Source organism: Vallitalea pronyensis (genome assembly GCF_018141445.1).
Classification (GTDB): domain Bacteria; phylum Bacillota; class Clostridia; order Lachnospirales; family Vallitaleaceae; genus Vallitalea; species Vallitalea pronyensis.
Genome location: NZ_CP058649.1, coordinates 1877475 through 1935145, shown reverse-complemented (window position 1 = coordinate 1935145; position 57671 = coordinate 1877475). Strand labels below are relative to the sequence as shown.

General features: G+C 39.0%; 36 protein-coding genes (2 of these 36 cut by a window edge). 5 read left to right on the top strand and 31 right to left on the bottom strand.

The features are described from left to right. From HZI73_RS07980 to HZI73_RS07965, 4 genes are all read right to left on the bottom strand, one after another. Window positions 1-1337 carry the 5' portion of an extracellular solute-binding protein gene (locus HZI73_RS07980; protein WP_212697720.1) on the bottom strand. 268 nt of this gene lie to the left of the window's left edge, so the window shows 1337 of its 1605 coding nt (coding positions 1-1337); it begins with the start codon at window positions 1335-1337; its stop codon lies off the left edge, out of view. 191 nt (window positions 1338-1528) lie between these two features. Next, entirely contained in the window at window positions 1529-4564 is a 3036-nt protein-coding gene (locus HZI73_RS07975) for a chondroitinase family polysaccharide lyase (protein ID WP_212697719.1), read from the bottom strand. A 131-nt stretch (window positions 4565-4695) separates the two neighbouring features. After that, window positions 4696-6093 carry a sulfatase family protein gene (locus HZI73_RS07970; RefSeq protein WP_212697718.1) on the bottom strand — a complete coding sequence of 466 codons (1398 nt, stop codon included), beginning with the start codon at window positions 6091-6093 and terminating at the stop codon, window positions 4696-4698. A gap of 173 nt (window positions 6094-6266) precedes the next feature. Continuing rightward, entirely contained in the window at window positions 6267-7085 is an 819-nt protein-coding gene (locus HZI73_RS07965; protein ID WP_212697717.1) for an AraC family transcriptional regulator, read from the bottom strand. A gap of 160 nt (window positions 7086-7245) precedes the next feature. Between HZI73_RS07965 and HZI73_RS07960 the strand changes: the two genes are divergently transcribed. After that, on the top strand, window positions 7246-8478 hold the full coding sequence (locus HZI73_RS07960) for a uroporphyrinogen decarboxylase/cobalamine-independent methonine synthase family protein (protein ID WP_212697716.1): 1233 nt from the start codon (window positions 7246-7248) through the stop codon (window positions 8476-8478). Between the two features lie 221 nt (window positions 8479-8699). On the opposite strand, the gene yicI is transcribed toward HZI73_RS07960, so the two are convergent. From yicI to HZI73_RS07945, 3 genes are all read right to left on the bottom strand, one after another. Continuing rightward, complete coding sequence (gene yicI, locus HZI73_RS07955; protein WP_212697715.1) at window positions 8700-10733, bottom strand: alpha-xylosidase; 2034 nt, start codon at window positions 10731-10733, stop codon at window positions 8700-8702. Next, on the bottom strand, window positions 10733-12361 hold the full coding sequence (locus HZI73_RS07950) for a glycoside hydrolase family 43 protein (RefSeq protein ID WP_212697714.1): 1629 nt from the start codon (window positions 12359-12361) through the stop codon (window positions 10733-10735). The genes yicI and HZI73_RS07950 overlap by 1 nt, the downstream gene beginning before the upstream one ends. 136 nt (window positions 12362-12497) lie before the next feature. Continuing rightward, window positions 12498-13733: a GNAT family N-acetyltransferase gene (locus HZI73_RS07945; protein ID WP_212697713.1), complete on the bottom strand. Its 1236-nt coding sequence runs from the start codon at window positions 13731-13733 to the stop codon at window positions 12498-12500. 358 nt (window positions 13734-14091) lie between these two features. On the opposite strand from HZI73_RS07945, the gene HZI73_RS07940 reads away from it, so the two are divergent. Continuing rightward, window positions 14092-16389, top strand: a complete 2298-nt coding sequence (locus HZI73_RS07940) for a DUF5060 domain-containing protein (protein WP_212697712.1) — start codon at window positions 14092-14094, stop codon at window positions 16387-16389. Window positions 16390-16525: 136 nt separating this feature from the next. On the opposite strand, the gene HZI73_RS07935 is transcribed toward HZI73_RS07940, so the two are convergent. From HZI73_RS07935 to HZI73_RS07905, 7 genes are all read right to left on the bottom strand, one after another. Beyond that, window positions 16526-17713, bottom strand: coding sequence for a family 16 glycosylhydrolase (locus HZI73_RS07935; protein ID WP_212697711.1), 1188 nt, complete (start codon window positions 17711-17713; stop codon window positions 16526-16528). 249 nt (window positions 17714-17962) lie between these two features. Next, window positions 17963-20362 carry a glycoside hydrolase family 2 TIM barrel-domain containing protein gene (locus HZI73_RS07930; protein ID WP_212697710.1) on the bottom strand — a complete coding sequence of 800 codons (2400 nt, stop codon included), beginning with the start codon at window positions 20360-20362 and terminating at the stop codon, window positions 17963-17965. Between the two features lie 470 nt (window positions 20363-20832). Next, window positions 20833-21858 carry a PfkB family carbohydrate kinase gene (locus HZI73_RS07925; protein WP_212698730.1) on the bottom strand — a complete coding sequence of 342 codons (1026 nt, stop codon included), beginning with the start codon at window positions 21856-21858 and terminating at the stop codon, window positions 20833-20835. A 9-nt stretch (window positions 21859-21867) separates the two neighbouring features. Further along, window positions 21868-22512: a bifunctional 4-hydroxy-2-oxoglutarate aldolase/2-dehydro-3-deoxy-phosphogluconate aldolase gene (locus HZI73_RS07920; protein WP_246552400.1), complete on the bottom strand. Its 645-nt coding sequence runs from the start codon at window positions 22510-22512 to the stop codon at window positions 21868-21870. Between the two features lie 78 nt (window positions 22513-22590). After that, entirely contained in the window at window positions 22591-24018 is a 1428-nt protein-coding gene (locus tag HZI73_RS07915; RefSeq protein ID WP_212697708.1) for an aldehyde dehydrogenase family protein, read from the bottom strand. 15 nt (window positions 24019-24033) lie between these two features. After that, entirely contained in the window at window positions 24034-25176 is a 1143-nt protein-coding gene (locus HZI73_RS07910; protein WP_212697707.1) for a mandelate racemase/muconate lactonizing enzyme family protein, read from the bottom strand. Window positions 25177-25243: 67 nt separating this feature from the next. Beyond that, complete coding sequence (locus HZI73_RS07905; protein ID WP_212697706.1) at window positions 25244-26794, bottom strand: sulfatase-like hydrolase/transferase; 1551 nt, start codon at window positions 26792-26794, stop codon at window positions 25244-25246. A gap of 179 nt (window positions 26795-26973) precedes the next feature. Between HZI73_RS07905 and HZI73_RS07900 the strand changes: the two genes are divergently transcribed. Then, window positions 26974-28845 (top strand): glycoside hydrolase family 127 protein, encoded by a 1872-nt coding sequence (locus HZI73_RS07900; RefSeq protein WP_212697705.1) that lies wholly within the window; start codon window positions 26974-26976, stop codon window positions 28843-28845. Between the two features lie 221 nt (window positions 28846-29066). On the opposite strand, the gene HZI73_RS07895 is transcribed toward HZI73_RS07900, so the two are convergent. Beyond that, window positions 29067-31877 (bottom strand): LysM peptidoglycan-binding domain-containing protein, encoded by a 2811-nt coding sequence (locus tag HZI73_RS07895; RefSeq protein ID WP_212697704.1) that lies wholly within the window; start codon window positions 31875-31877, stop codon window positions 29067-29069. A 416-nt stretch (window positions 31878-32293) separates the two neighbouring features. Here HZI73_RS07895 and HZI73_RS07890 point away from each other — a divergent pair, with 416 nt between their 5' ends. Then, on the top strand, window positions 32294-32857 hold the full coding sequence (locus tag HZI73_RS07890; RefSeq protein WP_212697703.1) for a helix-turn-helix domain-containing protein: 564 nt from the start codon (window positions 32294-32296) through the stop codon (window positions 32855-32857). 162 nt (window positions 32858-33019) lie between these two features. Here the strand turns inward: HZI73_RS07890 and HZI73_RS07885 are convergent, their stop codons facing one another. The 16 genes from HZI73_RS07885 to HZI73_RS07810 all read right to left on the bottom strand — a co-directional run bounded on the left by HZI73_RS07885 (window position 33020) and on the right by HZI73_RS07810 (window position 57417). Next, window positions 33020-36088 (bottom strand): glycoside hydrolase family 2 TIM barrel-domain containing protein, encoded by a 3069-nt coding sequence (locus HZI73_RS07885; RefSeq protein WP_212697702.1) that lies wholly within the window; start codon window positions 36086-36088, stop codon window positions 33020-33022. Between the two features lie 58 nt (window positions 36089-36146). Then, on the bottom strand, window positions 36147-38405 hold the full coding sequence (locus tag HZI73_RS07880) for a helix-turn-helix domain-containing protein (protein WP_212697701.1): 2259 nt from the start codon (window positions 38403-38405) through the stop codon (window positions 36147-36149). A 175-nt stretch (window positions 38406-38580) separates the two neighbouring features. Next, window positions 38581-40215, bottom strand: a complete 1635-nt coding sequence (locus HZI73_RS07875; RefSeq protein WP_212697700.1) for an extracellular solute-binding protein — start codon at window positions 40213-40215, stop codon at window positions 38581-38583. 64 nt (window positions 40216-40279) lie between these two features. Beyond that, window positions 40280-41164, bottom strand: coding sequence for a carbohydrate ABC transporter permease (locus HZI73_RS07870; protein WP_212697699.1), 885 nt, complete (start codon window positions 41162-41164; stop codon window positions 40280-40282). Between the two features lie 18 nt (window positions 41165-41182). Continuing rightward, window positions 41183-42136 carry an ABC transporter permease gene (locus tag HZI73_RS07865; RefSeq protein WP_212697698.1) on the bottom strand — a complete coding sequence of 318 codons (954 nt, stop codon included), beginning with the start codon at window positions 42134-42136 and terminating at the stop codon, window positions 41183-41185. Window positions 42137-42228: 92 nt separating this feature from the next. Then, window positions 42229-43752, bottom strand: a complete 1524-nt coding sequence (locus HZI73_RS07860) for a sulfatase family protein (RefSeq protein ID WP_212697697.1) — start codon at window positions 43750-43752, stop codon at window positions 42229-42231. 357 nt (window positions 43753-44109) lie between these two features. Further along, the gene (locus HZI73_RS07855) at window positions 44110-44784 is read right to left on the bottom strand and encodes a FadR/GntR family transcriptional regulator (protein ID WP_212697696.1); all 675 of its coding nucleotides are present in this window, start codon (window positions 44782-44784) and stop codon (window positions 44110-44112) included. Window positions 44785-44858: 74 nt separating this feature from the next. Further along, window positions 44859-46391 carry a sulfatase family protein gene (locus HZI73_RS07850; protein WP_212697695.1) on the bottom strand — a complete coding sequence of 511 codons (1533 nt, stop codon included), beginning with the start codon at window positions 46389-46391 and terminating at the stop codon, window positions 44859-44861. A 94-nt stretch (window positions 46392-46485) separates the two neighbouring features. Next, window positions 46486-47871, bottom strand: coding sequence for an ABC transporter substrate-binding protein (locus HZI73_RS07845; RefSeq protein WP_212697694.1), 1386 nt, complete (start codon window positions 47869-47871; stop codon window positions 46486-46488). Window positions 47872-48007: 136 nt separating this feature from the next. Beyond that, window positions 48008-48838 carry a carbohydrate ABC transporter permease gene (locus tag HZI73_RS07840; RefSeq protein ID WP_212697693.1) on the bottom strand — a complete coding sequence of 277 codons (831 nt, stop codon included), beginning with the start codon at window positions 48836-48838 and terminating at the stop codon, window positions 48008-48010. 12 nt (window positions 48839-48850) lie between these two features. Beyond that, complete coding sequence (locus tag HZI73_RS07835; protein ID WP_212697692.1) at window positions 48851-49750, bottom strand: carbohydrate ABC transporter permease; 900 nt, start codon at window positions 49748-49750, stop codon at window positions 48851-48853. A gap of 210 nt (window positions 49751-49960) precedes the next feature. Then, a complete protein-coding gene (locus HZI73_RS07830; protein ID WP_212697691.1) occupies window positions 49961-51538 on the bottom strand; it encodes a response regulator transcription factor in 1578 nt (525 codons plus the stop codon). 5 nt (window positions 51539-51543) lie between these two features. After that, the gene (locus HZI73_RS07825) at window positions 51544-53280 is read right to left on the bottom strand and encodes a cache domain-containing sensor histidine kinase (protein WP_212697690.1); all 1737 of its coding nucleotides are present in this window, start codon (window positions 53278-53280) and stop codon (window positions 51544-51546) included. A gap of 133 nt (window positions 53281-53413) precedes the next feature. Then, a complete protein-coding gene (locus HZI73_RS07820) occupies window positions 53414-54838 on the bottom strand; it encodes a hypothetical protein (RefSeq protein WP_212697689.1) in 1425 nt (474 codons plus the stop codon). A 436-nt stretch (window positions 54839-55274) separates the two neighbouring features. Continuing rightward, window positions 55275-55616, bottom strand: a complete 342-nt coding sequence (locus tag HZI73_RS07815; protein ID WP_212697688.1) for a cupin domain-containing protein — start codon at window positions 55614-55616, stop codon at window positions 55275-55277. Between the two features lies 1 nt (window position 55617). Beyond that, complete coding sequence (locus HZI73_RS07810) at window positions 55618-57417, bottom strand: hypothetical protein (protein WP_212697687.1); 1800 nt, start codon at window positions 57415-57417, stop codon at window positions 55618-55620. Window positions 57418-57626: 209 nt separating this feature from the next. Here HZI73_RS07810 and HZI73_RS07805 point away from each other — a divergent pair, with 209 nt between their 5' ends. Then, a protein-coding gene (locus HZI73_RS07805) for a helix-turn-helix domain-containing protein (RefSeq protein ID WP_212697686.1) crosses the window boundary here: on the top strand, window positions 57627-57671 show its 5' portion. It continues 2220 nt past the right edge of the window; the window shows 45 of its 2265 coding nt (coding positions 1-45); it begins with the start codon at window positions 57627-57629; the stop codon falls past the right edge of the window.

Genomic DNA, 57671 nt, shown 5'->3' with positions numbered 1-57671 from the left:
AGATGTTTGGGCTTTTCGGCTAACATGGCGGATGCTTCTGGTGTGACGTTATCGATTCGGACTTTACCTTGTGGGATGACGCCTGTGCGGTTATCTGTTGTGGCTTCCACTAAGGTCTCGTATTTGCCATCACCATCTTTATCTTCAATATGTACACCATCTTTTAAGGCATAGGATATCTGTAAACCAAAGAAGGGTTCGTAGATATGATCGACCCATGCCATGATGTACTCTGGGTTTTTGGCTTCATAGGATACGGCAAAAGCGCCCTTACTTTTTACACCGTTTATTCTTTCGGGATACAGTTGATGGCCTTTGGGTCCTACGAGTGGTGGCACGGGTACATAGGTGTCGTCACCTTCTTCAATAGCCCAACCTGTACTGCGCCATGACTGGAAGGAGCCTACGATCCGCTCTTCCGATTTAAGCTTGGCTTTGAATGCTTTTGAATCATGGGTGAAAGCTTCTTGGTCGATTAGACCTTCTTTGAATAATCTGTTGAAGAACATAATGGCTTCTTTATAGGCTGGGTCGGCAGCTGTGAAGATGACTTTGCCATTCTGGACATCAATATGGGTTTTATAATCATCAATGATACCAAATGCACCGAATAAATCGGATATATAATTGGTTGATTTTTGAAAGGAATAGGGAATTTCATCGTCAGGGTCACCATTTCCGTTCACATCATTTTCTTTGAAGGCTTTCAGCACTTGATAGAAGGCTTCTGTGGTTGTAGGCACTTCCATGTTAACCGCTTCTAGCCAGTCTTTATTGATGTAGTGGACATTGGTGGTGGTGGTCACCGAACCGTTATCAAAGGATGGCAGACCATAAATGTGGCCGTCAGGGGCTGTAACGGATTTTTTGAGTTCTGGATACTTCTCAAAGGTACTGGATAAATTAGGCATAATCTCTGGGGTAATATAGTCTTCTAAGGGAATCAACATACCTTGTGTGCCATATTTTAGCACATCATTATCCGTTAGAATAAAGTTACCGAAAAAAGCATCCGGTAAATTGTTGCTTGCAAATAACAGGGATCTCTTTTCTTCCCATCCTGCATCAGGCACCGTCTGCCAATTAATCTTTACACCTGTTTTTTCTTCTAATTCTTGATAGATTTGTATCTCATTAGGGCTTAAATCTGCATCTAATAAAACAACGGCAAAGTCTAAAGGCTCAACCTCATCCCCTTGTTCCTTATCCTTATTATTATGGGACGTACTTGGTGTATCTGCTCCTTCTTTGCTATCCACTGTTTTTTTAGAACCACAGCCAGCAAATACACTGACAGTCAATACCCATACAATGGTTAATGCTACTATTTTCTTCATATTAAGCTCCTCCCGCTAATATTATACATGGTTATGTCCTATGAACGTGTATCCAATGCATGCGTGAATACTATATATGTATCATATAACCATCCATTCGTACTGTAAATATACATTCATTTTTTGATGTATGCAATTATTGTAAACCCTGTAATCTTCAACATGTCTGAGGGTATTGACAATTATTATATTCAATATTTTTCAGACGTACACCTATGTTTTGACAACATCAATTCATTGGTTAATCCGTCCTTACACATGCATTCAACAATTGTACAGGAACCCGTCTGGCTAATAAGGTGTCCATTTCCCTGTTGAATACGATCTAGATACCAGCATCCTTTTAGTTTTACTCTTACCACAGATGCCTTGCTTTCTGAACCGTACCAGTATCGTCCGTAGATGGACTTTTCAGTTCTGGTATAATCCAGATTGTAATCCTCACAGATCCCCTCATAAAATCTTAAATCAGGGTCACAGATGGACAAGATTAACGTATCATCCAATGCCTTCACTGTTAGGATGGCTGGCATGGTAACAGCCAGTATGGGACTTGACCATGTACCCCAATGCTGCTCTAAGGTATAATTTTTCTCAAATAAGACATAGGCAATGGTTTCAGTGGGCCTTATGCCTACAATATGGGCTTGTTTATTTTGTTGTAGCATTTGAAAAGGGGGATCATCTGAACCCATTGCATCCACAAAAGTCATCATGGATTCAAGGGTTGTACCCACTTTCAGGATATAAGCATAAGCCGCATAATCGGGTGCATGACCGTGATCAAGCCATGCCATAGCACGGTCTCCCTCTGTTGTAATACAATCAGCGCTGTCTCTTGATACACAATGCTCCTTGGCAACCCATAGCTTTTGATGACCAAAAACATAATAACCGTTGCCCCGATTATCTATTAGCCAATTGACCTGATTCTCATCCAATTGATAGGTGAACCCAAAGTCATCATGCCCTTGGGTATCATTGATGTATAGTTTGTCTTGCTGGTGTTCCAAATGATTTTGAAAAAGTGTTGTTTCCACAGGATATTCCGAAAGACCACTATGAATATCCGAACCTAAACACAACACATAATCGTCTGCATAAAAGTATGTTTTGGTGGCATAAAAAGATGCCATATTGTATTTATCATGACCTCTTAGTTTTAGTGCAAAGACACCATTTCCATCACTGGTATCCAAACCACCTACAAAATGCTGATCCGATAGAAGCATTTCCGCCCATTCATCATCCAAATTCAGTGGTATGGACTTGATTTTATCAAGAGGCATGTACATGGACGTGGTACCGGGCCATCGTCGCCAGTCAAATCCTTGATCAATAGCTAGACCGTTGTTAAGCCCTCCCGTTGCTTCCGATGCAGGGTACAAAATCTCCATAAACCCATAAGAACGGAACATACTATAAGCCACATAACGCTTACCAAACCAAACCTCCATTGGATACACATAACGACTGTGACCTTTCACACCTACAGCCCATTGATCTCTTCGATGAAAGGCAGCGGCTGAATAAGTTAATGTTTTGTGTCCCTCAGGTGCTATCCATGGTTGAATGCCTTTTGCTTCAAAGGCTTGATAATAGGAATCCTCTTGATGTACTTGACTACTTTTAGTAAGGTACATATACATAGCAGCAGTTTGTTCTTCACCGTCAATGGAACCAAAGTTGGCAAAATGCCATAAACCTGTTGACCGCTTATGGTTAAAGGCGTAATGACTGGTGGTAAACGGTTCATACAAACCGTTTCGAATAAAGTACTCTGTTTCTAGGATATAACGAAAACGCTGGTAAGCCGAAGGGGCAAAATCAAAGGCTGTTCCATGGACCATGCGAAATAACCTTGCCAGAGTGAAATTGGCCACATCATGATACTGATAGATAAAGGTACCATGATGAAAAGATGTACCATCGGGTTTATAACTGCTGGTTAATCCAGGTCCATAGCCTAGATTCTTTTCTTCTATGTGCTTTATCAAAGCGCGCATTTCCTGTACTTTCTCAGGTGTATCGTCCATCAGTAGAACACTTACCAGCATACTTGGCAAGGAAAAAAACGTATCATCTGTATTCTCTCCTTTGGCCCTGACCCTGCCATTAGCCCCTGTGCTATCATAGATGCGATGCATATCAAATTGCTCCCTCAGATGTTGTATGGCTTTATCACGCAGGTTTTCTTCTATTAACACATCTTTCATATACAGCAGGCCTGTTGCAAACCCTCGATTATTATACCACCTTAGACGGTAGTTCTGATCCCATGCATGGCGCAGCATCATCATGAACATCTGCTTGTATATAGGCTGATGGGTTTCATTGTATTTTAACCCGATGATACCCATGAGTGAGTTAAATCGGTAGGACTCTGGCATATCTATGTACCTGCCTGTTATGATGCCTTGTTCATCGGTTAGATCATATGATGCATACTGTTTGATGATTAGGTCCTCATCACCATTCTCCCAAGGATAGTGCCGACAATCCATTTCCTTTGATAGGGTTTTATAGCCATGTGTGATATGTTTGAAGCCTTCTTTTTCATGACACGTCACTTTAGGGGGTTTTGGAAAAAGAGGTCTGTTCAGTAGGTGGTCATTTCGGTACCAATCTCCGTGGCAACGGCGCCTAGGATGCATGGGAATATTGGGCATTTGCTTCGAAGCTCCAATGTTATTGGGTTCAATGGGCTTCATACAGGCAATGTTTGCAAGGTATACAGTTCCAGAGGTTTTAGCCGCTGCTTGAATCTTTAACCAGGATAAGTCTTTCCCTATATGCCCTTCCATGATACCTCGGTTAAAGGGTAATTTAATTTCCTGCCACCCTTCATGATTCAGTAAAAAATCAAATGTACAGTGGACTTTTGGCAATCCTTCCACATCATTCTCACCAAATTCAAAAGTAAGCACCGTTTCCGATGGTGCTTCACTATAGAGATAGCACTGAAAGCCTAAAGGTTTCCCCATGACAGAACAGACTTTACCACCCACAACATAAGTCGCCATCACTTCTGGTTCTTTATAGATCATCTTTTGATAAATGATGAGTGTATCGTCCTTGGTATAATCCCATTGCAGGGCATAGTTGGTAAGATAATGCCTGTTGGTAATGGATAGGGTACCATACTCTGCTGTGATGTTTTTGGGTACAAATGGTTCATCAAATGTTATACAGTCATAAGGTACATCCTTAAATGGTGTATCTGACATGGTATTCCTCCTATTTGAAAGCTTATATATATTCCATTCAAAGGGTAATCAGCTTCATGTAATCCCCTCCATGAATGTAGACGAGTATCCCCTTTTTAATCTTAATCTCTTTTATCATAGCTGCTCCTGTATTATCGGTTTAATAAAAATGGATCTTTTATTTTAGCTAAATAGCCTCTGAGTACATGATCATAAGCCATACAGCGTGAATCATCCTGACTTACCATTTCAGGATTCAATTGAAGGGGGTCATCTTTCAGATGATAAATGTAACGTACCTGCTTATCCTCAGGATGGCACCCATTATCCACCACATAGGTGTGTGTTTTCGTTCTGAGTCCTCTCCATCCAAAAGCTTTGTTGTTTAATCCACGTTCTCGGTAAGGTTCTACAAGCTCTGGCAGTCCTGGAATCATGGATAAGAAGATACTTTTTGGTTCATCCTCTACTGTATCCTGTTGCTTGTCAGCTCTATTAGATGGGTGCATGAGGACATGCTTAAAGCTGCGCCCATGAACAGTTGAAGGTATGTCAATACCAAGTAAATCAAGCAGTGTGGGCATGTGGTCAATGCTGGAGAATAACACATCTGTACGTCCAGCTTTTATGCCTCCACCACGTATAATAAATGGAATATTAATGGATTCTTCATACCATATGTTTTTGCCCGTTCTTCCATGAGCACCGAGCATTTCGCCATGGTCTGCCGATAACACAACAATGGTATTCTCCACCAAATTATGTTCTTTTAAATAAGCCATGATTCTCCCAAAGTTATGATCAAGTCCTGCGATAGCCCCATAGTATTGTTCTACACGTTTTATATAGGCTGGGTCATTTTTCAATGTATCGGGTACATTAGCCATGAGTTGATGTTGATGGATTGTTTTCAAATACTTATCTGGCACCTTATCTAGAGGGGGATGGGGCGGATTCCAAGAGATAAACATACAAAAGGGTTTGTCTTGGTCACGATTTTCCAAGTAATCAAGTGCTAGATTGGTTTCAAATTCGGGGGACCAGATTTTGGGTTTAACCTTTTTGTTGTTATCTTGCCAATAGTGAGGGTCAAGGTGAGCATTCATAGCACCATAAGAGCACCAATAGTCAAAGCCTTGTCGCCTTTCCCCTTTTGGTGTATAAGCATCCCAGTTATCAGCACCGGATTCAGGGGTATCCTGAAAATTTTTCTCACTGCCATCTAAATGCCACTTGCCAATATAGGCTGTGGCATAACCTTCTTTTTTTAATACATTCGCAATGGAAACTTCTTGTGGTTTCAGCATAACCACTTCATCAAGACCAATCTTGCAATTGGTCCAAAGGCCCAAACTGTATGGGTATTTACCTGTCATCAGTGCACCACGATGGGGTGAACATAAGGGATATGTACTGATCGCATGATCAAATACCATGCTCTCACTGGCAAATTTATCCATAGCAGGTGTTGCTACAGGTTCACCTTCAAAGCCCATGCCCTTTTTCCTCCATTGGTCTGCAAAAATATATAAAATATTCTTCTTTTTCATTTTAACCTCCTTGAATTTAGTGGGCTGTATCATGAAAATACGCTACAGCAAGCCCATTTACTTAAAACAATATCATATTAACATTCGTCAATAACGTATGTAAATATCCATTAATTTTGGTGATATACAATAATATAATGAATTAAAAAAAGCCATACCCAAAGGCATAGCTTTTAATGCTGTTGACGATATTTACTTGGACTCATCCCCACAAACCGTTTGAACACTCTTGAAAAATGACTCTGACTGTCAAAACCCAGATTATAAGCGATGAGACCAATGGGGTCTCCCGTATAGCTTAAACGACTCTTGGAGTTTTCCACCTTCATTTTATAATAGTAAGTAATCGGTGTACAATGGAAGTATTTATTAAACAATTTAATAAAGTGATACTTGCTGATACCACATGTTTTTGCAAACGTATCCAAGCGGGGTTTTTCTGTTAAATGTTGATTAATGTAGTCATTCACCAGCTTCATGAAATTTGATTTTGAGGACTGGTCTTTATTCACTTTATTGATGTTCACCATTTGGCTTAATAACAAGAGTGTTTTATACACCATCTCCGAATAGATATATTCTCTATTTGGCTTATTGTGCTCTGATGCATCAAGGCATGTTTCTATGAATTTCTTGGCATCTGAACTTGTGACAATATAGGGTAAACCCATTTCATCTTCTATATAGTTAAGGAGATCAATCGGTCCTTTATAACCAAAATGCATCCATAATATGGTGGCAACATCTTGTTTACTGGAATAATATTTATGGGGTTCACTTAATCGCATCACAACCATCTCTTCGGGGCCAAGCTTGTGCAAACCATTTTGCTCCACATACAATGTCCCTTTCGTCACGTACATGAACAAGCAATTCCTAAAACTCTGGCGTTCAATTCTAAAATCAGCGTTTGATATAATGCCCATACCATCTGAAAAATATAGATTTTTTTGCGCAAAAGTTGATGGTGTCTTAAAATCATTATAAATCACGTTACCACCTCCTAACAATACCATACAATATTTTCTCATTTTGAGCAAGATAATTCATGGTTGAGCGCAATTTGGTACAAATTTTGCGCAACCTCATGTTAGTAAAGCATTATAAAAGTTGATATACTAAATGTATTATTCAATATATGGGGGTAAAACTATGAATCAATCCATCAGAACCTTAAGAGAACTGGCAAAAACGTATTACGCCTATGCACAAGAAGATCGTCATCAAGAAAAGCTCAAACTTCACCAGTCTGTCAATGATCTCAATGCTATACGACCTGTGGTATTACTTGATGAAATTCCATGGGTAGAAATGAACATGAACCATGAACTGACCTTAGTTTGTGAAGATCCCGTTTTACGAGCCTGCGAAGATTATCTAAGAAAAAAGATTTTTCAATACAAATATTTTCCCGGTGATATGGTGCTGAAACCCTACCTACCTATACATAAAATTATTGTTGAAGGTGATTTTGGCATTCGTGTTCAAGAAGATATTATTGAAACGGAACAAGGCAATCATATCGTGTCCCACGAATACCATGATCAATTAGCAACGGATGAAGATGTGGAAAATATTACATTACCAGAGATTACTTATAATCAACAAGAAACCATGCGTCGTTATCAATTAGTAGGTGACGTTTTAGGGGATATAATCCCTATTAAAATCAAAGGTCGTGACCACATGAGTGTGGTGACATGGGATGATATTTCAAGGTATCGAGGTGTGACGCCATTACTCATGGACCTCCTTGACAGGCCGGAGCATAGCCACAAAATATTAAGGAAATTAACCGATATTGCACGGCATAAACTTGAACGCTACGAAGAACTGGGACTGTTCGATACAGACCCTTTGAGTTTACATTGTACACCCATTGTGAATAGCACCCTTAAGCCTCATGAAGAAGAAGGAAATGTGACCCGTAAAAATATCTGGGGTCGAGGTGCCGCCCAGATCCTTGCTTCCGTCTCAGGTGTCATGCGGGATGAATTTGATATATCCTATATGCAGGAAACCGTTGGGCAATGCGGTCTTGTTTATTATGGTTGTTGTGAACCCTTAGACAAAATGATTGATGTGGTGGAGAAAATACACAACTTAAGAAAAATATCCATTACCCCTTGGGCTGACGTGGATATCGCTGCTGAAGCCATAGGCAGTCAATATGTCTTGTCATCCAAGCCAAATCCTTCATCTGTTGCTGTACCTATTTTAAATGAAGATGGACTCAGAAAAGAATTAAAACGTATTCTTAATGCAGGTAAACGAAATGGCTGTCATATGGATATTGTTCTAAAAGATATTAGTACCACTTCCCATAACCCCCAAAATATTATAAGGTGGGAGCAAATTGCTATGGAGATGGTCCAGAATTATTAAGCATCACTTGACTCCATGTTGTATACATGCCCTATAAGTGACCCCGACTACATTATTGCAGTCGGGGTTCATTTATCTGTTGCTTAATCATTTATAGTGTAGTCTACATCATATTTTTCACATTCTTCTATGTATAGCTCTATAATGGCTTTATAGAAATCGTATATTAGCTTTACCATAGGCTTTGCTAAATTGTCCCTATGATAACGTTTCTTTCCCTTCTATGCATCTTCGAGAACAAGATGAAGATGACCTTTTCTTACAAAGAGAGGTAAACTCATGTAGTCATATGTTTCTTCATACCACTGACCGCCTACCAGCACACGATGATCCAGTAGGTGCTCCCACTCCCCTTTAGGCAGATAATAACTAGCCGTATGTTTATCGTTAAAAATAGGTGCAACGAGCAACTGGTCCCCTAACATATATTGCTGATCTAAGGTATGACAATTTCTATCCTCAGGAAATTCCATGACCATTGGGCGCATCATGGGTAAACCTTTGGTTTTGGCTTCTTCTGCTACCCCCATTAAGTACGGCATTAACCGTTCTTTTAACTGGACAAAGAACCGGAGTACATCCACTGCCTCTTCATCAAATAACCAAGGTACCCGATAGGAGCTTGCACCATGTAATCTGCTGTGAGAGGATAATAGACCAAAAGCAACCCAACGCTTGTATAAATCCGGTGTTCCTGATTTCTCAAAACCGCTTATATCATGACTCCAGAAAGCAAATCCACTGAGGGCTAGGGATAAGCCTCCTCGTAACGTTTCAGCCATGGAGCCATAATTGGAACTACAGTCACCGCCCCAGTGTACAGGGAATTGCTGACAGCCTGCCGTTGCAGACCTAGCAAAGACAACGGCTTCTCCTTCCCCAAAGTTTCTAACCAATAAATCAAAGACTTCCTTATTGTAGAGATAGGTATAGTAATTGTGCATTTTAACAGGTTCAGAGCCGTCAAAGTAGACAACATCCGTAGGTATACGCTCTCCAAAATCCGTCTTAAAACTGTCTACACCCATATCAATCAATCGCTGTAATTGAGAGGTGTACCAAGAACAAGCCTCTGGATTAGTAAAATCAACAATGCCCATACCTGCTTGCCACAAGTCCGTCTGCCATACATCCCCTTCCTTGTTCTTTAACAAATACCCTTTATCCATACCTTCTTTGAACAATGGTGACATGCCTGCTATATAAGGGTTAATCCATACACAGATCTTCAGCCCTTTGGCTTTTAAGCGTTTAAGCATACCTTCGGGATCTGGAAAACATGACTTATCCCATTCAAAATCACACCAATGGTAACCTTTCATCCAAAAGCAATCGAAATGGAATGTTTGTAAAGGAATATGTCTTTCTTCCATACCATCAATAAAATGGTTAATGGTGGCTTCATCATAATCCGTAATAAAAGAGGTGGTTAACCATAACCCATAACTCCATTTTGGCGGAAGGGCAGGTCGTCCTGTTAATGCGGTATAGTTGTCCATAACACCCTTCATGCCTTCTCCACCAATGATACAATAATCTAACGTTTCACCTTCTACACTGAACTGTACCCTATTGACAAGCTCTGATCCAATCTCATAAGACACTTTTTCAGAATGATTGACAAACACACCGTAACCCTTTGATGTGATATAAAAAGGCACATTTTTATAGGCTATTTCTGACCCCGTCCCACCATCTTCGTTCCACATATCAACAACCTGTCCATTTTTAACGAAAGGTGTAAAACGCTCACCAAGACCATAGACAGATTCCCCAACACTCAATCCTAACTGTTCACGATAATAGGGTTGTTTATGTGATGTTTCTAAATCCTTTATGTACGCACAACTGTTTGGGTAAGTTTGGGTCATATAGTCTTCTTTATAGTAATATGTCAAGTGATAGGGTTTTCTATTGACCACCACTTTTACATGATCATTGATTAGGGTAAGGGTATCCTCATCTTCCATAAAAGTAAGCGTATCCATGGCATTTTCTTGGTTCAGAGCAAATTCAGGACCCACAGGATATTTACCTCTAAAATGCTCGTTTTTTACCCGTATGACATTCTTTCTAATGGGTGAAATGGTTACTGTTGTTACGGCTTGATTCAAAAAATCCCCCTTAGATTGAATGAACTTATGGGATACATAAACAACTAATGCTAACCCATCCCATGTATGATGAACCACCTCAACGGGTTTTGATAGGTTGTAACGCTCTTTTTGGGTCCAATAACCATCTGTAAACTTCATTATATGCCTCCTGCTCTATGGTCAAAATAATCAAAAGCAGCCCACTTGTTTTTCTTATACTGGTCTTGTGCGCTCAACCCAACAAAAGCACCTGTAAAGCCATGAGCGTACTCGTCGGATAAAATCGAAGCATCTAGTATAGGACCAATCTTTTTCCAGTTGTTTTCTGAGGTTGCGTAAGAAAATTGTAACTGGTCTCTATCTATTTCTGCTTTAAGATAAACCTTATCTACTTGACCGATAGCCATACGATGTTCTAATAATTCCACTTTTTTTCCTTTATCTGCCAGCATAATACCCAGGCAAGGACTGGCAAATGACTCACTGTAATAATACCTTAGATAATAAAAATGTGTATGGTTATAGTAACAGCACAGCCCTGCCATTTCCATGAAATTCTCTGGTGTAAAATGCAGGCATGTTTCTGTCATAGATTTAAAAGTTGTCAATTTCTTACCGATAAAACTTTGCTGATACCTTGATAGTAAAGACTCTCTTCCTCTTAACTTAAGCTGCCCATCCTCCAGCTTCAACCAATGAGGTTCTACAGGTTCTCTAAGGGTATAATAGTCTAATGTTAAACTTGTTCCATCAAAATTGTCTTTTTCTGGCAAGGGTTCAACAAACACCTCTTCCAGATCAGGCTCTTTCACATACCTGCCTGCAAGATTATCTTCACCATCAAGCTTAATCCAATCATCATCTGTCCAACAGCAACGTTGAATCGCTGTCTCACGCCCAAGTATAGAGCGTTGTTGAGGCATAATGGGTCTTGAACATAAATGACTCATATACACTTCGCCTCCAGGGGTTTCCACAATGTATCCATGCCCTGACCGTTGCAGGTAACTATCTGGATTATACCAGTGCAATTTCATGGATTCACCAATTCCCCGCTCATTAAAATCATTTGGCTGAGATGTAATCACAGGTTTTTTCTCATGGATGTCGTATGGTCCTTGTATCTGCCTTGACCTTTGAACCACCACACCATGTCCGTAACCTGTTCCGCCTTCTGCGGTAATTAAATAATACCATCCTTTTCGTTTATATATAAAGGGTCCCTCAAGACACCCTCTATCTGTACCACCCCTAGATATTTCCACAGGATTTCCCATAAGGACGTTATGGGTCAGGTCGAATTCTTCAAGTACAATACATCCTGGATGTTCATAGCCTTGACGAAAATCCCACTCAAGATTAATGACCCAGCTTCTGCCATCATCATCGTGGAAAATGGATGGGTCAAAGCCACTGCTATTCAAATAGATGGCATCCGACCATTCACCACGTATGTCTTCTGTTGTCACCATGTAGTTGTCCAAATCAAAGAAATTATCCACCACACTGTGAATGACAGAATAGCACATATAGAACCTTTTGGAAGGTGCATGATAGGAAAGAGCTGGTGCCCACACGCCTAGTGCTGGTGCTAAACCTTTTAAATCGACTTGCTCTTTCCTTGTTAAAGCATGATTAATAAGCTGCCAGTGTTTTAAATCTTTTGAATGGTAGATAGCAATACCGGGGAACCATTCAAACGTGGATGTTGCAATATAATAATCTTCTCCTACCCTTAGAATGGATGGATCAGGATTAAATCCTGGTAGTATTGGATTCTCAATCATAGTAGCCTCCTTCTTATCTGTGATGATAAAATCATCTACTGTTAAGTATACCTAACTAAGGGATGCTTGGATATATGAATCATTTACATTTGATGTGAATATTTTACGTTTTGCCAGCTTCACATGTTCCTATGCATCAGAACTCTGTTTTACATTGGGGTTTCTGCTCTGTTAAGAATATCTTATTTACTTTTTCTATATAGCTTTCATGGCTTATCTTAGCAAGTCCATACTGGATAAGTGTTCTGAATGTTACTGCTCCCATGATCATGGATGAGAAATCTGAATTATTCAGTTCTATGACCACATCCGCATCTTTGTCATTGGAAATAGATGCTCTGCCATCTTTAAAATCAATGATGGTACTTCCATCATTGGCTTTGAAAAAGTCATCTTTAATGGTGATCTTAAGTGTACAATGTTGATGATTAAAGTTATGACTGCTTAAAACCTTAAATAACTTTTTCATATCAAGAACGCGGTACATAAGCCCTATAGCCGTTACGTTGTATTCATTTTTTACAGAATCAAAAGCTTGATACTGGCCATTATTAGGATTGCTGATGAGGTAATGGAAATATTCATCCGGGGTATTCATGATAATTCTGTCGAATTGATCAGCCTGTGCATGTAAGAATGTACAAAACTCTAAAAGCACATGGTGATTGTCATAAATCAGCTCATGGACAATTAAATCGTTCCTAAGAAGGTGTTTTTTCTTATATGAAAAGCTCATATAGCCTAAAATAGCATCACCTTTTTTGTAGCATATGATTCTTGTATCCTTTCGAAATAACCTTTTTATACATGCTTCCGTCTTATCCATCATTCCATGGTGTTTATCAGCGAAGCGATGATAACATGCCACCACTGCATCTTTTTCTTCTTCCTTCAACCACCCAAGGTGTTCTTTGGTTGTCCCCTTTGGAAAATAGGATGGCTCAATCTTATATTGTCTTAACGCCACACCGTATCCAAAACCCATGTTCTTGTAAAAATCTGCTCTAAAAGGGTACAACGTGACCATACTCATGCCCTTCTCTTTAAAATATGTGCAAGCAAATTCAATTAATTCCTTTGCAACCTTTTCTTTCTTATGTACCAAATCCACTGCTACACAGCCTATACCTCCTACTTTTGCTTTTGTGGATAAAAGCTTCATGTTAAAATCTGTTAGACGCATACCACCCAGAAGCTTTTCGTCCCTAAATAATCCAAATATACTGTCCCCTTCAAGTTGATTGAGATAAGTAAAAAATTCTTGATAGGAATGACGAAGCTTATCTAAATCCCCAAAACCACAATAAGCATTTGTTGCAATCCAAGTAAAGTCTTCTATCTCTTTCTCTAACAGCTTCCTTGTTTGACTCATTTAATCAACCTCCTTCGTATATGTTGATGAATGCATCTTTTAAGTCTTATAACATGATGTCAAGATTATATACATCTACCATAATATATTTTGTTATAAAAAGCAATGCTTCAGGCTTATTGGAATCATTGATATCAGATATCCTATGATTGAAAAATAAGTTTTTAATCTGTTTATTTTATATAATTTAGTTTATTTATGTTTTTTATGCAAAATATACTAATTTATTTTAATTGCAAAAAAGTATTTTCTTTTTAGTATTATCGTGCTATACTTTATCCATGGCCATATATTGTTAATTGTCGACAAATTTGTCAATAAGTTTGTACCATTAACAGATCAAAGGAGGAATTGAAGTATGAAAAACCAGAGTCAAAAAAACCATGTTCCACAGATTAGAAAGACGTGCAGGGTCAATAAAAGAATTGCGCTATTACTATGTCTTGTGTTGATTTTTGCCCATATGATAGTCGGGAAGGTTTATGCTGCCACAGGTGTTATTGACGGTGAGTTAAAAGTATGGCATACGGTGACCATTACATTTGATGGACCGAACACCAATGAACAGGCATCGGATAACCCATTTCTTAATTATAGATTAAACGTAACTTTCACCAATGGCAATACATCCTATGTGGTACCAGGTTATTATGCTGCTGATGGTAATGCTTCAAATACCAGTGCTGACAGCGGTAATAAATGGCGTGTCAAGTTTACACCAAATAAAACAGGAACTTGGACCTATAAGGTGTCCTTTAGGAAGGGTAATAATATAGCCATTAATGACGACGTTAATGCAGGTCAGCCTGTCTCATTTGATGGGGAAACAGGCAGCTTTAACATTACGCAAACAGATAAGAGCGGTAGTGATTTTAGAGCTAAAGGCCGACTAAATTATGTTGGGGAAAACTATCTGCAATTTGAAGGTACGGGCAAGTACTATATCAAAGGCGGCGCGGATAGTCCTGAGAACTTCCTTGCTTTTAAAGACTTTGACCAAACGCCAACCAATAAGCATCACTATAATCCCCATGCCAATGATTGGAAAAATGGTGATCCAACATGGAAGGGTACAAAGGGCAAAAATATCATAGGTGCATTGAATTATCTTGCTGGTAAAGGCATGAATTCGGTTTACTTCCTAACAATGAACGTTAATGGCGATGGTAAAGATGTATGGCCTTGGACAAGCAGTAATGCATACAATCGTTTTGACTGCAGCAAGCTGGATCAATGGGAAATCGTGTTTTCCCATATGGATAAGCTGGGGCTGTTAATGCACGTGATTACCCAGGAAACAGAAAATGACCAACTACTAAACGGTGGTGCGTTAGGTACACAACGTAAGCTGTACTATCGAGAATTGATTGCGCGCTTTAGTCACCATCTAGGGCTTGTATGGAATCTTGGAGAAGAAAACACCAATACCGATGCTGAACTAAAAGCATTTTCTAAATACTTCAAAGAACATGACCCCTATAAACATATGGTTGTAGTACATACTTATCCTGGCCAAAAGGACAAAGTGTTTACGCCTCTTCTAGGCTACCAATACCTTGATGGTCCATCCCTACAAATGGGTAGTGTGAACGATACACACGCTACCGTTATCAAGTGGTTGGATAAGTCAGCCAATGCAGGACGACCTTGGGTTGTTAACCTTGATGAACAAGGTCCTGCTAACGTAGGTGTTAAACCAGATAAAGATGATTACTGGCATGACGACATCCGTAAAAAAGCTTTATGGGGAACCCTCATGGCTGGTGGTGCAGGCTGTGAATGGTACTTTGGCTATCATTATGATCATGATGACCTGGACTGTCAAGACTGGAGAAGCCGTGATCATATGTGGGACTTAACCCGTTATGCCCTTGAATTCTTCCAGAAGCATCTTCCTTTTACAGAGATGTCCCATAATGACGGTCTTACATCCCATGGATCGGACTACTGCTTTGCCAAACCTGGTAAAGTATATGCCATCTATCTTCCAAGTGGTGGCACAACCAACTTAAACTTAGAATCTTACAATGGCACTTATGACGTTAAATGGTATAATCCTCGCCAAGGTGGCAACCTGCAAAATGGTACGGTAACGACCATTACTGGCTTTGGTAATAAAGCCATCGGTTACCCACCTAACAATACGTCATACGATTGGGTGGCACTGGTCACCTTAAAAGAAGCCGGACCAACACCTGATATACTGGACTTTACACCTACTGAGGATGTTTATATTGAAAACACAACCACCCATAACGTGAATGTGCTGAAAGTACAACAGTCATCTTCACAACGTACCGTATATCTCAAATTTAATGTAACGGGTGTCACTAAAACCGTTGATGCCAATACCCTTACCCTTACTTGTACAAGTGATGGTGGTACGCCAAAATTAAGGGTATATGCAGGGTCCTCTTCCAACTGGACTGAAGCTTCAATAAACAGTGGTAATGCGCCAACAACGGGTGCACTGTTAGCTTCTTATGATAGCCCAATTGCAGTGGGTCAATCGGTATCACTTGATCTAGGTAAGCATATTACCGGTAACGGTACTTATACATTGATTATAAAAGGTAACAATGGTTCCAATGATGCATGGTTCAACGCTTCAGAAGCTGCAAATGGAAAACCTAAACTGACATTATCACTTCAATAGCTTTTCTTTATTTTTTATTTACATGATAAAAACCAAGGTTATACCCTTGGTTTTTATCATGTGACAGGCCATGGGTTACATGCTTCACATCTTAAGCACCCATGACGCGTTTATGCTATTATGCTATGAACGATAACTACTTTATTTCCCAGCTAAACTTTTCCCAAGCGCCAATGGTATTACGATTAGCTGCTAAAGGCCAATTGGTAGCGTTAAGATAACGATCCGAACAAATATATTTTCCATTACCTTTGGCTCTTAATGCAACACCACCGCTCACAGGATGCCATGTGAATTTTTCCCAATCACCAATGGTGCTGCGATTAGCATATAAACGCCAATTAGTAGCATCTAGATGTTCGTCAGAACACACATACTTCCCATTAGCAACATTTTGTAAGGCAATATAACCATTACCTGCATCCACTACCTTGAATTTTTCTGCATTACCAACGCTTGACTTGTTAGCGACCACTGGCCAATTGGCACTATCTAGACTCTGACTGGCACTGATATACTTGTTAGGACCTTGTGCAATAAGGGCGATGGTTTTTCCAATAGGTGCTGTAGTGACTGGAGGAGCACTTCCCCCCTGCCATACACGTACCCAATCAACAAACAATCTTGGGTATTTACCTGTACGTGCAGGTTGATTATCTCGATTAGGTGAACAGCTAAAAATCATAGGGAGCCAATCGGTCTGTGCTACATCTGGTCTTTCGGAGCTAAACTGTTTAACACCGTCAATATAGAAGGAGACTTCTGTATCCGTCCAAAGTAATCCCCAAACATGCCACTCACTAACAGGGGTATTAGAAGCTTGTGAGGTTTTACCAGTTTTGTTAGGATAGTGATGGGATTGACTTGGATGGGTGTGCCAATGGGTATACTCCATAATGTCAAATTCATTAGGGGATGTAGGTTGCCATTTCCACATCCAGAAAGTTGGCCAGAAGTGCTGGTCTGCCCAATCTAAACGAATACGTGCTTCAAAATAACCTTTGTTAAATTCCTTCTTGGATGTAATCCAGCCACCGGAGTAAACTTCACCATGTGCACCTGGACTTGCATACCAATGATTTTCAATAACAAGGGAGTTGCCATCTTCTTTTACATTACTTGGATAAAACCAACATTTATTGCCGTCTTTATCGTAGTCAAGATTGTCAGATACGCGCCATTTATTTGTGTCAACGGTGTAGTCATTAAATTCGTCACCAAACACTTGAGTCCAACCTGAACCGGGTGGAGCTGCCTCAACCGTTTTTGTCTGCATCAGTAAGACAAACATAACTGTCAAACAAGATAGTATTACCTTTTTCATTTTTCTCTTCCTCCTCTTTAAATTAGTATCAAACGGACCGGATAGGCTCGTTTGTACCAATCACCCTATCATAATCCCTTACAGGAGACAATGGGAAGAAAAAAAGTCAAGATGAATTTTTTATTTTCTGAATACTTTATTTTTTATTATTATACATAAAAACAAATAAGACTCCATCTATCTACAAATTACTTTTTTATGCTATTCGGAATCTTGTCTTCAAAACAATTCATAACCTTATATATGTATCTATATGGATGTCAGGACAAGTTGACATCCCACTAAACCTTCCGATTCAGCTGTAACCACAAGTTTACCTTTATTATATGTGGATTGAACAATGGCAAGGCATAATCCGCCTAAAGTGGAACGTTCAGCCCCCTTATAAGCTTCTAATGATGTAGGGTCACCATTGTCTACACCAATTAAGCGACCTTCACCTTCTACACGAAAATGAATCAGATTTTTTGCCGTGGGCACTAATGTACCTTCCTTATCCACCACTTTAACGGTGATGTAGGCTAAATCTTGACTATCGGCTTGTATTGCTTTTCTATCGGCTTCTAAAACAATGGCATAAGGATCCCCTGCTGTTTTCACGATTTTTTCAAGTACAATCTTATTCTCTTTCTTACCGACTGCTCTTAGGGTACCTTTTACGTAAGGTATCGCCCAACTTACATGCAATAATTCTGTATCGCTACAATGTTTTTCACCTAATGAACGGTCATTCAAAAACAACTCAACACTATCACAATTGGTATAGCACCAAACGGGTATGTGTTGACCAGCCTTATCTTCCCAGTTCCAATGAGGAAATACGTGGAGCATTGGCTTTGTTGTCCATTGACTCTGGTACATGTAATAAGCATCTTTTGGGAAGCCACAGGTGTCAATCACCCCAAAATAGGATGTTTTAGATGGCCATGCATAAGGTGATGGTTCTCCTATATAATCAAATCCCGTCCAAATAAAGAGTCCTGATATATAGTCTAAATCATTTGTTATTTTCCATGAATGCTCCCCTCGAATATAACGGTGGTCTGAATGAATGCTCACAATATCCCCAAGCTCTTTTGTAACATCATCAAAGGTTTTTAGTTGGGTATCGGCTTGTAAAAAATCATCGTAAACGGCTCGCATCTCAAATGGCGCTGCTGAACTGGTCTCACTACCTAATATAATTCTTTCAGGGTATTTTGCATGTTCCTTTTCATATAAAGTTTCCTTGTAATTATACCCAGCTATATCCACCATATCAGGTATGCCATATGTATTAGCCCCTTCAAGATGAACGATGCCTGTTATGGTTGGTCTTGTTGTATCATATGCTTTTACCAAATCATGCAAACCCTTTGTCAGTTCAACACCTTCTGGTCGCATATGTTCCGTGATTTCATTACCAATACTCCATAATATTATGGAAGGATGATTACGGTCTCGCTTAATCATGGTGGTCAGGTCTTTTTCATGATAGGCATCAAATACTTCCGCATAAGCAAATATGGGTCTTCTTATCTGCTTATCTAAGGCATGCACCTCATCAAACACCCTTGGCCTTTTTCCAATTTGATATTCATCAAATACTTCATCCATGACAAGCATCCCATATTGATCACATAGATCAAGGAGCACAGGCGATGGCGGGTTGTGACTTGTTCTTATGGCATTACAACCCATTTCTTTTAGTATTTGAAGCTGCCTTTCTTTTGCTCGATCCGGACAAGCTGCTCCTAACGCACCACCATCATGGTGAAGGCATACCCCTTTAATCTTGGTGTATGTGCCATTAAGGAAGAAGCCTTTATCTGCATCAAATACAATGGAACGGATGCCCATGGCAACCAAGTCATCATCAACAACGCAACCCTCAGATATAATCTCCGTCTTCACGTGATACAGATAGGGATTATCGATGGACCAAAGTTCTGGCTGCTGAACGTATATCTCTTGGCTGAATACGTCTTCACTATTTGGCTCAATTACTACTTCTTTGCTCACTTTCCCAACAACTAATTGAGCTTCATTGAGAAGACTTACTTGAATGGTCACGTTCTTGTGCTCATTTGCTTCATTCACAAGGGTTGTATCAATCTTCACCCATGCTTCTTTCTCATGAACCTCAGGTGTTGTCACATAAGTCCCCCATTGGCCTATATGAAGTTTATCCGTCACAATTAGCCGCACATGGCGATAGATCCCTGAACCACTGTACCATCTTGAACTTGGCTGAGTGGATGTATCCACCTTTACGGACAGTAGATTATCCTCACCATACTTAAGATACGATGTGATATCGTAATAAAGGGTTGTATACCCATAGGGGTACTTTCCTACCCGCTCACCATTCATGTGCACTTCACTGTTCATATAAACCCCGTCAAATTCAATGTATATCTTTTTATTAGCATAGTCTTGGGGTACATGGAGATGCTTACGATACCAAGCAATTCCTGCTGGTGCGTATCCGCCTCGTGGACCGCTTGGATTATCTTCTTTAAAGGGTCCAAATATGCTCCAATCATGTGGTAGATGAATGGAGCACCAATCAGCGTCATCTATTCTATCACTAAATCCAGCAAGATCCATACCCTTTTTAAACGTCCAATCGTTATCCAAATTGATTATTTTCCGCACTTGGTTTTCCATATCGCTCCTCCTATACTTGTTTTTCCACATTATGCCATCAAACCAAAGATGGCTATATGCCAAACATTATAGCATAATCACATGCATAACAAAATGTCCAAACAGACAATATAACATGTCAAAAAAGGACATTCTGCCAAAGCTTTATGGTGTTTTAAAATAATTCATTTTAGAAAGATTAGATATGTCTTGTGATAGATATGTGAATAGCATTGATGCTAAACATATGATATATGAGCTAAGGCACAGACTAATTAAAGCAATTTTGTTGGCTAGAAGTTTTCGGAAACTATAAGAGGTTAAGCTTTTCAGACCCCTAAACATCCGTGTTTAGAGGGTCTGCGCTTCGCCGTCCATGGCTGCGCTCTACGCTTAACCTCTTATAGTTTCCTACGATATTGACGTTATTTTGCTTTGGTGAGACAGCCTCTTAAGAAATAATGTTTATATACAATTAGCAGCCCATTAGGCTATCTTTGTACCCTGCCTGACCCATCCCCGTTCATGAGTGTTTCAACCTCTTGAATGGTCACCTGATTAAAGTCCCCTTCGATGGTATGTTTCAAGCAACTTGCCGCTACAGCAAAGTCCACTTGGTCTTGTGGTTCGGTTCTTTCAAGAAGGGCATACAACAGACCCCCTACGAAACTATCGCCACCGCCTACACGATCCACTAATTGAATATCATATTTTTTGGAGAAATAACTCTTACCGCCTGTGTAGAGTAAGGCTGACCAGCCATTAACACTGGCTGAGTAACTTTCTCGAAGGGTAATGGCAACTGTTTTACATCCATATTGCTCCGTGATTGCCTGAGCAACTTCTGTGTAACCTGCTTTGTTTAATGCACCTGCTGTTACATCTGTTTCTGATGCGGAGATACCTAATACCTTTTCAGCATCCTCCTCATTGCCAATGCATACATCAACGTATTGCATAAGGTCAGACATAACCGCCTTGGCTTTATCACAGTCCCAGAGATTCTTTCGATAATTCAAGTCGCAACTGACTGTAATACCTTTTTTTCTACAGGCTTGTAGAGCATCTCGCGTTATCTCAATACACGTATCTGATAGGGCCGGTGTAATGCCTGTGGTGTGAAACCAATCAGCACCTTCAAGGATATGGTCCCAATTAAATTCACTTGGATCTGCCATGGAAATAGCGCTGTATTTTCGGTCGTAGATAACCTTTGATGGCCGCTGTGATGCACCTTTTTCAACGTAGTACATACCCAGCCTATCACCGCCGGTAAGGATTTGATTCACATTGACGTCATAGCTCTTCAATATTCTTTTTACCAGTTTTCCCAAATCATTATTGGGCACTTTCGTTACATAAGTTGCATCTAGACCATAGTTGGCAAGGGATACAGCTACATTGGCTTCACCACCTGCAAAGGTTACATCAAAACTTGTTGTTTGTAATACTTTCTTGTAGCCAGGTGGACACAGCCTACCCATAATTTCACCAAAACATACAATGTTTGCCATAATTACTCTCCTTTACATTTGGACTTTATGAACGAATGCCTTAGCCCGTTGTGTTAATGCGTCATATTTGCCTGCCTGGATTAATTGCTTGTCAACAAGGCTAGAGCCAATACCCAGACCTATAGCACCAGCTTTTATATAGTCTGAAGCATTATCAAGGTCGATGCCACCAACTGCAATGATGGGAATATGACTAATGGGGGATTTGACAGCTTTTAAATAGCCTGTACCCAAACGATCTATGGGAAATATCTTCACGGCTCCTGCTCCTGCTTGATAAGCATCAACGATTTCAGAAGGTGTCATGACCCCAGGCATGGATACAGCCCCTCCTTCAAGAGTCTTCGCTACAACTGCCTTATCAAAATTAGGGGATATGATGTACGTTGCTCCTGCTTCAATAGCTAGGGAGACTTGTTCAATGGTCATCACTGTTCCTGCGCCAACACACACTTCCTTCCCCAAGGTGTCTGCTACTTTTTTAATGGCATGATACGTATCCTTATTACCTGTTGGGCTGGATTGATCAAAGGTAATTTCAATCATGGAAATACCACCAGCATATAATGCCTCACATGTGTCAATGATTCTGTTTGGTTCAATGCCTCTCACAATGGCAATTATTTTTTCTTGCTTAACTCGATCGATAATGGTCATTCTAATTCTCCTCCACAACACCTTCATCTAACCTACTGAACATGCATGTCATCTCTTATTGTTATTGTATAGGATTACCTAGTCCATGGCAATGGAAATACGTTTAATATAATAGTATTCTTCCAACGAATATTTAGAGCAATCTTTACCAATACCGCTCTCTTTAATACCTCCATGAGGTAATTCAACAGCATATTTAGGCTTGTTGACACAAACCGTACCTGCTTTTAGTCCTTTTGCTATTTGGTTGATGGCCTTCATGTCGTTAGAGAATACATAGGAAGTCAGCCCATACTCTGTATCGTTACCTGCCTCAATTAAATCCAATTGTTCATTATACTTTAAAATAGGCATAATGGGTCCAAATATCTCCTCTTGATAGCACTTCATATCCTTTGTGACATCTGCTAAGATGGTAGGCATCATGTAGAATCCTTTATCTTTTTCTTCTGGCACTTTACCGCCATATACAAGCCTTGCTCCTTTTTGAAGGGCGTCTTCAACGATATCAAACATCCTATCTCTTGCTCGTTTTGAAATCATCGGGCTTATGGATGCCCCTTTCTCTTTCCCCCAACCTGCTTTGATGGTCTGAGCCACTTCTAGGGCTTCGTGGACAAAGCTTTCGTATTGGTCTTCATGAACAAATATACGATTGGGACTGACACATACCTGCCCGCAGTTTGCAAATTTGAAATGGGTTAAGGTTCTTGCCGCTTTCTTTTCATCGTAATCCTTTAGCACAATTGCTGGAGCATTGCCACCTAATTCCAATGAAAACCGCTTAATGGATGTGGTCGAATCGTTGATTACTTTTTTACCTGTATTGGTGGACCCTATTAAGGTGATAAGCTGGGTAATATCACTACTGTTCAATACATGGGATATCTTACTTACATCACCAAGGACTAAATTAACAACCCCCTTAGGGAATTTGATTTTTTCAAGAATTTCACCTATTTTAAGAGTGGCTAAAGGTGTGGATTCGGATGGTCGAATAACACAAGAACAGCCTGATGCCAATACGGGTCCTAATTTATAGCCAAGGTTCAATAATGGAAAGTTCCAAGCTAAATAGGCAACAACCACACCAATAGGTTCGCGTGTGATGATATTGTGATGACTTCCTTCTGCGTCACGGATGATTTCATCTTCCATGTTTTTGGCTTCATCTGTGAAAAAGTCAAAACAGTCAATAAGCATCTGATAATCTTCCTTCGCACTATCGTATAGCTTACCTGTTTCCATCATTAATAAATCAACAATCTCTTCTTCTTCATCCATGACAGCCAGCTTTAATCGATTAATCCACTCTTCCCTTTCACGGATGGTCAGTCCAGACCAATAGGCAAACCCTTTTTGGGCTGCTATGAGTGCTTCTTTTGCTTGTTCTTCATCAATTAAGGATACTTGCCCGATGACTTCTTCTGTACCGGGATTAATCACATTCTTTTCACCGTCACGACCTGCTACTCTCTTACCATTAATATAACATTGATACAACATTTTCTCTACCTCCTTCTATGCTTCAACCCGATATTCTTCCAATAGTGCTTCATTAATCTCAATACCAAGCCCTGGTTTGGTTGGGGGCAATATATAACCATCCACTAATTCCAATGGCTCTTTTGCCAAACGTTCTCGAAATATATTCTCCGTACGGTCATATTCCAGCAACATATCTTCTTGAACCAGCTTGTTGGGAAAATCTTGTAATGCAAAGGCACAGTTAATGCCCGTATAGAGGGCAATAGCACTTCCCCATACATGTGGGTAACATTGGATATTGTTCACCGATGCCAGGACAGCTATTTTTCTAAATTCTGAGATACCACCAGTTACACCACAGTCCGGCTGCACCACATCTACTGCCCGTTTTCCAAGAAGATGATTGAACCCAAATCGGGTAAATTCTGCCTCCCCGCCTGCTATGGGAATGCTCGTATGACGCTTGACTTCCCTATAGCCTTCAATGTCCTCTGGTGGAACAGGCTCTTCAAACCATCTTATATCATACTTTTCAATCCCTTGGCAGATTTTTAATGCTGTGCTGGCATTATAGGCATGATTGGCATCCACCATGAGCATCATCTCATCACCAACAGCCTCTCGAATGGCTTTTACTGCATGAATATCGTCTTCTATTCCAAAACCAATTTTGATTTTCATGGCTTTGAAACCCGCTTCTTGATAGCCTTTTGCTTCTTCAACCAGAACATCCATGTCTGTAGGTAATACATGCCTATATAATCCAGTGGCATAAGGCCTAATTTTCTTTCTTGGTGTACCTCCAAGGAGTTTATAAATGGGTTGGTTAAAATACTTACCTTTAATATCCCATAATGCAATATCTACTGCACTGATAGCTTCTATGGCATTACCCTTGGAACAATGATCCCGCATCATGTTGTAAAGTCCTTCCCAAATGACTTCGATATCCAAAGGGTCTTTACCAATTAAGTAGTCTTTAAAGTATTTGTCAATAATCACCTGATTAACAAAAGCTGGCCCAAAGGATTCCCCCCAGCCAACAATACCTGTATCTGTTGTGACTTTAAGAATCATAATGGTTCTGGTGTTATACCATGCTTGAGAATAAGCAAAGGAAACCCCTTCATCCAATGTTTGTTTGAGTACAATGGTTTCTACATTTTTTATTTTCATCTAAGTCCTCCCTGTGACTGCCCATCCTTTTTCATTATATCATTATAGTTACCCATTATCCCTTAAGTCATGACTTTCGTTTTAACTGCCTTAATCGTCCCTCACCTCGAAGTAAGTCCTGAGCTGCTGTCATGTTTTCACCTTGGGTTAACACGTGAAGGCTTAAGTCATTATGGGATGGCATGGTATCTGCAACAACTATGGGTTCAAGGTCTTTTTTCCAATTCTCTAACTTGGCCATATACGACTCTTTTATGGTGGCATAAGCTGGATCATCAAACAGATTATGAATCTCATCTGGGTCATTGCCCATATGGTATAACTCACCAAACACATCTTTCTTTTCAAACATAGGGGACATTTTAAGGGGATGGTCATTTAATAATTTGTCTTCCATGGCATTGCCTTCTGGGTAATAAGTCAATTTCCATGTCTCATCTCTTACCATTAATGCAGGTGTATTTTGCAAGGAACCGCAATAATACTGCCCATAGACTTCTTCCTTATGCACTGACGTTTTCCCAGTCATATAAGGCACCAAGCTTTTTCCTTGTACGCCATCAGGTATCTCCAAGTTCAGCAGTTCAAGAATGGTTGGCATGATATCAATGGACTCCACAAAACTATCCAAGCGTTTACCTTTGTAGGGATTATGAGGCGGTTTAATGAGTAAAGGTGTTCGCATGACCTGCTCATACATATGCCCCCATTTTTCTATGTAACCGTGTTCCCCTAACATACTGCCATGGTCCGATGTAAAAATAATCAAACTGTCATCATATAAATCCAATGCCTTTAACCGGTCAATCACCTGACCTATCCGATCATCCACATGGGTGACTAAGCCATAATAGGCCGCCTTACATTGTCTATAATCCTGTTCTTCTAATAAATCAAACCCTCTTACTTTGTGAAAATAACGCTGTAAGACAGGTTTCGTATGAAGGTCTTCCTGGATACTGTCAGGTAATGGCAGTGCATCAGGAGGATACATGGATGCGTAAGGTTCAGATGGGAAATAGGGTGTATGAGGGTCCATGATGGACAACCTTCCAAAAACAGGCTGACCTACTTCATCTAAATGATCAAGCACATCTAAATAATTTTTTGTTACCACACTGTCCAGTGTATGATCTTTATGGGAAGGTCTTGTACCATATATAATGAGTGGAATTTCGCCATCATTTCTTTTATAAGTGGTTTCTTTTCTTAACTCACGATCGGTGATACCAAAACATGTGACCTGCTTTTCTGCTCCTTGTGTTCGATGGCTACCGTTATTGGAAAAAGTGACACCAAATTTTTCAGGTGCAATATTACTATGCCATTTTCCATGATTAAAGGTTATATAACCTTCTTTTTGAAGCATACTATAGATAGAAACTTCATCATCCAGTGGCCTAAGCATATTGTCTAACGCCCCATGACTCAAGGCATGCCGACCAGTAGCTATGCTCACTCTTGATGGTACACACATGGGTGTATTGCAGTATGCGTTTTCAAAGATAATGGAATCCTCTGCTAATGCATCCAAATGAGGTGTCTTGATGGTGTCATTACCTAAATAGCCCATTACATCGGCTCTTAATTCATCACACATGATCATAAAAATATTCATTATACATTTCTCCTCACTAACTATCGTTATATCTTGCATTGTTATCAGATATATGATATCATATAACTATTGTAACGGATATTTACTTTTTTTGCAAGGACGTTTTACATTTAAACTTTTCTTATACACCAACAAGCACTACTTATGAACACATCAAACTTAAAAAGGAGTCGTATATCATGAATAAACAACGAAATTTCCAACCGATTAAAACGGGAGAAGCCAAATTAACGTCTGGTTTCTGGGGCAACAGAGTGAAAGACTACATGCATATCATTAAAAATCTGGAAGCGGCACTATTAAATGAAAAAAATGCGGCAAGAATGCTGAACTTTGGAATTGCAGCAGGTGAAGTCAAAGGCGAATTTTATAGGAACGACTGGTCGGATGGAGACTGTTATAAATTCATCGAAGGTTGTGCCAACCAATATGCTGTTACAAAAGATCCTGACATTCTTCGTATCATGAATCAATATATTCCTTGGATTGAAGCTGCTCAAGAGGCTGATGGATACATATGTACACAGATAACCTTAACGGATAAAGCACGTTGGGCAAATCCTAATTTCCACGAGCTGTACAATTATGGTCATCTCTTTTCTTGTGCATGTGTCCATTATGAAGCCACAGGTGACCAACGCCTTTTAAATGTAGCCAAACGTGCTGCTGATTATTTATGTACCGTCTTTATACCTCTTAATCCTGCGTTAGGTGATTTTGGTTTCAATCCCAGTCAGATTATGGGCCTTGTTGAACTGTATCGCTTAACAAAAGAAGCTAACTATCTTAAACTTGCTGATATCTTTGTGACCATGCGTGGTACTAAGTTAGGTAATGGGGATCAGAACCAAAACCGTGTAGCACTTCGTGATGAAATCAAACCTGTAGGTCATGCAGTGACTGCTGCCTATCTCTATGCAGGTGCTGCTGATGTTTATGCCCATACAGAAGAAGAAGCCCTTATGACAGCTCTTGAGCGCATTTGGGATGACATGGTTGACAGACGCATCTACATTACAGGTGGCGTGTGCCCTCTCTATGTGGGGATTTCAGAGCGAGGCGATCATGTTCACGAAGCGTTTAGTGATGAATTTAACTTACCTCATCGTATCGCGTATAATGAAACCTGTGCCAATATAGCTGTAGCCATGTGGGCGAAACGTATGCTGGCCTTAACCAACAAAGCAACCTACGGGGACTGGATGGAAAATATTCTTTATAACGCAGGTATATCTGGCTCCAGTCTTGATATGCTCCGTTATTTCTATGCTAATCCTCTATCTCACCGGATAAATGAACGAATCAAACCTACTTTTGAACAATATTCCCATGTACCTAATGAGCGCTTCTTTACATTTGACTGTTGGTGCTGCCCGCCACAATTATGGCGTACCTACACAGGCATGCCTAAGTGGATCTATTCATTAGCTGAAGATGGGGTTTCCATTAATCTCTTCGCTGGAAGTGAACTGGATACAAAGCTATCTAGTGGAGCACCTGTTAAGATAAACATGACCTCTAATTATCCTTGGGATGAAGAAGTGAACATTCATATTATAGAAGCACCTGAAAATATGACTCTTTCATTCCGTATTCCATCTTGGTGTCATGAAGCAACATGCAACGGTAAGCCTATTGAACCGGGTATGCATGATGTGATGGTTCAATCAGATGACACACTGACTATTCTTTTACCAATGAAGGCAACATTGTATACGGCTAATCCACTGGTTGAACAAGCTAACGGTATGGTAGCTGTCAAAAGGGGTCCCGTTGTCTACTGCCTAGAAGGTTGTGATATTGCTGATGGCATATCCATGGACGAGTTAGCCCTGTCCACTGACACTGAATTTGAGGAAGAAATCATCACCGATCTGCCTTATCATATGGTTGGGTTAAAAGCGGAGCTTGTAAGAAGACCAAAAGGTGACGCCCTTTATCACCCTCTTACAAAAGATGATGATAAAAAAGTACCCGTTCGCTTCATCCCTTATTTTGCTTGGGCAAACAGAGAAGAAAGCGATATGAGTGTGTGGCTGCCAAGAGCTTAATGGATCATTAAAGGGGCTGTCCCATCAAAGCAATTTTGACTTCAGAATTTTAGAAAAATAAGAGGCTAGGCTTTATGCTTAACCTCTTATTTTTTTCCTCTCATAATGACATGGTGATGCTTTGACAAGACAGCCCTAAACCTTCAAGCTATAACATTGGTTGTTTGGTAAACTACACCTCATTCTATTTTCATGATGATGTCTTGACAGATACCCTATAGCTACTGTGTTGGTACAAGGATTATCTGGTTTACATGAATGTAATGGGGATTTTTTATGTCATTGATCTGTTGCAGTACCTGCAAAGTAGTATGGTATCCTTTGGCTATTTTAGCTAAGGTATCTCCTTTTACCACTTTGTATGGCTTCGTCAGGGTTGCTGCTACAGGTTTGCCCTTAGCCAGTTTCACAACAAAGTTAACACCCTCTTCTGGTAGCATGCCTGACAACTTAATGGTGGTTGCATGGATGTTGCTGGCTACCAATTGATCATTGGCATATACATGATACTTTTCATTTTCACCACCCATCCAACTCATGATTGTTGAATCACCAACGGTAACAACTGCTGTGATCGGCTCTTTGAGACCTTTAACAGGATCATGTATTGCCCAAGCTGACTTATTCCCTACATTTAGGAACAATACACCTTCTGGTGGTAATTGTATCTTATGAGGCAATGCTTGACCTGTTAATAAATCAATGACTTTTGTGTTATCCCTGTTTATGCCTTCAATGGTTAGTTGAGCTGTGTTTTTACCCACATTGATAACGGTCACCACTTTATTGTCTTCATCATCGCCATCAACAACACGCCAGATACAACCTTTTTGTGCTAAACCATTGTCTTCTTTTACAATAACAGTGGGCATTTTATGTTGGACAATTTTAAATGCTTCTGCTTTCATGTTTTCTAAGGTATTTTGTTCCACAACAACCAGCTGTCCGTTACCAGCCATCAACAATTCATGACGCTCTTTTTTATATTCATCAGCTACCAGACTGACTTCATCCATGATAACCGTTCCGCCAGCATTCAGATAGTTTTGAACCGCTTCGAATTCTGCGTCTGTCACCGTTGGTGTATCATATATAACCACCACATCAAAGGCACCAACTTCTTCATCCAAAATTCTCTGTGTGGCAAAACCCATTGGCATGCCTTCAAAATACATGGACTCATATGCATCAAACAGTTTGTTAATTTGCTCTTTATCCTGAATATTGGCCGTTTCTGAATAGAATAACCGTATAGGCTTTTCTTGCTGTTGGAACTTAACAAGTGTTTCAGAATGGGCATTCATGTCAAAGAATGTTTGTGTGATTTCATTGGCTACTCTTGGCTGTTGCACCACTGAACCTGGGTAACTTTTTGCTTTAGATAAGTTATTAAGATGTCTTGGTTCAATGGAACCATCGGCATATCTTGGCCACCACCATGTTAAGTTTGCATGGGTGCCAGTAATGGTAGAAAGCCAATAGGCTGAACGCACATATTCTGGTGCCATTTCTAAATCCCTATAATTGGATGTGGATGCAAAATGTGACTCGGAGTTAATGTTGATTTTGTCTGGCCCAAAAGAGCTTAATAAATCATTCATCATGGCTGCTTCACGCCAGTAGTACACATAATTCGTCTCCCAAGCTTCTGGCTCCACAGCAAGATTGTTTGCTTTTCGTATGGTGGCATCATGTCCAACCATTTCAGTCATCATGGAAATAGCTTCTACATCAATACCATGATCCCGATACCCTGATTCACCGGTAATAAAACGTGGGAAAATCTTAAAGTGGGTTGTTGCTGTGGGGTCATTCTCTAGAATGCCATCATGTAAAAAGGTGAACCAGTTCATGACACGGTCCATGTTAAACCTTTGCCAATCATAACCCATAGGTGTACCTCGAATAGCCGGGATATCCATAGGTACTTCAACTGTAATCTCATCAAATGCGTTATACGCCGTTCCCCATAATTGATTAAGCGTTGCAATATCACCATGCTTTTCCTGCAACCAAGTTCTATAATACGCTAATGTATGGTCACTGATACCATTTTTAACGGCAAACCATTTGTTGTTTTGATCCGTTACCCAATGGGGCTCATTGGTGAGTACATACCCTAAAGTATCTTGTTTTCTACCTGCTATTTGAGGAATTAGCTTATCAAAGATTTTTGTCCACATGTCCCGGATATAAGGATTATCAATGTCATAGGATGTATACGTTGATATGCCTTGGTTCAAGTTTTCTACACCATATTTTTCTTGAGCCCATTTAGGAATTAAGTTTCCTTTATGCCATAAAAACATATACCCAATATTGTCCCCAGCACCTGGATAATACGTGTCAAAATGTATAACTTCATTTATGGCTCTGTCATTTAAGTCCCCCTCTTCAGTGGCGCACATTAAGGTACTCAATGATAATGGATGCACAATATTTCCCAAGTAATCATTATATAATTCAGGGTCATTTTGTGGTGCTCCATGTGCTTTAGAAAAATAATCATATAAGAAGACGGGTTTGCCATCACTGTTGACATATTGGCCGTTTTGTACAGTGACTTTATCCCACTCCACTAACCTAACAGGTTCTCGGCTCACTGTACCTGCCATCACCTGTTGTAAGTCTAGCAAGGATTTCTCCACCATTTTTAACACTTCACGACGCTCAAAGTCCGGTAATTCTTCTGCCATCTTTTGGGTATCACTGTTTTTGTACATGGGTGCCGATCCAAAAGCCGTTGCATTCTCTTCAATATGTGCTTCATCCCAATCTGCAAACTTAAGAAATTGCTCTGCCATCCATATGGCAGCCTTTTCTCTCTCAACATCATACCCTTCCTGTTCTGCTACATCTTTCAATTCCCTTAATAGTTGCAGCTTAACCAGTACCTCTTCCAGGAGTGTTACGTCTTTCGTGACATGACAATCCCTCACCCTTTCTTTTCCATAGGCTGATAATGTGAATCCATTCATTAGTAATAATAGGATGCAAATCATTGTCATTATTTTACCTTTTGGTTTACGCATAAATGCCTCCCTTAATATTATTTTGTACATTAAATTGTACATAACCATCATAAAACACCTAAGGAACAGCGTAAATTTACACTTTTTCACATGGGTTATCAATTTATCATCCATGAAGATCAGCTATTTTTTACATTTATTTATAATAGCTAGTCTTTTTATGTATCACTCTAAACAAATTTACCCGATTCATTTGAAATAATGTCAACCAAGCAGAAAAAATGTGAGTATGATTCAACATTAGCAGACAGAATAAAAAAACTTAGGGCTTTTATCATAATCATTATTCATTCCGTTCATTGTGTAGTATAATAACTAAGAAAATACCGTTGCAACCCGTGTGCAACCAATAGTTGCCAAATAGTTGGTAGTGTGCAACCGTCGTATTTGATACCCTATAGATGGAGGTGGTACTTATGACATTAGGAGAAAAAATACAAGACATACGAAAAACAAATGGTATGTCACAAGAATATCTGGCTGAGCTATTAAGTGTTAGTCGGCAAGCCATTTCAAAATGGGAAACAGGACTTTCCAAACCCTCAACAGAGAATCTTATACACCTTTCAAAAATTTTCAATGTACCCGTTGAACAATTAACACATCCTAATACACGTGTAGAACTTGTGATGGATGTGAGAAAGGAGGTCCTTGCCATGAAAAAAAATTCTAAAAAGACAATGGTGGTTGTGGGTCTATTCCTTGTCCTTTTTTTAGGAACATTTGCCATGGCTCTCTATGGGCGGTTTAGTGGCAGCTATGATGATACAACCATCTTGTATCTGATGATAACTTCAGCCTGCTGCATGCTGTTTTCCTTTCTACCCATTATCGTTACAATTTTACGCTATGTATACCGTGACTGTGAAAGCAGAAACATAAAACCCACCTTTTGGGTGATTATTTCTACAACCTTTATTGGTCTTGCTTATTATCTTATGAAAAGAGATACCCTATCCCATACATTGAAAAGGGATTGACCCGTATATGGCATAACATGATACGTTCCCAAGTGTGAAAGGCAATGGTACGATCCATCTCACACTTGGGAACGATAAATGCTTCATTGTTATATCATGGCATACAGATGTTGATGGATTGTTATGAGAAATATGCGTTGTATCTTATCTTATTGAGCATCTTTACGACCCTATGGGTATTATATAAAATTCTAACTGACAAGGTACAGCTTTTAACATATACTTCTCAAGAACGCGGGTTCTTGGCCCACAGCTGCCATTACCAATACCACATTGCCCATAATCGATATTGACAATGGTTTCTTCACGCTTTTTTAAATCATAGGTATGTTTTGCCTGGTATAGATCATCAGCCGTATAGTGATGCACGCTATGCTCAAAGAGGTGATGGCTTGCAACCCTAAGACCAACACCCTCGTCATTGGTGATGGTCAACCATCTTGTATCCGTTTTATTGCCATTTTCTTGTGGTATGACATAGTTCACAAAGAGGTCATCCACTGTTCCTTCATAGCGTCCAACAAGTGCACTTTCTTTTCGGTCCACATAGTTTTCATGAGGACCTCTACCATACCACTTTACTTGCTCAAACCCTTTAGGCATCTGGAATGTCATACCTAATCTTGGCAGACAATCCATAACTGCTTTAGGCATGTAATGCACACGAATAGAGACCTTCCCACCATCTGTTACGTTGTAAGTACATGTTGTCCCATAAGCAGGATACATGGATGGTTTTCCTAGTTGAGTATGGACTGTAAAAACAAACCCTTCCTTTGTATTGTCCCAGTGAACCGCATGCACACGGCGCCATAGCTTATCCAACCCTGCACTTCTCCATGTACCAGCAACACAATCCTCCCTTAAGAACCAACCTCTCTCATCGTTATCTGTGGCTGCCCGCCAGAGGTTCTCCACTGGTCCTTCATGCATCAAGGACTTGTCTTTATAGACGTACTTGGATAGCGTTCCATAAGCTTTATCAAAAGTTATACGAAAATCTGTCCCAATGACCGTGACACAACTTTTTTCGTCTATTACCTTGAGGGGTTCTATTATCCTGGTATAGGATTGCGCCTCATGACTTACTCTGTCTGTTAAGGCTACTTGATAGCTGCATATTGGACCTGCTTCTTTTTCCCATCCCTCAGGGTTTTTATGGTTCACATATAGATTTATATGATATTCGGATTTGTTTTGGATAAGGGATAATATGTTTTTTGGTAATGTGCAGCTCCCCTTACCATGAGGTTCAATCTTAGGAAGCTCAACGGAGCCACAATGTATCTTCATGCCTTCTTCTAACAGGTCATAGTCCAAGATCACATGAGACAAATCCGTAAAATCATAACGGTTTTCTAGGAAGACTTCAAGGGTATCTTGGTTAAATCCTTTAACCTGTACAGGTGCAATCACTTCTTTTAGTTCAATTAATCCTGTATGAGGGGTTCGATCAGGAAAAACAGCACCGTCGATACAGAATTTCAGATCATTAGGTTCATCACCAAAGTCACCACCATAGGCATAGTAGGCTTCACCTTTATCGTTTGTGGTGTGAATACCATGATCTGCCCATTCCCATATACACCCTCCTACCAATCGATTATCGTCATGGATTACATCCCAATATTCTCTTGGATTCCCCATACTATTACCCATAGCATGCATGAACTCACATACAAAAAATGGTCTTTTATGATGGGTTTGTTTGGCTTTTTCTATCACTTGTTCCACCGAAGGGTACATATAACTTTCCACATCAACAACGCCCTCTACTTCTCCAGCACTCTCGTAATGGATAAATCTTGAATGATCTCTTGTGCGGATCCACTCTGCCATTTTGACATGATTAGCGCCAAAACCAGATTCGTTCCCAAGGGACCAGGAGATAATGGATGGATAATTCTTATCTCTTTCAACCATCTTTTTGGCACGGTCAATAAAGAGTGCTTCCCATTGCTTATCATCATTAAGGGCTACTGCTTGTTCTTTTCCATTAAAGGAAAGATGTTCAAGCTGTATGAACCCATGCATTTCTAAGTCTGCTTCATCCATAACGTATAAGCCGTAAACATCACAACATGCATAGAAATAGGGATCATTAGGATAATGAGATGTTCTTACCATATTGATGTGATGTTTTTTCATCAGTATCACATCCCGCAACATATCCTCTCTTGTAACAGCATAACCACGCTCTGGATGCATGTCATGTCTGTTAACCCCTTTTAGGATTACCGCCTGTCCATTAATCAATAACTTAGCGTCTTGAATGTCTACTTTTCGAAAGCCTACATGGTAGCTGGATATCTCAATCACCTGTTGTTTGTCTTCCAAAGTTAGGATGAGGGTATAGAGATAAGGTGTTTCCGCCGTCCATTTATGAGGCGCTTTTATCACAGTTTTTGCCGTACCTTTTCCATGTTTAAACGTACCTGTAAGTGTTACAATCTTTTTTTCTGCTTGATCATATAGTACAGCTGAGTAGGTCAAACCAGCGTTAGCCGTTATCACATCCATATCCAGCTCCAATAGACCATCTTGATAATCATCTGTTAAGGAAGCTCGACTATAGACGTCCAAGGTATAGTCATGTGCTGTACTGTAGAGGTAAACCTCTCTGAAAATACCATTCAAACGCCAGAAATCCTGATCTTCCAAATAGGTAGATGTGGACCATTTATATACTTTCACTACCAGGCAATTATCCGTTCTTTTAATAACATCTGTAATATCAAATTCAGAGGGCATATGACTGCCTTCACTGTACCCAATTTCTTTTCCATTTAAGTAGACCGTAAATGCTGCACAGACACCCCCAAAATGCAAGACCGTTCTTCTTGTCTTCCATGATGAAGCTATATCAAAGGTTGTCCGATAGCAGCCTACCGGGTTGTCACTAGGGATATAGGGTGGTTCAACAGGTATGGCATATTTCACATTGGAATATACCGGTTTATCGTAACCGTGCATTTGCCAGCAAGATGGTACGGGAATGGTGTCCCAGGCATTATGGTCATAAGTCGTATCAATCACCTCATCTGGCACATAAGCAGGGTGTTTATAAAAACGAAAGCACCAAAGACCATTAAGGGATTGATACCACTTAGATGCTTCCCTATCCATGGCCATGGCAGACTGATCATCATGATAAGGCATCCATGTGCTGCGAGGGGGCAATGTGTTGACCCCTATTGTGTCCAGTTCGTTATAGTATTTTCTTTCCATCATCCATTACTCCTTTTTCTAATCTATCCACGAGGATTGGCATATATAATACCTTATCATCCTAAACGTACTTTTTCCTATATTCACCAGGCGTAATACCCTCCCACTGCTTAAACCGACGAATGAAGCTTGTTACATTGCTGTAGCCAACTTCTAGAGATAGCTTACTTAGGGGTATTTCTGTTGATATTAATAATTCTTTGGCTTTATCCATCTTAATCCGCGTAATATAGTTTAAAATGGTTTGCTCTGTTTTATCTTTGAAATACATACTCAAGCTTGACTGAGACATGTTAAAATGATCCGCCATAACCTGTAGGGAAAAACAACAGTCTGAATAATTTTCTTTGATATAGATAACCATGTCACGAATAAGTGACAATTCTTCTTTTTCTTTCTGCTGTATGATTTGGGTACACAAATCATGACTGAGATCCTTAGCCACCGCAGCTAATTCATCCACTGTATCGTATTTGGACAAGGTAAAAACATCTGGAACGTCATTAGCATGGTTATCAAACGCATTGACCATCTCTTGGCTTGTTTGAAAGATTTGATTAATAATATCAAAACACAATCCTCTGACAATAAAGATAGGGGTATTGTTATTTTTAATGTAACTCACCATGTGATCCAGTTCTTTTTCAATCTCTTTGATTTTACCTGCCTTCAGAAAATGGGTGATGTTTTTGAGATTCTCCTGTGGATAGGATGCCAATGCAATTTGCTGTTCCATAATATCACGGAATAAGATGACACAACCATTTCCTTTAATCAGACGATAGTCTACGGCCGTTGATGCTTCAATATAGGCTTTGGGTATGAGTTTTTTATCCTCATAACAATGGCCAATACCAACAGCTGTTGAGATGTTATAGCGCTCCTTTATGGCTTTTTGAACATCTTTGAAGGGTTCTGTTAACGCAGCATCCCCCAGCTCTTTAAAGGATAAAATCATGATTATTTTTCTACAGTCAAAATGTTCACAAGCATATAGGTTAACAGTTGGTGAAAATGCCTTTTTCAGCATTTGTATAATCCCTTGACGGGTTAATATACCATCTGTATTGTTATTCACGTATAAAATAGCTACGGTACAATAATCATGAATCAACACGCCGTATTTTTCTGCCTTTTTTTGTACTTGATCATGCAACGGCATGCTGCCTCTTAATATTTGCATGGTCATGTATTGTCGGCTTGCCTCACTGGAATGTTCAACCTCATCTGTCAATAATGCATTCTGATCCGATAAAAAATCAATGGCCTCCTTCACCACATCCAGTTCACCCTTAGACCCTTTGACGTGATGGATAATACTAGCTGAATAATTCTTTAATTTTTTAATGGGGTTATAGTTAATGCGCATGGATATAAAAATTGCCAGAAAACCCATGCCAATGACCAATAAAATGCCATATAGAAAACCTCGTCTTACATGTTTTGTTTTCAAAGCAATACTTTCTTGTGGCGATAAGGTGATGTAAGTCCACCCTGTTTCATCCGATTGAACAAAAGCAGCAATGTATTTTTTCTGTTCAAGTTCGATCACTGTTTTGTTTAAACGATTGGTGGATGTGATAAGCCTCTTAAACTTATCCGTATAGAGGAATGATGCGTGTTGAGAAGACACAATGATTTTATCTGTGTCATCCATAACCACCGTTATCTTTGCATGATTATCAATCACATGATGCATACGTGAATCAAAAAATTCTTTTGGCATGATAAACATGAGCATGGCATAAGGAGCAGCTGTACTTTCCCTTAAGGGATAAATCATGGTGGCATACTGATGATCTGTGTTATTGGATAATTTTACCCATTCAACAGAACGGAACATGGGTTGTTGAATCGTATTGATGGTGTGATAAAAATCATCATAATCCCAGTCTTTATAATGAAAGAAATCTTTCATCATCAATTCAAGACGACAAGATCCTGTTGATGTATAGATATAGTCATCACCACAATAGTATAAAAATATATCTGTTAAATAAGGATTGGTCACTTGGTAAGCTCTTAATTCATCAATCCTTTGGACTGCCTGCATAGGGTCTTCCTTAAAGTAAAAAGACGATTTATTGGTATCCATGTAAATCTCATTCCTTATTTTTTGTAACTGAATAAGGTGGGATTCAATACCATTTTTAACTTGATGCAACGTGTTCACATCGTTGGTAATGACTTCATTTTCTAAGGTCTCAAAAATACGCACATCCACATATAAAGCAAGAAACAGTATGGGGATAATAAGGATTGCAATATAAGATAGTAAATATTTATAATAATAACTTATATGTCTATCTTTACGTTTCATAGCGTACCCTCCATTTTTATATTGATTGACCATGTTGACCACTAAAATTGGTTAGGGCTATAAAAAAATAATATCCAAATAATAAACCATGACAAAAAGGATGGCATTAATTGGATAAGGAGCTGTCTCATTAAAACAATAAGACAGCCCTTGTTATTGTCATTGGTGTTTGACACTATTTCATGGATTGACCGGTGTCATAGGTTCTTTGATAAATTTCTTGCAATTCATCAACCCCCATGGCTTTCAACTGTTTCACATAGGCATCCCATTCTTCCTCAATACCACCGGACAACATCCATCTGGACGTGGTTTCTCTTATGTATTCGTCCACATCTGCTCGAATAATAGCAGCCCGCTTAGCATCCTCAGGACTTTCATAGTATGGTGGGAACATGATGCTGTCTTTCACTTTTTCATAGATTGGTTCATAGCTGCGTTTTTCAGCTACACCTGAACTTGGTATCACATTCTTTAAGAATTCTGCTGTGACCATATGAAAACTGTTTGCACCAGCCGTTTCCTGATGTCGAAATTCATCATGACTCATACCTTCAGGATCAGGTATGGGTTTCAACTTTCCATCTTCTGTTCTTTCAAAAGTTTTACCAATTGGGCCTTCTGATAACTGGAAGCTTATTTCTGGGTCAACCATATAATCTGCCCATCGTATGGCCACTTCAGGGTGTTGACACGTACTTGTAATTAAAAAAGATCCTTTGCCAGATAAAGCACCACTAGGCTTCCATACATAACCTTGGTCACCACCCGGTCCTTTTAATGGGGGCATAAATACATAATCTGATTCTTTATAATTGCCGCCGAATACCCCATTAAGTCCCCATAAATTCACCACACCAACCTTGGAATTTTTCATTTTGGACTTATACACGGGGTACGTTTGAGAGAATGACTCCACATCCACAAGTCCTTCAGCAAACAAAGTGTGCATATACTTAACAGCTTCCTTATATTCCGGCTGAATGGCTGTGTAGATGACCTTATCATCCTTGACAACGATATGCATATCATTATCCGTTAAACCAAATGACCCAAACATACCTGCAATACCCTGTATAGCGGAAGCACCTTTCATGTACCTAAAACTTAAAGGCACTTCATCACTGTTGCCACGACCCTTAAATGCCTTTAACACCTCATAAAATTCGTCGGTTGTTTCAGGAATTTCTAACCCTAATTCATCCAGCCATCTTTTATTAATGAACTGAGCACCAATGGCATAAGGGAAATTGGCGTGTATGGTTGGTAGAGAATAGATATGACCATCTGCCGCTGTAATATAAGCTTTAAATTCAGGATATTCTTCAAACACTTTCTGAATGTTAGGTGCATACTTGTCAATGAGATCCTCTAAGGGTATAAAAACACCATCTGCTGCCAACTTCACGATTTCATTATCGTTCAGCACGTAATTGCCATAGAAAACATCTGGCCATTTCCCGCCTGAAAGAATGAGATTTTTCTTCTCATTCCAAGAAGAAACAGGGGTTGTTTGCCATTCTACATGAACATTGGTTGCTTCTTGTATCTGTTTGAACATCTCCAGTTCTTCGAAAGGCTTTTTAATGCTTTCTCTTTTTCGTGCTGCTACTTTTAACGTAACAGGTTCTTGAACGATTGGAAGACCTGTCTCGTTAAAATTAGCTTCTTCTGCTTTGTTGTTATCTGTTGCGTCGCCACTTGTTTTCACATCTGACGATGAGGCATTGTCTTTTTGACCACAACCGCTGAACATGGCTGTCATCGATAATACAAAAACTACCATTAACGTTATCCATTTTTTCTTCATACTAATCTCCTTCTCTCTTTAATATAGCTATCTAATAATGCAATTAGGAATTGTCAAAAAGCAGTTATCCTTTGACAGATCCTATCATTACCCCTTGTACAAAATACTTTTGTAATAGTGGATATAAGATTAAAACCGGTAAACTTGACACAATAATAAGACCATATTTTAACAGTTCGCCAATATCTTGTTGTTGGGCCCCATCTGCACTTTCCAACATATCCTGTGCCTGACTCTCTATCAGTAAAGATCGTAAGACCAATTGTAAAGAATATAGTTTTTCATCATTCAGATAAATCAAGGCAGTAAAATATTCATTCCAGTGAGCAATGCCATAGTAAAGGATTAAAACGGCTATAATCGCTTTGGATAAAGGCATGACAATTTTCCATAGAAAATTAATATGGGAACAACCATCAATGGTTGCTGCTTCAAAAAGTGAATCGGGTATGGAACTTTTCAAAAACGTCCTTGCAATAATGACATTGAATACATTGACTGCATTGATTAACACCATAATTTTCCAATCATCATAAAGCCCTAGTTTTTGAACAACTAAATATCTTGGTATTAGTCCTCCATTAAAATACATGGTGATGAGTAAAAAGATCATAATGAACCTTCCGCCTCTGAATGTTTTTCTCGATAAGGGATACGCCAGTGTTAAGGTTAATAGGACATTAATGGAAGTACCGAGAAAGGTATACAATATGGTGTTTCTATAACCCATCCATATCATTGCATGGTCAAATATTCTTCGATAACCTTCAAGGTTAAACCCGATAGGTCGGTACCAAACCTGCCCTGTATTGACAGCCTGCGAAGATGAAACGGATGCTATCACAATGAAATACAGAGGATACAGAACAAGAATGAGTGCTATCACAAGGATAGTAATTTTGATCATATCAAAAATTTTGTCTTCTCTTGATTGTTTTATTTTACGCATTTCTTTCACCTGCCTTATTTACCACAAACTGTTTTCTGTGAATTTTTTGGATAATTGATTGGCTGTTACCAGTAAAATGACATTGATTAATGTATTAAAAAGACTAATGGCAGTTGAATACTCAAATTGCATCCCTATTAAACCAATTTTATACATATAGGTTTGTATGACTTCTGAGGCTCCTGCATTCAACGGGTTTTGCAACAAATATGCCTTTTGGAAACCTACATTCATAATACGGCCTAAGTTCATAATCAATAAAACAATGATGGTTGGCATAATACTTGGTAAATCGATATTTCTAATGGTTTGGAATTTGGATGCACCGTCAACCTTGGCTGCTTCATATAATTCTGGATTCACACCGGATAATGCAGCTAAGTATATAATGGAACCCCATCCGGCACTTTGCCATACACCTGACCATACAAATATACTTTTAAAAAAATTGGGTTCTCCCAAAAAATAAACAGGTTCCCTGCCAAACAACTCCAGCACATGGTTGACTAACCCCGATGTAGGTGATAAGAAGACGTTAATCATACCTACCAACACAACAATGGAAATAAAGTGAGGGATATACGTCACTGTCTGCACCAGCTTCTTAAAGTGTTTCTGCTTCACTTGATTAATGAGCAAAGCTAACATAATAGGTATAGGAAAGCCGGCAATTAACTGGTATAAACTCACACCTAATGTGTTTTTAATGAGCCGCCAAAATTGATGGGATGAAAAAAACCGTTCAAAATGTTTCAGTCCTGCCCATGGGCTTCCTGTAATGCCTAATGTTGGCGAAAAATCTTTGAAGGCAATCTGTATACCATACATGGGGGCATAATGAAATACTAAAAAATAGATAATGGATGGTATAACCAACAAGTATAATTGATAATCTCGTCTTAAAACAATTTTAAATGACTTCCATGTTTTCCCTTTTTTTCCCTGGGATAACGCGTGGGTTTCTGATGTCATGGCTATGTTCCTTTCTTTAAATCAACAAGCATTGATGGGATTTTATATGTTTATAACTTGATCATACGCTTTTTCATACTGCTAAACAGTGCTTACCACAGTGCATAATGATGGTAGATACCCAGATCACTTTCAACATGTTTCTCCAAGAGTTTCCCTCGAAATGTTTTACATATCTCTGTGACATCCACATCTGGGTCGTTGACCAAATTATTAAGCTCTTGAATATCTGTGGTATGGTCATAAAGTTCTTCTTCTTTGGTTTCCAGATAGTACGTGTACCGATAAGTATCATCATAAAGGGATATATTCCGATACTCTGTCGTCACACCAAAACAGGTAACCATGGGTGTGTTATCTTCATTGGCTTGATCAAATATGTCCACACCTTGGATATAGCTGTCTGTATCCATACCCAGCATACTCAGCAACGTGGGCATAACATCCGCATTACTCATAGGGGTGTGTTTTATAGACGGTAGGTTCATATCCTTTGTGCCTTTTACGATAAATGGCAAATGGAGTAAATTATGAAAGGCGATATCGTTTTTCATTAACATATCAAAATCACCTAAATAATCACCATGGTCTGAGGTAAAGACAATAATGGTATCCTCGTACAGCCCCTTTTCTTTCAAGTGGTTGATAATCTTTCCAATGGCCTGATCAATAAGATAAATGGATGCCATGGTATGCCTGTAAGCCATAGCACAGTTTTCCTTAGATGTTTGACTTGCCTCCATTGTTTTTCTCACTTTAGAAGGTTTTTCACCCTTCATATGCTCCCTTGAAGCAAAGGCTGGCAGGGGCATGGTCATAAAATCCTGGCTGATATCTTCTGGCGGTGTAAATGGATGATGAGGGTCAGGAAATCCTACAAACATAAATAAGGGTTTATCATCAGCTTTATCTTGATCCATAAAGGCACATACTTCATCTGCCAACCACATGGTGTTATGTAATGCTGATGGGAGCTTCGATAGGTAGATATCTTTACGTATATGTGGTAAAACTGTTTTCGCTGTATCTGAAGTGATGTACGCTGCCATTTCAGGATGTTGTTGATGGAGCCATCTTCCGTAATGGCCACAACTATACTGACATGTTTGCTCCCCATGGCCTAATATTAACTTCTTCGTTTGAAACCCATAATAAGAGTTTTCATCGTCAACAATATCCTCTTGATGCCACCCGCTGTAGGATTCATAAAAACCATACCCTTTAGGTGCTAGATGGGGTTGAACATGTATCTTGCCAAAGAGAGCTGTCTGATAACCCCAGTCACCCAATTTATCCGCCATGGTTGGAATTTTATCTTGTACCTTTTCCCCAAAAAGCTTCATACTCCGTTTATCACTGATAGGATCATCTTCTCTCGTTCTTCGCCACAAGGGTATGCCATTAGAACAAACGCCATGACCTGGTACGTATAAACCGGTGAGTAAACTTGCCCTTGAGGGCATACACGTTGTATTGGCAGCAATATGCCTTGTGAATCGACAACCATCTTCTGCTAGAGAATCAATATGTTCTGTTCTAGCATGTTGGTTTCCATTACAGCCTAAGCTGTCATATCGTTGTTGATCTGTATGTAAGATGATAACGTTTTTTTTCATCTTAATTCCCCTTTACTGAACAATCTTTATAGCGCTATTAAGGTTGCATTATACATTTAATTTTCCTATGAGACGTGATTCATTTTTGTCTTGCACATGAGCGACTGACTCTATCATAGCCAACACCGTTCCATAAAGTAAATATACATTTTTTCTATAACCTTTCATTTTTTCAACAGTTAAATCTCATTCTTATTTAATGGTACAAAAAAATTTTTGGCATGCCTATATACACTTTTTCAGGAAAGATACCATTTTTTCAAATGGCTCCAATCCCACCTCCACCGTACATATTTACATATAAAAGCACAAAAAAAAGCACCAGTGAAAGGTCCTTTCACTAATGCTTTTCTAAGGTTATCGTTTTAAGTTATTCTCTGTGTCCTCTAAATGTATAAGCATGTGCCTCATGGCACCTTCTGAATCGTTATTGTTGATACTTTCATAGATCTTTCGATGATAATGTTGTTTGGCTTCTAAGGATATGGCCTTCTCATCGGCTTCGTGGATTTGCTTCAGTAACAGCGAACTATAAGAACTGACAATGGTGTATAAAAGCCTATTACCGCTGGCCTTGGCTAATGTTTCATGAAACGTATAGTCGCTTTCTTGATGTTTCTTCGTATTGCTTTTTTCAGCTTCCATTACTTCCACACATGCTAGAAGAATGGCTTTATCTTCATCTGATGCATGCTTGGCTGCTAGAGAAGCCGCTCTTGGTTCAATAAGTCTTCTCACATCCAATAACTCATGATATGAAATAGCGTTTCTTGCAATCATTTCTGATAGTGAATGAATGGCAACCTCCGTACTACGATTGTTTACTTTAATGCCTACACCATGTATACGTTCTACATAGCCACGAACTTCCAAAATCCGAATAGCATCCCTGACAGTGGCTCGACTCACTTCAAACTGTTTGCTAATATCGCCTTCACTTGGCAATAAATCCATGTTCTTATAGTCACCACTTCTTATCCAGTCTTCAATCTTATCCACAACTTGCTGTACTAAATCAACTTTTTTATACATGCTATTCACCTCGGATTAATCATACCGAAATAATCCCAGGATGTCAACTACTTATCAGTTATCATATAAGATCATTACCACAAAGCATAATGGTTAAATATGCCAAGATCCGATTCAATATGTTTATTGAATAAGGTGTTCTTAAAATCATCACAGATTTTTCTAATAGAATCAGATGGATTGGTTGCTAAATTCTTAAGTTCTTGCGGGTCGGCTATATGGTTATAGAGCTCTTCTTCTTTCGTCTCGATATAGTATGTATAACGATACGTGTCATCATAAATGGAAATATTCCGATAGCCTTCTCGAGCTGTGTAGCAAGTGGCCATGGGCATGTTACCTTCTGCAGCTTCATCAAAGATATCTATACCTTGTATGTAACTGTCTTTTTCTATGCCACTCATGGCCAAAAGTGTAGGTAACACGTCCGCATTACTCATGGATGTTTCTACAACTGATGGTAAGGGTTTATGCTCTTTAGCGGGCTTAATGATAAATGGCAAATGGAGCAGATTATGAAAAGCTGTATCGTATTTGCATATCATATCCAGGTCGCCAAGGAAATCACCATGGTCCGATGTGTACACAATAATTGTATCATCATACATATGAAGCTCTTTTAACTTACGGGTGATTTGTCCCACTGCTTTATCAATCAGGTGTATGGACGCTGCTGTATAGCGATAAGCTAAATGTATATCTTCCTTCTCCGCGTTAAAATGTTGTATGGTTTCCATTACTGCCTGGGGTTTGTCCCCTTCCATATCTTCAAGCTTAGCAAAGTCTGGCAGTGGAAGGTCAAGAAAGTCTTTGGCAATATCTTCTGGCGGTGAAAATGGATGGTGAGGGTCTGGAAAACCTACAAACATGAAGGTCGGTTTTTCACTGTCTTGATGCTTATCCAAATAATCACAAGCTTCATCTGCTAACCACATGGTATGATGTACTTTTGAAGGTATTTTGGATAAATAGATATCGCTTCTAATGGAACCTTCTTTTGTATTGGCATCTTCTCCTGGATTCACAAGAGCTGCATATTCTGGATGGTTTTCTTGCAGCCATCTGCCATAGTGTCCTCGATTATACCCACAAGGTGCTTCACCATGACCCAGAATTAACTTTCTTGTCTTAAAACCATAAAAAGGATCATCTCTATGGATGATATCCTCATCCTCCCATACACTGCATGACTCATAGAAGTTATAGGATTTATCCGCCAAGTGGGGCTGTAAATGAATCTTACCGAATAATGCGGTGTCATAACCATGGTCACCGAAAATATCTGCCATGGTGGGTATCCGATCCCGGACATCCACGCCAAAAAGTCTTCTGCTGATTGCATTATTTGGATCCTCACATCCATTATCTCTTCGCCATAAAGGTATGCCATTAGAAGATACGCCATGTCCTGGTACATATAAGCCCGTCATTAAGCTTGCTCTTGATGGCATACAAGCTGTATTGGCTGAAATATGTCTGGTAAAGCGACAGCCCTCTTCAGCCAAGGCATCAATGTTGTCTGTTCTCCCATAAAGATTTCCATTACATCCTAGACTATCATAACGCTGTTGGTCTGTGTGTAACACAATGATATTCTTTTTCATCATAACCTCCTTACCACTTAAACCAGACGCTTAGAACGTTGACGCATTCTAAGAGTCTGGCTATTTAATGTGTGGATTTATATTTTATTTTTATGCATTAATCAAGAATTTTTTTATCACCACGTGCTTTGATATTGTTAATGGTGGTATCGAGATCTTGTTCTTCAACTAAGAATTTCTCAACTTCTTCATTAATGACTTTTTCATAAGTAGGTGCATTGGCTCCTGTGACTTTTTCTGTAAGAAATGCTGTCTCTGGATTAGCGAATATATCCAATAGAACTTCTGTGGTCATGCCTTCTGCCCCAAGCTTATCACCCATACCTGTATACAAGAGATTTTGTTCAACGGTTTGGTTGGCTTCAGGTGCTGCCATGGCATATTGGGCAGAAAGCCGTGATAAGTCCATGCCTACTTCCAGTGCCAATTCAGGATTAGCCGAAGTCTGGGCTATGGCAAAACCATTAACAATCCCCCATGTTTTGGGTGTAGTGCCTTCATCAACAGGCATAGGTGCAATACCAATTTCAAAATCTCTTGGATAGTTTTCCTTGTCAGCTGCCCAGCTCAAAATCCAGCCGCCCTGCACAGCCATACCATATTGTCCATTCATAAAAGCTGTTGGTTTTGTTTTGGAAATTACCACATCCGCATGGGTAGGTATACTCTTGTCTACATGCATCATATCAAATGTTTTTTGCAAGGCATGTGCAAAGGCTGGATCTTCAATATTGGATAACCCTTCTTCGTTGTAAAAATGTTGTCCGCCACCAAGTGTCATAATGGCTTCACCATACCAGAACATGGGCCATGTTAAGTAAAGGGCACCATATTTTTTCTCTGCACCTTCCCCACTGGTTAACTGCTTGGCTAATGCGCGATAGTCATCCCAAGTCATAGGCACTTTTGGATCTGGGTAAGGTATGCCTGCTTCATCAAATATTTTTTTGTTATAGTACAACGCCCATTTTGTAATGTTGTGAGGTATGGTATAATACTCCCCATTATTCATTGCATTGGCCGCATAAGGTCCAAATTCTTTTTCAAAATCAAGACCCAGTGATTCAATCATCTTCGTTAGAGGTTGAATGGTTCCAGCATCTGCCCATTGCTGCTGTAGAATAGGTTGTGCTACTGCCACCAAGTCCCGTTGTTCACCACCTGCAACAGTAATGGGCATGGTTGTAAGAAAATCAGCTTCTTTTCCATGAATCTCAAAATCCACATGGCTGTATTTTTCCATTTCTTGTACTTCTTCGATTGCTCGAGCAAGTTTCACATCTTCTGGCATCTTATCTAATGAAATAATCAGTTTTTCACGTTCTTTTTCTGCTGTTTTTTTATTAGCGTTTGCATCGTTATTTGATGCCGTCCCCTGATCTTTTGTACCATCATTTGTTTTCTTACTATCATCTTGTCCACATGCTGTCAATATCCCCAATACCATTGTCAGTACCAATATAATACTGCATATTTTTTTCATGTTAATGTTCTCCTTTTCTTGTTCTTTTTTTATGTGATGTGATCTATATTATCTAAGAACGCGTTCTAGAAAATCATGTATATTCTCTCTATTCATTGTCTTATGCCATAGGATGTTTGTCAATTACCACCATTATTTATCCTTTAACACCGGATAAGGCAATACCTTCTATAAACTGCTTTTGTGCGATGAGGTAAACGATAATAATCGGTATTAGCGCCAAAGTAGAACCTGCCATCTGTACTGAAAAGTTATTGGAATACTCTGCTTTGAAACTGGCTATACCCACAGCCAACACTTGCTTTGTGGTATCACTGATATAGATTAAAGGACCAAAATATGCATTCCAACCCCATGTAAAAGATAGAATACCCAACGCACTTAAGGAGGGTTTGGCTAAGGGCAACACCACTTTAAAAAATGTCCAATAATCGTTACTGCCGTCTATTTTTGCAGCCTCAATGAGTTCATTTGGAATGGATGTAAAAAACTGCCTCATTAAAAAGATAGAAAACCCATTGTAGATCCAAGGCAAGGTGATGGTCCAATGTTTATTAATCATGTCCCATGATTTAAACATCATAAATTGGGGAATGACCCTCACTTGAACCGGTATCATTAATGTAGCGATAAATAAGAAAAATATAAAATCTTTTCCTTTAAACTTCAATTTAGCAAAGGCATAACCAGACATGGAACTAAACAACAATGTAACCAGCACAACAATAATGGTTGTTTTAAAGGTATTGAAATACCATGTAAAATAAGGAAAGTCCGTTACGGCTGTTTTAAAGTTATTCAAGTTCACATAATCAGGTATCCACTGCATGGGAATCTTAAAGACATCACTTTCATATTTAAAGGCTGATGACACCATCCATAAAATAGGTAGTATCATGGCAATACCAATAACACCCAATACCATACTTAATGACCATCTCATGATTTTTGCTTTCACTGTATTCATGTTAACACCTTCCTATACATATTTTACCCATTTTTTTTGACCCATCCACTGAATGGCTGTCACAACAACAACGAGAGCAAAAAATACCCATGATACGGCGGATGCATAACCCATTTGATAACGTTTAAATGCTGTTTCATAAATATGATAAACAAGGGTCACGGTAGCTGTTCCAGGTCCACCTTCGGTCATCACATTAACCTCTGCAAAAACCTGGAAGGATGCAATCACCGTTGTAACCGCTAAGAAAAACGTTGTTGGGGATACAAGGGGTAACGTTATATGCATAAATTGGCTAAACTTACTGGCACCATCGATAGATGCAGCCTCATAATAACTTTTGGGTATGCCTTGAAGCCCAGCTAAAAAGATGACCACACAATAACCTAAATTCTTCCAGATCCAGAACAGTGCTACTGTAGGCAGTGCCCATTTAACACTTGCTGTCCACGACGGTGGGTCTGCGACACCTATTGCCCTCAGAAAAGAATTAATGGGTCCAAACTCTGGATGAAATAACGCTGAAAAAACAACTGCTGCTGCAGTAATGGTCGCTACATAAGGCATAAAATACATGGTTCTAAGAGCACCTCTGCCCCATATATTCCGATTCAATAAGGTTGCTAAGAGCATGGATACAATTAATAAGAGGGGCACAGCCATGATAACAAATTTAATGTTATTCATTATCCCTGCACGGAAATATTCATTTTCAAAAACCGCTTTATAGTTATCAAAACCAATAAATGTGGAACCTTCTAAGCCCTTAAACATGTTCCAATTCATGAGACTTAAAAACAATGAATGAAACAATGGGTATGCCATAAATAGAATAAACCCTATCAATGACGGTAAAATAAAGGTATAACCAACGATATTCTGTTTGATGTGTTTTTTCCTTCTAGTACGCATATGGATTTCCCTTCCTCAACGGATATTGTGTTGCTTTGTTTGATTGAATTGATTCTATTATACATGTGGCATCTGGCATTTTTAGTAAAGAAACTTATGAATACCTTTCATTATTTATTGAATATGGCTATTAAAAAATGCACATGATGACATGTGCATTTTGGCCATATACTTTTTTATGATAAAGTTGCTTTTTTTATAGATAAGGGCTTATTCTGCTGAATTTCTATAACTTGTAGGCGTCATACCTGTTTTTTGTTTAAACATCCGGCTAAAATAATGTTCATTATCATAACCAACCTCTTTGGAAATTTCAATCACCTGTTCATGTGTTTCCTTAAGCAGTCTTTTCGCTTTCTCTATTTTTAAACCCGTTAAATACTCTTTTAGGGTTTCACCTGTTTCTTTTTTGAATAACATGCTTAAGTAAGTATTGGTCACACCAAACTGATCCGCAACATCTTTTAATACAATGCCTTCTTGATAATGCTCTTTTAAATATTTTATCACATGTCGAATAATATAATTATCACTGTTATCCTTGGTGATTGCATTTAGATTCTCTTGAAGCTCCAAGAGAAAGTGTATGAAATCTTCCTTACGGTGTATGCCCTGAAGCATTGCATATTTTTCCTCTTCACTTTTCCATAGCAGTTTGTTGGCATACCCTAATTTGTCCAAATAGTTATTGGTAATGTATACCAGTGATGACATAAAGAATCGAACCTGCCCCAGTTCAATGTATTTGGATTTTTCTACATAGCTAAATAAATCGTCCATAATGGCATTAACGCTTTCATCGCTGCCTTTTTGGAAGGTTTTTTCAAAACGGTTAATATAGCTTTCAAAGCTTTTATAATCTCGATAATCCCGATTACGCATGACTTCATCATAAAAGACAAGCATGTCATCTGAAACAAAACTTTTTAGACTATAGGTTTGGCAGACTTGCAGATAGGCCAGAGGGACATCTTCTACACTGCCAAAGGTTTGACTCACATAAATTGTTACTTTTTGATTAAAATACTGTTTCATAATAAAGTTGATTCTGCCCGTTAACCGATGTATGGTCTGATATTGTTCATTTTCACTATAGGCATTCATGTTGTATACAATACTCAGTTCTTCATATCCTGTTTCACATATATAGGCATAGTCATAATCTTCGAGAATTTCTTCTATCACTTGCCGAATCCCGTCTTCATTCAAAGTCTTATCCAAATCTTTCACTTTGAACATGAGGACACAATAATTTTTATAAGGTAGTTTAAGCGAAAGATGCTCTCGTCTTTCTTCATAGGTCTTATCAAATGGAATCTGACCATAGATTATTTCTTTCAGATAATCTTTTCTTGCGCTTTGGAGCATTTGCTTATCCATTACATGGGTGGGCATTTTTTCTGTAGACTGCCACCGAATATATTCTTTAGCCTTTTCAAGCACAGCAGCCATATGCTCTGCATCTAGATCTAATTTCAATATATAATCCAATGCTCCCATTTTAAGAGCCTCTCTCACAAATACATAATCATCAAAAGAGCTCAACACAATAAAAGCACTTTTGTGCCCTTCTTCTTTGGCAGCCTTCATTAATTCAATACCAGTCATCACGGGCATTTTAATGTCCGTAATCACAAGATCAATGGGTTGTTGTCGCATGCTTTCAATGGCTTCATACCCATTAACCACGCTATCCACCAACTGAAAACCATGTGCTTCCCAGTTAAGGAGATTGGTTACACCAAGCCTGCTGATAATTTCATCATCTACAATGAGAACACGATACATGACGCTCACCCTTCCTGAGATGTATTGATTGGTATGTGAATGGTTATGGTTGTCCCTTCTCCTAACGTACTGTCTATATGAACCCCATAATGGTTACCATATAGAAGCTTTAACCGTTCATCCACATTCTTAATACCAATAGGATTAAGACCAGCTTCATGTTGATGCTTAGATGAATCGGTTAAAATCATGCGCAATTTCTCTTTCTCTATGCCAACACCATCATCCATGACCATAATCTTAAGATCGTCTCCCACCACTTCTGTAACAACCTGAATGATTCCAGGACCTTTTTTGGGTTCAATACCATAGAAGATGGCATTTTCTACAAAAGGCTGGAGAATGTACTTGGGTATAATCTTTTCCATATGCTCATCTTGGATAGCATAGATGATTTCAAACTTACCTTTGTACCGCACTTGTTGAATCATACCATAGGCATCAATAATCTCGATCTCACTTTTTAACGGAACAAATTGACCTTTTAGACTACTTGTCTTGCGAAGCAGTATCCAAAGCGCATCCACAATGTTGATGATATTGTCTGCTTTTTGAATACCTGCAAGCCATTTTAAAGCATTCAAGGAATTGTACATAAAATGAGGATTGATTTGGGCTTGCAGCGCTTTATATTCCGCATCATTCATGGCTTTATTATAGGCAATTTCTTTATCCATATTTTCCTTCAACTGCCTAGTCATTCGATTAAAATTATTCGTTAACAAACCAATTTCATCATCACTTTTATGATCGACCTGGACCTGCAGGTCACCGTGACGTACTTGTGTCATGGCTTTGGTTAACTTATTAATGGGTCGAACAATCCGTCCTGTAATCACCATAAGAATCAACATTTCAAGTATAATACTTATGGCTGCTGTGATCAAAGTAACCTTTATGATTAAACTGTTCTCATCATAGATACGGTCTGCTGGTGTCATACTTATCAGCTTCCATCCATAATCCTCTAACTCTTTTTCAACGGTAATACCTGCATGACCTTCAGTGTCTAACTTCTGACTTACTAAGTTCTTGGATTCATGATAAATCATACGCCCTTCATGATCTGTTAAAAACAATTTTCTATCACTGTAAATGCGTTCATTATTATATAATTTTCTAAAATAATCCGCATCTAATTCAAAGTAAATTAACCCGATAGCTGCACCAAAATGATTGTACAGTTTTCGAGCAAACTTTAAGACATGTTCTGAATCAGCTAAATGATAATAACTTTCTTCTATACCAAGATAGGTTAGTCCTATAGACGATATCTCCACCTTTGATAATTCCTCTTGTATCGTTGTATTTTCAAAAAAATCATTGCCTATGGTATGCCAATATTCTTCCCCATTATAACCATAGATATAGATACCTTGAATAGATGCAAAAACATCAAATGTACTCATAGCGTTTATGGTATGGGTCACAATCCTGTCATCTCTTATTTTTTCAAAGGCTTTCCTATGACCATAATCCGTCTGAATACGCTCAAGAACCAGGGTATTATTCGCAAGAAACCCAAAGGTATTGGTTAATTGATTCAATTCCTTTTCTGTAATTTCCATAATGTAGCTAAGATTTTCATCACTCATCTCTTCATATTTATGCATTAGAATATGATTTGATAAAAAATAAGCAATGAAACTCATGGCTAAAGAAATCACAAGAAATACAGAAAAAAATATTAAAAAATACTTGTTCCGAAGCTTCATAAGCTTACCCTCTCGTCTTTTTAACATAGGTACTCTTATTCATTATAATCTGTATTTTACTTTTTACAAATACATTTTTTTATGATAAAGCTATCTTTTTTACGATAATGAACCTCTTTTTGTACAACTAAGACAAAAAGAGGTCCATTCTTTTTATGACTTAATAATCCTTGATTTGTTCGTCAGTTAATGGTCTGTTGTTCCTTGTTCTTGCATCTTCTCGATACAACACACCACCATCTGTTGCCAAGGAGTGGGTAAACCCTATTGATTGAATGTTAGCATTAGAATAGTCTAATGTATAACACCCTCGATCCACATTGAATGTGGTATCGGTACGGTACTCATGGGAAATCATAAGTATGGGTACGACAGGTGTGGATAAACGCTTAGACCCTTCAAGGGATTTCTCATAATCTGCATAACTTCCTCCACCATCACGTTTACTATAATCAATATATAAAAGGTCACTATAGGCAAACCAGGCTATTTTTTCATTACCTCTTTGCTCTAACTTAATGTTTCCTTTTACCTTAACATTTTCAAAACGTCCACGCTTTCGATGAACCGTATAGGTGTCCCCTTGATAATTGACCGTTACACTATCATCCCTTGTAAACTCAGACACGTCTGCATGGATGGCAAAACCACTGTTGATAGCGGATATATTCACTAAGGTAATATCGTGACATATTTTGGCATGAGGTTTCATATACACAGCACAAAAGCCTTCTTTATTTTTGATATTAACCAGTGCAACATGATGGATGGCTCCAAGGGTTGGTCCTGCCAAACTTGAATTATCTGTGTCTTTTCCACTGCCAGGCTCAAGGCGCACTGTTGCACCATTCTCGCCATCAATATTACGTAATAGTACGTTATTTCCTGCAAACAATTGAACAGTAGCATAGCCACCATGAATACCTGTAGCTGCCACATCTTGTACCACACCATAAGTAGGTACTTTCCCAAAAATTGGGTTATAGGTCTTCACATTATTGACCAAAATTGTGCCAGGACTACCATCTTGATAAGGCACTAACACCACAAATGGCTGACCTTCATAGTTCCCTTGGATATTAATTTTAGCAATGGCAAAATTCTTAACATTGGTCAAACGAATGGGACGTTTATCCCCACCTTTATTGCCGTTGGTCTTGATGGTAAAACGGCCAGGGCCAATGGAAGAAATCTCTATGTTCTGTATCCTTGGATCATCCACGGTCTTAGGACGTATATCAAACAAGATATTGCTATTCATGTTAAATACAGCATCTTCATGGACCTCAATCCTTGTATTGGATTTATTAATCTTTAACGTACCTAAATGATAAGTTCCACTAGAAAATTGAATAATTCCCCCTGTATTCAGCTTCTGTTGAATGGAACTTATACTATCACTTGGCGTTACAATTTTTTTATTACTGGTGTTAATCCTATTTGTGAAATATCTTTTACCACCATATGAGACGTTACCAATACCGTCATATGTTGCAGGATTAGCAGCCATTACCGGCGTTTTACAAATGGTACATAACATCAAAACGACTAAACTAAAGCTTAAAAATGATAACCTTTTTTTCATTTTTCCATCTCCTCGTTTTTTAATTGATTCTTCAAGAATACCTCATGTCTTAAACTCAATTTTTCATCATTGGTTTAATCATACGCTTCCTCCTTTGTTGGTATTTTCTCAACACAAATATATACAGATGACTATTGACATTCATAGACATCCCATGAATGACAATTTATCATTCATATTGAGCTATACATGGATTACACATCCAATCTATTCAGATTGTCTCTCTATTCTAAAGGGCCTTAAAATAGACCGAAAATTCATATGTTTTATACTCCAATGGTAATGCTTGTACTCGGGAAAGTAAATGAACATTTTTTAAAACGTACTTTCAATTTTTAAATTCATCTGATAGGCATAAAGAAATCGCCTTTTTTTATGTTTTTACAATAAAAAATAGGATTTGATGTATGCATCAAATCCCATAAAATATGGCGTACTATGTTTCTAAAAACGTCTGTCTAGCTGGTGTAAAAACATCCAGCAGTCTCCCTGTCTCAAGGCAAACGGCACCATGTTCAACATTGGGTTGCTTATAAGTGCTATCCCCAACCTTAAGTATTTGCTTCTTTCCTCCTATATTGAATTCGAATACACCCTCTAAAATATAGGTACATTGTTCATGGGGATGGCTATGAAGGGAACCTACTGCACCCTTTTCAAAATACACTTCAACAAGCATCAGGTTATCGGAATAAGAAAGAATGTTACGACTTATACCACTCCCTAAATCTTCCATAGAACTGTCCTCTTTCATAAAATAATGCTTAATGCTATCCATTCTATGACCTCCTATTATCATAAAACATTTCCCACTGAATTTTCATTGGTCTGTCAAAATTTTTAACTTGCTTTCTAAACTGAAGCTTCGTTTCTAGGGCTTTATGGGAGGTATGATAGACTTCTTCAAGGCCTAAAACCTCTGAGCCTGTATAATCCAAACCGCTCACTTTAAACTTCTGAATAGGGCCATCCTCAAACAGGATAAAACCATGCTCATCTAATGTAGGGTTGTTTGAAAAACATAAAAATTCCATGACGATTTCTATCCATGAACTTTCTTGCCATGTCACCCATTCTTCTCTTTTAATATACCCTGACTTGAACACATATTTTATCCTACAAGCACCTCGCTGATCCATGATAGGGTATCTATCACCCACTTGGCATAGATTCTCTAATATGTAAGTCAACTCAAAATAATCATCAGCTTGATAAGTTGTTATGTCTTTCATATAAGCCAGCGACATGAGCTCGCTGCCATCTTCAAAGGTGTATCTTGGCATTAACTGAGCATAAAATGTATCAGCAGGTGACTCAAGGACTAACGCCTCGTTGGGTATGGGTAAATAAGGGGTTGCGTAATAATAACTGTTGCCTCGTACATCACCAGCAGTTCCTCCTCCACCATTAATAAGGGGTAACTGAAAAACATGAGACTTATCTCGAACAACCAGCAGTCCCCTATCAAACTGATCTTCAGTAAATGCATAATAGTTATAAGGTGTTAAACCATCAATCATTTTTTTCCAGTTCTTTGAGACTGTTCTGTTACCATAGCCAATAGATACCCAGTCATGATAGGTATGCAGTACTTGACAGCATAGACTCATGTTTTCTCCTAGTATTCTTCCTTTATGGCGATAACCATCTGTCCCACGTCCTTTTTCCCACATATTAATGGATTGCATGGCATCATCCATCCAAAAGTCAACGAATTTATGGATAATCCTCACATGATAACCGTAAGCAATCTCTTTTTCTGTTTCATTCAAGAGACCGAGTACTGCCCCAATGGATAATACTTCTAAAATTGCTGTATCCCCATAAGGACCTATGCTTCGCCCATACCCAATGCCATGTCCTTTTTCATGGACCAGACTTAAGCAAATGTTAAGGGACTGGCGTAACATGTTCAATAGTACTTCTGGTATCTTTACCCCCGTAGCATACAACAACCCACATATTTCGCCAGGAATAAGGATGGAGTATCTATCATAGCGCCCTTCTCCAGGTGTTTCATCCATATATAAGTGTTCTCCTGAATAGGTTGTTACATGATGAATGAACTTATCCAACAGTATGTCACTATGATTTGTAAAATCCCATCCCAGCAACTCCCGATACTTTGCAATGCCGTAAGCTACACCATAATAGTTGGTAGGATAATTAACCAGGCTATAATCTGATTGCTTTACAAATTCTCTCCAGTCCAGTTTTTCCTTTAATGGATCAAGCGCATCAGCCTCTAACACCTGATGAAGTAAGTCATGTTCCTTCAGCCGATACAACCCTTTTAGATAATTGAAGTGACCCCAAGTTTTCATGTCTTTATGTGCCGTGAAATGGATCAGTTTTCGTACGGCATGCAAGTATGCTTCTTTTTTTTCACCTTCATCCATCATAACCAAGACAAACGATGCACCATTGATAATCTTACCAGGTACAAATACGTCACCACTTTTAAAGACTTTTATACCAGCCATTGTTAAGTCATCTTTATGTTGAAGAATGTCTGTCATCAGCCTCTCTATATGAGGTATGATTTTACTGTCAATCATTGCTTTCATTTCTAAATTCATGGCCCATTCCTTTCTCCTATGGTTATTCTTATTATACACGCTAAGTATCCATGTGGACATACACCATTTAAATAGGTATACACCATCTCATGGATATCATTTACGGTGAATGCATATCGGATTATGTTAATAGACAGCTTAACAACATGTATGCTAATATAGCTTATAAATAAAGATTACCTTGTTCTCTCATGAAGGAGCTGTTTTTTTTGAACAATCATCATTTACTTAAAAAATGGTTTATTACATACCTT

Excerpts from the sequence above, each read along its gene's own strand:
- HZI73_RS07975 (WP_212697719.1), bottom strand. The coding sequence starts at position 4,564 with ATGTCAGATACACCATTTAAGGATGTACCTTATGACTGTATAACATTT.
- HZI73_RS07970 (WP_212697718.1), bottom strand. The coding sequence starts at position 6,093 with ATGAAAAAGAAGAATATTTTATATATTTTTGCAGACCAATGGAGGAAA.
- HZI73_RS07960 (WP_212697716.1), top strand. The coding sequence starts at position 7,246 with ATGAATCAATCCATCAGAACCTTAAGAGAACTGGCAAAAACGTATTAC.
- yicI (WP_212697715.1), bottom strand. The coding sequence starts at position 10,733 with ATGAAGTTTACAGATGGTTATTGGACCCAAAAAGAGCGTTACAACCTA.
- HZI73_RS07950 (WP_212697714.1), bottom strand. The coding sequence starts at position 12,361 with ATGATTGAGAATCCAATACTACCAGGATTTAATCCTGATCCATCCATT.
- HZI73_RS07945 (WP_212697713.1), bottom strand. The coding sequence starts at position 13,733 with ATGAGTCAAACAAGGAAGCTGTTAGAGAAAGAGATAGAAGACTTTACT.
- HZI73_RS07940 (WP_212697712.1), top strand. The coding sequence starts at position 14,092 with ATGAAAAACCAGAGTCAAAAAAACCATGTTCCACAGATTAGAAAGACG.
- HZI73_RS07935 (WP_212697711.1), bottom strand. The coding sequence starts at position 17,713 with ATGAAAAAGGTAATACTATCTTGTTTGACAGTTATGTTTGTCTTACTG.
- HZI73_RS07930 (WP_212697710.1), bottom strand. The coding sequence starts at position 20,362 with ATGGAAAACCAAGTGCGGAAAATAATCAATTTGGATAACGATTGGACG.
- HZI73_RS07920 (WP_246552400.1), bottom strand. The coding sequence starts at position 22,512 with ATGACCATTATCGATCGAGTTAAGCAAGAAAAAATAATTGCCATTGTG.
- HZI73_RS07915 (WP_212697708.1), bottom strand. The coding sequence starts at position 24,018 with ATGTTGTATCAATGTTATATTAATGGTAAGAGAGTAGCAGGTCGTGAC.
- HZI73_RS07910 (WP_212697707.1), bottom strand. The coding sequence starts at position 25,176 with ATGAAAATAAAAAATGTAGAAACCATTGTACTCAAACAAACATTGGAT.
- HZI73_RS07905 (WP_212697706.1), bottom strand. The coding sequence starts at position 26,794 with ATGAATATTTTTATGATCATGTGTGATGAATTAAGAGCCGATGTAATG.
- HZI73_RS07900 (WP_212697705.1), top strand. The coding sequence starts at position 26,974 with ATGAATAAACAACGAAATTTCCAACCGATTAAAACGGGAGAAGCCAAA.
- HZI73_RS07895 (WP_212697704.1), bottom strand. The coding sequence starts at position 31,877 with ATGCGTAAACCAAAAGGTAAAATAATGACAATGATTTGCATCCTATTA.
- HZI73_RS07890 (WP_212697703.1), top strand. The coding sequence starts at position 32,294 with ATGACATTAGGAGAAAAAATACAAGACATACGAAAAACAAATGGTATG.
- HZI73_RS07885 (WP_212697702.1), bottom strand. The coding sequence starts at position 36,088 with ATGATGGAAAGAAAATACTATAACGAACTGGACACAATAGGGGTCAAC.
- HZI73_RS07880 (WP_212697701.1), bottom strand. The coding sequence starts at position 38,405 with ATGAAACGTAAAGATAGACATATAAGTTATTATTATAAATATTTACTA.
- HZI73_RS07875 (WP_212697700.1), bottom strand. The coding sequence starts at position 40,215 with ATGAAGAAAAAATGGATAACGTTAATGGTAGTTTTTGTATTATCGATG.
- HZI73_RS07870 (WP_212697699.1), bottom strand. The coding sequence starts at position 41,164 with ATGCGTAAAATAAAACAATCAAGAGAAGACAAAATTTTTGATATGATC.
- HZI73_RS07865 (WP_212697698.1), bottom strand. The coding sequence starts at position 42,136 with ATGACATCAGAAACCCACGCGTTATCCCAGGGAAAAAAAGGGAAAACA.
- HZI73_RS07860 (WP_212697697.1), bottom strand. The coding sequence starts at position 43,752 with ATGAAAAAAAACGTTATCATCTTACATACAGATCAACAACGATATGAC.
- HZI73_RS07855 (WP_212697696.1), bottom strand. The coding sequence starts at position 44,784 with ATGTATAAAAAAGTTGATTTAGTACAGCAAGTTGTGGATAAGATTGAA.
- HZI73_RS07850 (WP_212697695.1), bottom strand. The coding sequence starts at position 46,391 with ATGATGAAAAAGAATATCATTGTGTTACACACAGACCAACAGCGTTAT.
- HZI73_RS07845 (WP_212697694.1), bottom strand. The coding sequence starts at position 47,871 with ATGAAAAAAATATGCAGTATTATATTGGTACTGACAATGGTATTGGGG.
- HZI73_RS07840 (WP_212697693.1), bottom strand. The coding sequence starts at position 48,838 with ATGAATACAGTGAAAGCAAAAATCATGAGATGGTCATTAAGTATGGTA.
- HZI73_RS07835 (WP_212697692.1), bottom strand. The coding sequence starts at position 49,750 with ATGCGTACTAGAAGGAAAAAACACATCAAACAGAATATCGTTGGTTAT.
- HZI73_RS07830 (WP_212697691.1), bottom strand. The coding sequence starts at position 51,538 with ATGTATCGTGTTCTCATTGTAGATGATGAAATTATCAGCAGGCTTGGT.
- HZI73_RS07825 (WP_212697690.1), bottom strand. The coding sequence starts at position 53,280 with ATGTTAAAAAGACGAGAGGGTAAGCTTATGAAGCTTCGGAACAAGTAT.
- HZI73_RS07820 (WP_212697689.1), bottom strand. The coding sequence starts at position 54,838 with ATGAAAAAAAGGTTATCATTTTTAAGCTTTAGTTTAGTCGTTTTGATG.
- HZI73_RS07815 (WP_212697688.1), bottom strand. The coding sequence starts at position 55,616 with ATGGATAGCATTAAGCATTATTTTATGAAAGAGGACAGTTCTATGGAA.
- HZI73_RS07810 (WP_212697687.1), bottom strand. The coding sequence starts at position 57,417 with ATGAATTTAGAAATGAAAGCAATGATTGACAGTAAAATCATACCTCAT.